The 54,217-nt window shown below is 68.0% G+C and carries 58 protein-coding genes and 1 riboswitch (2 of these 59 running past the window's edge); of the genes, 40 read left to right on the top strand and 18 right to left on the bottom strand.

Annotated elements, in window-relative coordinates; genetic code table 11:
• The 7 genes in view from ACIQTU_RS05135 to ACIQTU_RS05105 are tightly spaced (at most 51 nt apart) and all read left to right on the top strand, a layout consistent with a single transcriptional unit that may run on beyond the window.
• Window positions 1–1,666: the 3' portion of a gamma-glutamyltransferase family protein gene (locus ACIQTU_RS05135; protein WP_400543277.1), read on the top strand. 176 nt of this gene lie to the left of the window's left edge; the window shows 1,666 of its 1,842 coding nt (coding positions 177–1,842); its start codon lies beyond the left edge, outside the window; it ends in the stop codon at window positions 1,664–1,666.
• A gap of 24 nt (window positions 1,667–1,690) precedes the next feature.
• The gene (locus ACIQTU_RS05130) at window positions 1,691–2,488 is read left to right on the top strand and encodes a hypothetical protein (protein WP_400543274.1); all 798 of its coding nucleotides are present in this window, start codon (window positions 1,691–1,693) and stop codon (window positions 2,486–2,488) included.
• Window positions 2,485–2,895, top strand: coding sequence for a hypothetical protein (locus ACIQTU_RS05125; RefSeq protein WP_400543271.1), 411 nt, complete (start codon window positions 2,485–2,487; stop codon window positions 2,893–2,895). Before ACIQTU_RS05130 ends, ACIQTU_RS05125 begins: the two co-directional genes overlap by 4 nt.
• A 51-nt stretch (window positions 2,896–2,946) precedes the next feature.
• Window positions 2,947–3,813 carry an alpha/beta fold hydrolase gene (locus ACIQTU_RS05120; protein ID WP_400543268.1) on the top strand — a complete coding sequence of 289 codons (867 nt, stop codon included), beginning with the start codon at window positions 2,947–2,949 and terminating at the stop codon, window positions 3,811–3,813.
• Between the two features lie 44 nt (window positions 3,814–3,857).
• Complete coding sequence (locus tag ACIQTU_RS05115) at window positions 3,858–4,712, top strand: aldo/keto reductase (protein ID WP_400543265.1); 855 nt, start codon at window positions 3,858–3,860, stop codon at window positions 4,710–4,712.
• A 39-nt stretch (window positions 4,713–4,751) separates the two neighbouring features.
• Complete coding sequence (locus ACIQTU_RS05110; RefSeq protein ID WP_400543262.1) at window positions 4,752–5,000, top strand: helix-turn-helix domain-containing protein; 249 nt, start codon at window positions 4,752–4,754, stop codon at window positions 4,998–5,000.
• Window positions 5,000–5,653 carry a Pr6Pr family membrane protein gene (locus ACIQTU_RS05105; RefSeq protein WP_400543259.1) on the top strand — a complete coding sequence of 218 codons (654 nt, stop codon included), beginning with the start codon at window positions 5,000–5,002 and terminating at the stop codon, window positions 5,651–5,653. Before ACIQTU_RS05110 ends, ACIQTU_RS05105 begins: the two co-directional genes overlap by 1 nt.
• Here ACIQTU_RS05105 and ACIQTU_RS05100 read toward each other — a convergent pair.
• Complete coding sequence (locus ACIQTU_RS05100; RefSeq protein ID WP_400543256.1) at window positions 5,650–6,039, bottom strand: hypothetical protein; 390 nt, start codon at window positions 6,037–6,039, stop codon at window positions 5,650–5,652. The genes ACIQTU_RS05105 and ACIQTU_RS05100 overlap by 4 nt on opposite strands.
• 158 nt (window positions 6,040–6,197) lie before the next feature.
• Between ACIQTU_RS05100 and ACIQTU_RS05095 the strand changes: the two genes are divergently transcribed.
• The 10 genes from ACIQTU_RS05095 (at window position 6,198) to ACIQTU_RS05050 (ending at window position 14,056) form a co-directional block, all read left to right on the top strand.
• A complete protein-coding gene (locus tag ACIQTU_RS05095) occupies window positions 6,198–7,727 on the top strand; it encodes a UbiD family decarboxylase (RefSeq protein WP_400543253.1) in 1,530 nt (509 codons plus the stop codon).
• Window positions 7,728–7,758: 31 nt separating this feature from the next.
• Complete coding sequence (locus ACIQTU_RS05090; protein ID WP_400543251.1) at window positions 7,759–8,388, top strand: hypothetical protein; 630 nt, start codon at window positions 7,759–7,761, stop codon at window positions 8,386–8,388.
• A 111-nt stretch (window positions 8,389–8,499) separates the two neighbouring features.
• Window positions 8,500–8,832: a hypothetical protein gene (locus ACIQTU_RS05085; RefSeq protein WP_400543248.1), complete on the top strand. Its 333-nt coding sequence runs from the start codon at window positions 8,500–8,502 to the stop codon at window positions 8,830–8,832.
• Window positions 8,833–8,872: 40 nt separating this feature from the next.
• Window positions 8,873–10,705, top strand: coding sequence for a M14 family metallopeptidase (locus ACIQTU_RS05080; RefSeq protein WP_400543245.1), 1,833 nt, complete (start codon window positions 8,873–8,875; stop codon window positions 10,703–10,705).
• Window positions 10,702–11,103, top strand: a complete 402-nt coding sequence (locus ACIQTU_RS05075) for an MAPEG family protein (RefSeq protein WP_400543242.1) — start codon at window positions 10,702–10,704, stop codon at window positions 11,101–11,103. Before ACIQTU_RS05080 ends, ACIQTU_RS05075 begins: the two co-directional genes overlap by 4 nt.
• A 49-nt stretch (window positions 11,104–11,152) precedes the next feature.
• Window positions 11,153–12,499, top strand: coding sequence for a TldD/PmbA family protein (locus tag ACIQTU_RS05070; RefSeq protein ID WP_400543239.1), 1,347 nt, complete (start codon window positions 11,153–11,155; stop codon window positions 12,497–12,499).
• Complete coding sequence (locus ACIQTU_RS05065; RefSeq protein ID WP_400543236.1) at window positions 12,496–13,290, top strand: 3'(2'),5'-bisphosphate nucleotidase CysQ; 795 nt, start codon at window positions 12,496–12,498, stop codon at window positions 13,288–13,290. Before ACIQTU_RS05070 ends, ACIQTU_RS05065 begins: the two co-directional genes overlap by 4 nt.
• A gap of 35 nt (window positions 13,291–13,325) precedes the next feature.
• Entirely contained in the window at window positions 13,326–13,562 is a 237-nt protein-coding gene (locus tag ACIQTU_RS05060; RefSeq protein ID WP_400543233.1) for a DUF4170 domain-containing protein, read from the top strand.
• Between the two features lie 111 nt (window positions 13,563–13,673).
• The gene (locus ACIQTU_RS05055) at window positions 13,674–13,859 is read left to right on the top strand and encodes a hypothetical protein (protein ID WP_400543230.1); all 186 of its coding nucleotides are present in this window, start codon (window positions 13,674–13,676) and stop codon (window positions 13,857–13,859) included.
• Entirely contained in the window at window positions 13,856–14,056 is a 201-nt protein-coding gene (locus tag ACIQTU_RS05050) for a hypothetical protein (RefSeq protein ID WP_400543228.1), read from the top strand. The genes ACIQTU_RS05055 and ACIQTU_RS05050 overlap by 4 nt, the downstream gene beginning before the upstream one ends.
• Before the next feature lie 12 nt (window positions 14,057–14,068).
• Here the strand turns inward: ACIQTU_RS05050 and ACIQTU_RS05045 are convergent, their stop codons facing one another.
• A complete protein-coding gene (locus ACIQTU_RS05045; protein WP_400543778.1) occupies window positions 14,069–14,734 on the bottom strand; it encodes a protein tyrosine phosphatase in 666 nt (221 codons plus the stop codon).
• A gap of 90 nt (window positions 14,735–14,824) precedes the next feature.
• Here ACIQTU_RS05045 and ACIQTU_RS05040 point away from each other — a divergent pair, with 90 nt between their 5' ends.
• The 7 genes from ACIQTU_RS05040 to ACIQTU_RS05010 all read left to right on the top strand — a co-directional run bounded on the left by ACIQTU_RS05040 (window position 14,825) and on the right by ACIQTU_RS05010 (window position 24,204).
• Window positions 14,825–16,690: an ABC transporter ATP-binding protein gene (locus ACIQTU_RS05040; RefSeq protein WP_400543225.1), complete on the top strand. Its 1,866-nt coding sequence runs from the start codon at window positions 14,825–14,827 to the stop codon at window positions 16,688–16,690.
• Window positions 16,687–17,373: a lysophospholipid acyltransferase family protein gene (locus ACIQTU_RS05035; RefSeq protein ID WP_400543222.1), complete on the top strand. Its 687-nt coding sequence runs from the start codon at window positions 16,687–16,689 to the stop codon at window positions 17,371–17,373. The genes ACIQTU_RS05040 and ACIQTU_RS05035 overlap by 4 nt, the downstream gene beginning before the upstream one ends.
• Window positions 17,374–17,376: 3 nt before the next feature.
• Window positions 17,377–18,678 (top strand): 3-deoxy-D-manno-octulosonic acid transferase, encoded by a 1,302-nt coding sequence (locus ACIQTU_RS05030; RefSeq protein ID WP_400543219.1) that lies wholly within the window; start codon window positions 17,377–17,379, stop codon window positions 18,676–18,678.
• On the top strand, window positions 18,675–19,700 hold the full coding sequence (gene lpxK, locus ACIQTU_RS05025; RefSeq protein WP_400543216.1) for a tetraacyldisaccharide 4'-kinase: 1,026 nt from the start codon (window positions 18,675–18,677) through the stop codon (window positions 19,698–19,700). The genes ACIQTU_RS05030 and lpxK overlap by 4 nt, the downstream gene beginning before the upstream one ends.
• 118 nt (window positions 19,701–19,818) lie before the next feature.
• The gene (locus ACIQTU_RS05020) at window positions 19,819–20,547 is read left to right on the top strand and encodes a response regulator transcription factor (protein WP_400543213.1); all 729 of its coding nucleotides are present in this window, start codon (window positions 19,819–19,821) and stop codon (window positions 20,545–20,547) included.
• 12 nt (window positions 20,548–20,559) lie between these two features.
• Window positions 20,560–21,909 carry a FecR domain-containing protein gene (locus ACIQTU_RS05015; RefSeq protein ID WP_400543210.1) on the top strand — a complete coding sequence of 450 codons (1,350 nt, stop codon included), beginning with the start codon at window positions 20,560–20,562 and terminating at the stop codon, window positions 21,907–21,909.
• A gap of 3 nt (window positions 21,910–21,912) precedes the next feature.
• Window positions 21,913–24,204 carry a CHASE2 domain-containing protein gene (locus ACIQTU_RS05010; protein WP_400543207.1) on the top strand — a complete coding sequence of 764 codons (2,292 nt, stop codon included), beginning with the start codon at window positions 21,913–21,915 and terminating at the stop codon, window positions 24,202–24,204.
• On the opposite strand, the gene ACIQTU_RS05005 is transcribed toward ACIQTU_RS05010, so the two are convergent.
• Both ACIQTU_RS05005 and ACIQTU_RS05000 read right to left on the bottom strand, forming a co-directional pair.
• The gene (locus tag ACIQTU_RS05005; RefSeq protein WP_400543204.1) at window positions 24,201–24,710 is read right to left on the bottom strand and encodes a hypothetical protein; all 510 of its coding nucleotides are present in this window, start codon (window positions 24,708–24,710) and stop codon (window positions 24,201–24,203) included. The genes ACIQTU_RS05010 and ACIQTU_RS05005 overlap by 4 nt on opposite strands.
• Window positions 24,711–24,764: 54 nt before the next feature.
• A complete protein-coding gene (locus ACIQTU_RS05000; RefSeq protein WP_400543201.1) occupies window positions 24,765–26,081 on the bottom strand; it encodes an amidohydrolase family protein in 1,317 nt (438 codons plus the stop codon).
• Window positions 26,082–26,208: 127 nt separating this feature from the next.
• Here ACIQTU_RS05000 and ACIQTU_RS04995 point away from each other — a divergent pair, with 127 nt between their 5' ends.
• Window positions 26,209–26,913 (top strand): murein L,D-transpeptidase catalytic domain-containing protein, encoded by a 705-nt coding sequence (locus ACIQTU_RS04995; protein WP_400543199.1) that lies wholly within the window; start codon window positions 26,209–26,211, stop codon window positions 26,911–26,913.
• Between the two features lie 48 nt (window positions 26,914–26,961).
• On the opposite strand, the gene purD is transcribed toward ACIQTU_RS04995, so the two are convergent.
• The 3 genes from purD to ACIQTU_RS04980 form a co-directional block, all read right to left on the bottom strand.
• Window positions 26,962–28,239, bottom strand: a complete 1,278-nt coding sequence (gene purD / locus ACIQTU_RS04990; RefSeq protein ID WP_400543196.1) for a phosphoribosylamine--glycine ligase — start codon at window positions 28,237–28,239, stop codon at window positions 26,962–26,964.
• An 88-nt stretch (window positions 28,240–28,327) separates the two neighbouring features.
• Complete coding sequence (locus ACIQTU_RS04985; RefSeq protein ID WP_400543193.1) at window positions 28,328–28,738, bottom strand: PRC-barrel domain-containing protein; 411 nt, start codon at window positions 28,736–28,738, stop codon at window positions 28,328–28,330.
• 11 nt (window positions 28,739–28,749) lie between these two features.
• Complete coding sequence (locus tag ACIQTU_RS04980; RefSeq protein WP_400543190.1) at window positions 28,750–28,914, bottom strand: hypothetical protein; 165 nt, start codon at window positions 28,912–28,914, stop codon at window positions 28,750–28,752.
• 66 nt (window positions 28,915–28,980) lie between these two features.
• Here ACIQTU_RS04980 and xseA point away from each other — a divergent pair, with 66 nt between their 5' ends.
• Window positions 28,981–30,462, top strand: a complete 1,482-nt coding sequence (gene xseA / locus ACIQTU_RS04975) for an exodeoxyribonuclease VII large subunit (RefSeq protein ID WP_400543187.1) — start codon at window positions 28,981–28,983, stop codon at window positions 30,460–30,462.
• 7 nt (window positions 30,463–30,469) lie between these two features.
• On the opposite strand, the gene ACIQTU_RS04970 is transcribed toward xseA, so the two are convergent.
• Window positions 30,470–31,627, bottom strand: coding sequence for a P1 family peptidase (locus ACIQTU_RS04970; RefSeq protein ID WP_400543184.1), 1,158 nt, complete (start codon window positions 31,625–31,627; stop codon window positions 30,470–30,472).
• Window positions 31,628–31,711: 84 nt separating this feature from the next.
• Between ACIQTU_RS04970 and ACIQTU_RS04965 the strand changes: the two genes are divergently transcribed.
• On the top strand, window positions 31,712–31,924 hold the full coding sequence (locus ACIQTU_RS04965; RefSeq protein ID WP_400543181.1) for a DUF2093 domain-containing protein: 213 nt from the start codon (window positions 31,712–31,714) through the stop codon (window positions 31,922–31,924).
• Between the two features lie 59 nt (window positions 31,925–31,983).
• Window positions 31,984–32,481, top strand: coding sequence for a response regulator (locus ACIQTU_RS04960; RefSeq protein WP_400543178.1), 498 nt, complete (start codon window positions 31,984–31,986; stop codon window positions 32,479–32,481).
• Here the strand turns inward: ACIQTU_RS04960 and ACIQTU_RS04955 are convergent.
• Together ACIQTU_RS04955 and ACIQTU_RS04950 are read right to left on the bottom strand one after the other, a co-directional pair.
• The gene (locus ACIQTU_RS04955) at window positions 32,478–33,392 is read right to left on the bottom strand and encodes a lysophospholipid acyltransferase family protein (protein WP_400543175.1); all 915 of its coding nucleotides are present in this window, start codon (window positions 33,390–33,392) and stop codon (window positions 32,478–32,480) included. The genes ACIQTU_RS04960 and ACIQTU_RS04955 overlap by 4 nt on opposite strands.
• Window positions 33,393–33,435: 43 nt before the next feature.
• Window positions 33,436–34,206 (bottom strand): SDR family NAD(P)-dependent oxidoreductase, encoded by a 771-nt coding sequence (locus ACIQTU_RS04950; protein WP_400543172.1) that lies wholly within the window; start codon window positions 34,204–34,206, stop codon window positions 33,436–33,438.
• Between the two features lie 111 nt (window positions 34,207–34,317).
• Between ACIQTU_RS04950 and ACIQTU_RS04945 the strand changes: the two genes are divergently transcribed.
• Window positions 34,318–35,586 (top strand): EAL domain-containing protein, encoded by a 1,269-nt coding sequence (locus tag ACIQTU_RS04945; RefSeq protein ID WP_400543169.1) that lies wholly within the window; start codon window positions 34,318–34,320, stop codon window positions 35,584–35,586.
• A 54-nt stretch (window positions 35,587–35,640) separates the two neighbouring features.
• Window positions 35,641–36,327 (top strand): 2OG-Fe(II) oxygenase, encoded by a 687-nt coding sequence (locus ACIQTU_RS04940; RefSeq protein WP_400543166.1) that lies wholly within the window; start codon window positions 35,641–35,643, stop codon window positions 36,325–36,327.
• A gap of 48 nt (window positions 36,328–36,375) precedes the next feature.
• Here ACIQTU_RS04940 and ileS read toward each other — a convergent pair whose 3' ends face one another.
• Window positions 36,376–39,303 (bottom strand): isoleucine--tRNA ligase, encoded by a 2,928-nt coding sequence (gene ileS / locus ACIQTU_RS04935; RefSeq protein ID WP_400543163.1) that lies wholly within the window; start codon window positions 39,301–39,303, stop codon window positions 36,376–36,378.
• Window positions 39,304–39,544: 241 nt separating this feature from the next.
• Between ileS and ACIQTU_RS04930 the strand changes: the two genes are divergently transcribed.
• Complete coding sequence (locus ACIQTU_RS04930) at window positions 39,545–40,099, top strand: DUF3828 domain-containing protein (protein WP_400543160.1); 555 nt, start codon at window positions 39,545–39,547, stop codon at window positions 40,097–40,099.
• 47 nt (window positions 40,100–40,146) lie between these two features.
• Here the strand turns inward: ACIQTU_RS04930 and ACIQTU_RS04925 are convergent, their stop codons facing one another.
• The 4 genes from ACIQTU_RS04925 to ACIQTU_RS04910 form a co-directional block, all read right to left on the bottom strand.
• Window positions 40,147–40,614: an SMI1/KNR4 family protein gene (locus tag ACIQTU_RS04925; protein ID WP_400543157.1), complete on the bottom strand. Its 468-nt coding sequence runs from the start codon at window positions 40,612–40,614 to the stop codon at window positions 40,147–40,149.
• Window positions 40,615–40,703: 89 nt separating this feature from the next.
• The gene (locus tag ACIQTU_RS04920; protein WP_400543154.1) at window positions 40,704–41,633 is read right to left on the bottom strand and encodes a bifunctional riboflavin kinase/FAD synthetase; all 930 of its coding nucleotides are present in this window, start codon (window positions 41,631–41,633) and stop codon (window positions 40,704–40,706) included.
• 9 nt (window positions 41,634–41,642) lie between these two features.
• Window positions 41,643–42,104 (bottom strand): MaoC family dehydratase, encoded by a 462-nt coding sequence (locus tag ACIQTU_RS04915; RefSeq protein WP_400543151.1) that lies wholly within the window; start codon window positions 42,102–42,104, stop codon window positions 41,643–41,645.
• Between the two features lie 38 nt (window positions 42,105–42,142).
• Complete coding sequence (locus ACIQTU_RS04910) at window positions 42,143–43,012, bottom strand: TIGR01459 family HAD-type hydrolase (RefSeq protein ID WP_400543148.1); 870 nt, start codon at window positions 43,010–43,012, stop codon at window positions 42,143–42,145.
• 122 nt (window positions 43,013–43,134) lie between these two features.
• On the opposite strand from ACIQTU_RS04910, the gene lspA reads away from it, so the two are divergent.
• The 3 genes from lspA to ACIQTU_RS04895 all read left to right on the top strand — a co-directional run bounded on the left by lspA (window position 43,135) and on the right by ACIQTU_RS04895 (window position 44,827).
• Window positions 43,135–43,662 (top strand): signal peptidase II, encoded by a 528-nt coding sequence (lspA, locus tag ACIQTU_RS04905; protein ID WP_400543145.1) that lies wholly within the window; start codon window positions 43,135–43,137, stop codon window positions 43,660–43,662.
• Window positions 43,663–43,730: 68 nt separating this feature from the next.
• Window positions 43,731–44,297, top strand: a complete 567-nt coding sequence (locus tag ACIQTU_RS04900; RefSeq protein WP_400543142.1) for a DUF3035 domain-containing protein — start codon at window positions 43,731–43,733, stop codon at window positions 44,295–44,297.
• 134 nt (window positions 44,298–44,431) lie between these two features.
• Entirely contained in the window at window positions 44,432–44,827 is a 396-nt protein-coding gene (locus tag ACIQTU_RS04895) for a PaaI family thioesterase (protein WP_400543139.1), read from the top strand.
• On the opposite strand, the gene ispH is transcribed toward ACIQTU_RS04895, so the two are convergent.
• The gene (gene ispH / locus ACIQTU_RS04890) at window positions 44,824–45,795 is read right to left on the bottom strand and encodes a 4-hydroxy-3-methylbut-2-enyl diphosphate reductase (protein WP_400543136.1); all 972 of its coding nucleotides are present in this window, start codon (window positions 45,793–45,795) and stop codon (window positions 44,824–44,826) included. The genes ACIQTU_RS04895 and ispH overlap by 4 nt on opposite strands.
• 149 nt (window positions 45,796–45,944) lie before the next feature.
• Here ispH and ACIQTU_RS04885 point away from each other — a divergent pair, with 149 nt between their 5' ends.
• The 4 genes from ACIQTU_RS04885 (at window position 45,945) to ACIQTU_RS04870 (ending at window position 50,874) form a co-directional block, all read left to right on the top strand.
• Entirely contained in the window at window positions 45,945–46,595 is a 651-nt protein-coding gene (locus tag ACIQTU_RS04885; protein WP_400543775.1) for a Tat pathway signal sequence domain protein, read from the top strand.
• Between the two features lie 4 nt (window positions 46,596–46,599).
• Window positions 46,600–48,399, top strand: coding sequence for an arginine--tRNA ligase (gene argS, locus ACIQTU_RS04880; RefSeq protein ID WP_400543133.1), 1,800 nt, complete (start codon window positions 46,600–46,602; stop codon window positions 48,397–48,399).
• Between the two features lie 53 nt (window positions 48,400–48,452).
• Complete coding sequence (locus tag ACIQTU_RS04875; protein ID WP_400543130.1) at window positions 48,453–49,463, top strand: adenosine deaminase; 1,011 nt, start codon at window positions 48,453–48,455, stop codon at window positions 49,461–49,463.
• 109 nt (window positions 49,464–49,572) lie between these two features.
• Complete coding sequence (locus ACIQTU_RS04870) at window positions 49,573–50,874, top strand: type VI secretion protein ImpB (RefSeq protein WP_400543128.1); 1,302 nt, start codon at window positions 49,573–49,575, stop codon at window positions 50,872–50,874.
• On the opposite strand, the gene pncA is transcribed toward ACIQTU_RS04870, so the two are convergent.
• Both pncA and ACIQTU_RS04860 read right to left on the bottom strand, forming a co-directional pair.
• Window positions 50,865–51,503, bottom strand: a complete 639-nt coding sequence (gene pncA / locus ACIQTU_RS04865) for a bifunctional nicotinamidase/pyrazinamidase (RefSeq protein ID WP_400543126.1) — start codon at window positions 51,501–51,503, stop codon at window positions 50,865–50,867. The genes ACIQTU_RS04870 and pncA overlap by 10 nt on opposite strands.
• Before the next feature lie 3 nt (window positions 51,504–51,506).
• Window positions 51,507–52,475 carry a class 1 fructose-bisphosphatase gene (locus tag ACIQTU_RS04860; RefSeq protein ID WP_400543123.1) on the bottom strand — a complete coding sequence of 323 codons (969 nt, stop codon included), beginning with the start codon at window positions 52,473–52,475 and terminating at the stop codon, window positions 51,507–51,509.
• A 112-nt stretch (window positions 52,476–52,587) separates the two neighbouring features.
• Window positions 52,588–52,686, top strand: a riboswitch (glycine riboswitch).
• Window positions 52,687–52,831: 145 nt separating this feature from the next.
• Between ACIQTU_RS04860 and gcvT the strand changes: the two genes are divergently transcribed.
• Window positions 52,832–53,944 carry a glycine cleavage system aminomethyltransferase GcvT gene (gcvT, locus tag ACIQTU_RS04855; protein WP_400543120.1) on the top strand — a complete coding sequence of 371 codons (1,113 nt, stop codon included), beginning with the start codon at window positions 52,832–52,834 and terminating at the stop codon, window positions 53,942–53,944.
• A 12-nt stretch (window positions 53,945–53,956) separates the two neighbouring features.
• Window positions 53,957–54,217 carry the 5' portion of a glycine cleavage system protein GcvH gene (gcvH, locus tag ACIQTU_RS04850; protein ID WP_184271400.1) on the top strand. It continues 105 nt past the right edge of the window, so 261 of the gene's 366 nt are visible here — the first part of the coding sequence; the start codon lies at window positions 53,957–53,959; its stop codon lies beyond the right edge, outside the window.

Here is a 54,217-nt window from a genome sequence, read left to right as displayed (position 1 = left end):
CAAGTTCGTCGGCCGCTCGACGGTCTGGGGCGCCAACGGCGCCGCCGCCACGGCCCATCCCGCCGCCACCCTGATCGGTCTGGACACCCTGAGGCGCGGCGGCTCGGCCATCGACGCGGCTATCGCCATCAACGCCGCCCTGGGCTTCCTGGAGCCGACCGCCAACGGCATCGGCGGGGACGCCTTCTGCCTGATGTGGGACCCGGCCCAGAAAAAGGTCGTCGGCTTCAACGGTTCGGGCAACAGCCCGCGCGGCCTGTCGCTGGCCACCGCCCGGTCCAAGGCCGGTCCCGACGGCTACCTGCCCAAATACGGCGCCGTGACGGTCAACGTGCCCGGCACGGTCGACGCCTGGTGGAGCGCCCACCAGCGCTACGGCAAGCTGCCGTGGAAGGACGTTCTGATCCCCGTCGCCGAACTGTGCGAACAGGGCGTGCCCGTGCCCGAGGTCATCGCCTGGTATCTGGAACGCAACATGGCCGGTTTCGACCGCGCCAACGCCCAGATCGAGGAAAACGACAATCGCAAGAAGGTGTACCGTCCCCACGGCCGCACGCCGAAGACGGGCGAAGTCTTCGCCAATCCCGACCTAGGCCGCACCCTGCGCCTAATCGCCGAGGGCGGCCGCGACGCCTTCTATGACGGCGTCATCGCCGACCATATCGAACGCTATTTCAAGCGCATCGGCGGCTGGATGACCCGCGCCGACCTGGCCGCCCACCGCACCGAATGGGTCGAGCCGCTGATGACCACCTATCGCGGGGTCGAGGTCTATTCCCTGGGGCCGAACACCCAGGGCCTGTCGACCAACCAGATCCTCAACATCTGCGAGCAGTTCGACCTCAAGGCCATGGGCTTCCAGTCCGCCGCCTCGATCCACGTCCAGGCCGAGGCCAAGCGTCTGGCCTTCGAGGACCGGGCCCGCTACTTCGCCGACGAGCGCTTCGCCAAGGCTCCGACGGCGTGGCTGAACTCCAAGGCCTACGCCGCCGAGCGGGCAAGGCTGATCAACCCGAACCGCGTCATGGACCGGGTCTTCCCCGGCGACGCCCCGACCCAGGGCGACACCACCTATTTCAGCGTGGCCGACAAGGACGGCATGATGGTCAGCTGGATCCAGTCCAACTATCGCGGCATGGGTTCGGGCCTGACGCCAGACGGCCCGGACGGCGGCACCCTGGGCTTCATGTTCCAGGACCGGGGCGAGCTGTTCTCGCTCACCGACGGCCACCCCAATGTCTATGCGCCGGGCAAGCGCCCCTTCCACACCATCATCCCCGGTTTCGCCTGCAAGGACGGCGAGCCGTGGATGGCCTATGGCGTCATGGGCGGCGGGATGCAGCCGCAGGGTCAGGCCCAGATCATCATCAACATGGTCGACTACGGCCTGGACCCGCAGGAGGCCGGCGACAGCCCCCGCTGGCAGCACTACGGCTCGTCCGAACCGACCGGCCAGCCCGCCGAGGGTGTCGGCAAGCTGCACCTGGAATCCGGCGTGCCTGAAGCCACCAAGCAGCAGTTGACCGCCATGGGCTGGGACCTCGGCCCGCCCGACGGCGGCTTCGGCGGCTATCAGAACGTCATGAAGCAGATCAACGAACAGGGCCGCTGGACCTACGGCGCGGCGACCGAGATGCGCAAGGACGGCAACGCCCTGGCCTATTGATCTGATCATCTTGAGGAGCCGCTCATGATCGCCGCTCTTGTCGCCGCCGGGCTGCTGTCGGCGCTCGACTGGTCTGACGGGTGCCGTCCTGTCGCAGGGTCCGAGGCCCTTTGGCGCGACGACGTCCGCTATGTCTTCGTCGGCGAGACCCATGGCACGACCGAAGCCCCCGCAGCCTTCGCCGACCTGGTCTGCGCGGCGCTGGAACAGGGGCCGGTGACGGTCTCGGTCGAGTACCCGGTGCAGATGCAGCCGACGCTGGACGCCTTCATGGCCGCCGACAGCGACACTGCCGCGCGGGCCACCCTCGCCGCCTATGAATACGGCCCCTTCGTCCACCATGATGGGCGGGGCAGCGGCGCCATGCTGGACCTGCTGCTGCGTCTGCGGGGCATGGCGAAGGCGGGCAAGGACCTGACCCTGGTCGCCTCCGTGCCGGACAGCCCTCGTATCGAGGGCTTTCGCCAGTCCTATTCGGAAATGGATCGCGCCGTCCTCTGGGGACGTCAGGCCATGGCGCGACCACAGGCTCGCGTTCTCGCGCTGGTTGGACGGGTCCATGCGGAAAAGGTCCGCCGCGTCGGCTCGCCGTTGGGCTTGCCCGCCGCCGCCCATATCCGGCCTGAAGAGACCCTGTCGCTGACCCTCGCCCATCAGGGCGGCGAGGCCTGGATGTGCCTGGATGACTGCGGCCCGGCGCCGGTCCCTGAGACTGATGACCTGGCAACGCGCGGCGTCGCCCTGGCGCCCCAGCAGGACGGAAAGTTCGACGGCCTGCTGGCGCTCGGCCCGGTCACGGCCTCGCCGCCAGTCGCGCCTTGACGCCGGTCGATCTTACCGGCCGCTGGACCGGCGTCTATTTCTATCCGGTGGACGCCGAGTTCAACCCGGACGACGCCCTGCCGCCGACGCCGTTCAAGGCCCAGCTTCATGACGTCGGCGGCGAGGTCACAGGGTCCACGCTGGAGCCGGACAACCTCGGCCCCATTGGTGCTCCACCGATCCCGGCGCAGTTAGAAGGGCATCATTTCGATGGCCGACTGGTTTTCACCAAGTTTCCGAACGGCGGCGGGCAGACCCACACCATAGACTATGTCGGTTCCATATCGGCGGACGGGAACAGCATCACGGGGCGCTGGGTGATCCACGGCGACTGGTCGGGCCCGTTCCAGATGCAGCGCAACCTGGTGCCGGCGGTCACGGCGCTTGATGTCGTCACGACCGCTTGACCTGACGCCACGTCAATCACCTAGAGTTCGTTTCCAAACAGGACGGACCCAATGACCGAGCTCGTGACCCGCGACTTCACCGCCCCGGCCGCCGACGGCTATCCGCTGTCGATGCGCCTGATCTCCGCGGCCGAGCCGCGCATTGCGGTGCTGGTGTCATCGGGGACCGGCTTTCCCAAGGGCTTTTACGAACGGTTTGCCCGGCATCTGGCCGAGCAGGGCGCGGCGGTGCTGACCTATGACTTCCGGGGCATAGCCGGGTCGCGGCCCGATGATCTGAAGGGGATGGCGATGGACTATCCCGACTGGGGTCGGCTGGATATGCCCGCCGCTCTGGACGCCCTGATCGCGGCGGCGCCGGGCCTGCGCGTCGTCCATGTCGGTCACAGCGTCGGCGGGCACTTTCTGGGCTTCATGAACAATCAGGACCGGATCGAGCGCCACGCCTTCGTCTCGGTCGGCACTGGTTGGTGGGGCGGGCACCACCGATCCTACAATCCGATGGAGCTCTTCTTCTGGCTGGGTTTCGGCCCGTTCAGCCTTATGCGGCACGGCTATATCAAGGGCGGCGGTCTGTGGGGCGGGACCGACCTGCCGCGCGGGGTCTTCACCACCTGGCGGCGCTGGTGCCTGAAGCGGGAATACTTCTCGCGCGAGCTGGAAACGACGCTGCGGCCGCACCACTATGAGGCCGTGACCGCCCCGATCCGCTCGTGGATCTTCACCGACGATCCCATCGCCACGCCGAACACGGCGCGCGACCTGCTCACGGTCTACCCCAAAGCCCCATCCGAGATCAGCGTCCACACGCCGGGCGACTTCGGCGCGCGGCGCATTGGCCATGAAGGGGCCTTCCGCAAGGGGATGGAGCCTTTGTGGGCGCGGATTTTCCATTGGCTGGACAATGGCGACGCCTGATCGGGCGCCTATATCGAGCCCTCCTGATCCCGCGGAGCCTCCCCATGCCCTATTCCGACCAGCCCACCGTCACCGCCTCGGGCGTGGAGATTCCGCTTCTGGGCTTCGGTACCTGGCAGCTGGAAGCCGAGGACGCGCGGCGCATGGTCCGTGAGGCCCTGCGCATCGGCTATCGCCACATCGACACGGCCTGGATCTACAAGAACGAGAAGGCCGTGGGCGACGGCATCGCCGACGCCGTGGCTGAAGGGATCGTGGCGCGCGAGGAGATCTTCGTCACCACCAAGATCTGGGTCGAGCACTTCCACCGCGACGCCCTGCTGCGCCAGGCCGAGGAATCGGCCATCAGCCTGGGCCTGACGCCCGACCTGCTGCTGTTGCACTGGCCCAAGCCGACGCCATCGCTCAAGGAGACCATCGACGCCCTGAACGCGGCGCAAGAACAGGGCTTCACCCGCCACATCGGCCTGTCGAACTTCCCCTCGGCCCTGTTCCGCGAGGCGGCGGCCCTGTCCAAGGCCCCGCTGATCACCAATCAGGTCGAATACCATCCCTACCTGTCGCAGAAGACCCTGATCGAGACGGCGCGCGAGCTGGGCTCCTCGATCACCGCCTGGTCGCCGCTGGCACAGGGCAAGATCGCCGACGACGCCGTAATCGGCGACATCGCCAAGGCCCACGGCAAGACCAACGGCCAGGTCACCCTGCGCTGGATCATCCAGCAGGGCGTCGTCGCCATCCCTCGCACCGCCAAGGAAAGCCGCGCGGCCGAGAATTTCGACATCTTCGACTTCGAACTGTCGGCGGACGACATGTCCCGCATTCACGCCCTGGCCCGTCCCGACGGCCGCCTGGGCGACTGGCTGGACGCGGCCTTCCAATGGGATCAGGATGCCTGACCTCACAGCGTCATAGGACGCCAGCGTCGGGAGGACGCCATGGGTTCGGTTCTGGGCTTTCCGGGGATTGATCCGATGGACGTCGTCGTCGGCGCCCGCATCCGGCGCTGGCGCGACCACCGGGGCGTCGCCGCCGATGATCTGGCCGCCGCCCTCGACCTGACGCCCGAGGCCCTGCGCCGGGTCGAGGCGGGGCGAGAGCATCTGGATTCCGCCGGCATCGACGCCGCCACCCGCGCCCTGCACCTGCCGGTATGGGCGCTGGTGTCGGACACGCCGGGGTACTGATGGTCGCCCGTCTCTATCGCGCCGTCTTCGCCTGCGTCGGCTGGTTCGCGCTCGGCCTGCAGTACGGGGTGACGCTCGCGGACAACCCGGACAGGAGCGCGGGCGAGCTGACGCTGAACTTCTTCAGCTACTTCACCATCCTCAGCAATATTCTGGTGGCCCTGGCCCTGACCGCCCCGGTCGTGACGCCGAACAGTCGGATGGGGCGCTGGTTCGCGGGCGAGGCCGTGCGGGCGGCCATGGCCATGTATATCGTGGTGGTCGGGGTGGTGTACCACTTCCTGCTGGCCCCGACCTGGAACCCACAAGGTCTGGCCCTGCTGGGCAACAGCCTGCTGCACTATGTCATGCCCGCCGCCTTTGTTCTGGACTGGCTGCTGTTCGCGCCCAAGGGCCGCCTGAACTGGAAGGATCCGGCCCGGTGGCTGATCTTTCCGCTGGTCTATGGCGGCTGGACCCTGATCCACGGCGCGCTGAGCGGTTGGTGGCCCTATCCCTTCGTCGACGTCGGCGCGCTCGGTTTGGGGCGGGTGCTGCTGAACTTCGTCGGCCTGTTGATCTTCTTCCTGATCGTCGGCCTTGTGATCGTGGCGCTTGATCGCACCTTCGGACGAGGTGACAGAAGCCGCGCGTCCGCTAGCCCCGCCGCCTAACGGGCAGTCGGCCCTACCCATTGAAGCTCCATCTTCCCCGGCTCCTCAGCTTGAGCCGCGAATTCGTACTGGGTGACGCCAAACAGCTTCATATAGTCACGCAGAGCGCTGACCCGCGCGCGGCTCAGCTCATCGCCTGCCCTGTCGGAAAGCCCCACAATTTTGATGACACCCGACGAGCATCTCTGACTGGCCTCAACCACCAGCGACAGAGTGCCCGCCGAGGTCGCCGTAATCACGGCGTTGCCTTCATGAAAGCCAAGGCCCCCATAGGCAAAGTCACAGGACATCTTGCGATAAATGTCGGTGCTCGGCGCGATGGCCGGTTGGGTTGCACACCCAGACAGCCCAAAGACCATGACCAACAGCGCCAATTTCATCTTCATGTGGACGCTTGGAAGCTCGAACGCGCCGCTTAGGCGATTTCGTCGTCGCCTCACCCGATTATTGATACCAATGTAATCAGAAAGATCACATCTCGCGCTTCGGCTCAATCCTTGCGCGCAAGGTGACAGACGGCTCGCGTCCGCCTAAGCCTCACCGCATGGCCTACAAGTCCCTGCGCGATTTCATTGCGACCCTCGAAGCCGACGGCGAACTGGTTCGCGTGTCCGAGCCCGTCTCCACCCATCTGGAGATGACCGAGATCCAGACGCGACTGCTGCGCAACGGCGGCCCGGCGGTCCTGTTCGAGAAGCCGGTCATGCCGGACGGCTCGATCAGCCCCATTCCCTGCCTGGCCAACCTGTTCGGCACGGTGAAGCGGGTGGCCATGGGCGTGACGCTAGAGGGCAAGCAACGCACCACGGCGGGCGAGTTGCGCGAGGTCGGCGAACTGCTGGCCTTCCTGCGCAACCCGACGCCGCCGCGTGGGCTGGGCGACGCCATGGAGATGCTGCCCCTAGCCCAGACCGTCATGTCGATGCGGCCCAAGACGGTGAAGAAGGCCCCGGTGCAGGAGGTGGTGCTGAAGGGCGATCAGATCGACCTGACCGCCCTGCCGATCCAGGGCTGCTGGCCCGGCGAGCCTGCCCCCCTGATCACCTGGGGCCTGGTCGTGACCAAGGGGCCGTCGGACGATCGCGAGGACGACTTCAACCTGGGCATCTACCGGATGCAGGTCCTGGGCAAGGACAAGGCCATCATGCGCTGGCTGGCCCATCGCGGCGGCGCCCAGCACTACGCCCGGCACAAGAAGGCCGGAAAACGCGAGCCCCTGCCCTGCGCCGTGGTTCTGGGCGCCGACCCCGGCACCATCCTGGCCGCCGTGACCCCGGTGCCGGAGACCTTGTCGGAGTATCAGTTCGCCGGCCTGATGCGCGGCTCCAAGGCCGAACTGGTCCCCTGCAAGACCGTGCCGTTGATGGTCCCCGCCAACGCCGAGATCGTGCTGGAAGGCCACGTCCTGCTGGACGAGTTCGAGGACGAAGGCCCCTACGGCGACCACACCGGCTACTACAACTCGGTCGAGAAATTCCCGGTCTTCCAGGTCAGCGCCATCACCATGCGCAAGAACCCCATCTATCTGACCACCTTCACCGGCCGCCCGCCGGATGAACCGTCGGTGCTGGGCGAGGCCCTGAACGAGGTCTTCATCCCGCTGATCCGCCAGCAGTTCCCTGAGATCACCGACTTCTGGCTGCCGCCCGAGGGGTGCAGCTACCGCATCGCCGTGGTGTCGATGAAGAAGGCCTATCCCGGCCACGCCAAGCGCGTGATGATGGGCTGCTGGAGCTATCTGCGGCAGTTCATGTACACCAAGTGGATCATCGTGGTGGACGACGACATCAACGCCCGCGACTGGAAGGACGTCATGTGGGCTGTCTCGACCAAGATGGACCCGGCGCGCGACATCACCGTCATCGAGAACACCCCCATCGACTATCTGGACTTCGCCAGCCCCGAGAGCGGTCTGGGGTCCAAGATCGGCTTGGACGCCACCGACAAGTGGGAGCCCGAGACCAAGCGCGAATGGGGCGAGGAGATCCGCATGGATGCGGCCGTGGTCGAGCGGGTCAACGACATCTGGGACCGCCTGGGATTGCCGGGCGACAAGACGCCGATCTGGAAATAGGCTGAGCCGTTAGCAGCGCCGGGGGGCGATTTTGAGCGCGTACGAGTTCTTCTTCAGCTTCTACGGCCTGCTGCTGGGCCTGTCGGTGGCCGAACTGGTCGGCGGCTTCGCGCGGGTGCTGCATGAGCGCGAACGCATCCGCTTCGGCTGGCTGACGCCCGCGCTCGCCCTGTTCGTGGCCATCGACATCGCCACCTTCTGGAACCAGGCCTGGGTCATCTTTCGCGGGGCGCCGTTCAATACCTTCCTGCTGTTGGTCAGCCTGAGCATCGCCGCGACCTTCTATGTGGCGGCCAGCGTCACCTTCCCCCGCGTTACGGCCGAGGGCGCGCATGAGCGGGTCGATCTGGACGCCCACTTCTGGGCCCATCGCAAGCTGGTGTTCGGCTGCATCCTGGGCGCCAACCTGATCGTGGCGGTCATGGTCGTCATCCTGGCCCAGGCAGACGCGGGGTTCGCCAAGGTCGCCAGTTCCGTCACGCTGTGGACCGGCGTCGCCATCTTTGTGGCGGCAACCGCCACCGCGGCCTTCGCGCCCTGGCGGCGGGTGGCGGTCGGCGCCCTGATCGTCGCGCTGCTCTACATGATGTGGCAGATGGCTCGCTCGGCGGCAGAGCTGGCGTCAACGGGTGGATGGTCGCCGATGACTGGTGCGGGCTGAAGCTGAGGTCGGCAGTAACGACGATTACTCAATTGTGGCTTCAATGCGATTTTTAGATGACGTCTTTGTCATCCCAACGTAGCCTTGGAAAAAATCACATGGAGTTTCCTGATGAAGTCCGCGTTGGTCCTGGGTCTGGCCCTGATGATCGCAGCGCCAGTCGTGCACATTCCCACGCCGGCTGATGCACAAGTACTGGTCGGAGGCGCCCGCCGTTCGGCGCCACGTCCGCGTCCGCGCCTGTCCGAGGCGGAGCAGGATCGCCTGGAATCCGCCGAAGATGAAATGGTCGCCCTCGATGAAAAACTGGCGGATCTGGAAGCCGCCAACGAAGCCTCGGGCGGTCTGACCGAGGCCCAGCGCGCGGAATGGCAGAACCATACGGCGCGCCGCCAGGAGGCCCAGGCCACCGTCGAACGCCTCCGCGCCAAACGGAACGGCTGATCGGGCTTGTCAGAGCGAACGTGACGGCGGAAGACAGGGAATGCGCATCAGCCTGTTCCTCGCCGCCGTCACGGCGTTCGCTTCGAGTCCCGCCATGTCCCACATCTCGCCCACCGTCCCCAACGCCGCCCCCTGGGACCAGGCCTTCCTGCCGCCCGCACCGACGTGGAATGGCGCGTCGAAGGCCCTGCTGCGCGACGCTTCCGATCCCTGGGTCACGGCCTTCGAGGCCGATGCGGCACATGACTTCTCGCCCTCCTACGCCGACACCCGCGCCTGGTTCGACCGGCTGGATGCGGCGTCGGATCTGATCCGCATCGAACAGTTCGGCGTCTCGCCGGAGGGCCGCCCGATCTACGCCGTCATCGCCTCCAAGGACGGCGCGACGCTGGATCCGAACAAGCCTGTGCTGCTGGCTCAGGCCGGCATCCACCCGGGCGAGATCGACGGCAAGGACGCGGGCATGATGCTGCTGCGCGACATGGCCTTCTACGGCAAGGACGGCCTGCTGGACCGCGCCAACCTGATCCTGATTCCGATCCTGAGCGTAGACGGACACGAGCGGACCAGCCCCTATTCCCGCCCCAACCAGCGCGGACCGCGCAATCAGGGCTGGCGTCACACGGCGACCAACCAGAACCTGAACCGCGACTTCATGAAACTGGATCAGGCCGAGATGCAGGCCGTCATGGGCCTGATCCACAAGTATCAGCCCGACCTCTACGTCGACATCCACGTCACCGACGGCATCGATTATCAGTACGACGTCACCTACGGCTACAACGGCGAGAACGGCGTCTGGAGCCGCAGCCCGGCCATCGCCAAGTGGCTGGACGACGCCTTCAAACCCGACATGAACTCGGCGCTGGAAGCCCAGGGCCACATCCCCGGCGAACTGGTCTTCGCCATCGACGACCGCGACCCCAAGAAGGGCATGAACGACGGCGGTCTGGGCGAACGCTACTCCAACGGCTGGGGCTCGGCGGCCCACGTCCCGACCATCCTGATCGAGAATCACAGCCTGAAGCCGCACGAGCAGCGGGTGCTGGGCACCTATGTCTTCCTGGAAGAAGCGCTGAGGCTGCTGGCCGACAAGTCGCAGACCCTGCGCGCCGCCATCAGGGCCGACCGCGCCCTGCGTCCCGCCGAACTGCCCGCCAACTTCGTCGGCGACGAGCAGCCGATCCGCACCCGTCCGTTCAAGGGCATCCTCTACGACACCTATCAAAGCGCCGCCTCGGGCCGTCCCGAACTGCGCTGGCTGGGCCAGCCGGACCCGGAGCTGTGGCAGGTGCCCTACTTCGGTTCGCACCCGACCCTGACGCTGAAGCGCCCGAGCGCCTACTGGGTGCCGTCCTATCGCGCTGACATCATCGAGCGGCTGAAGACCCACGGCGTGCAGATGGAGACCCTGACAGCGCCGCGCACGGTCACCGTCGACATGCTGCGCCTGGTCGATCCCAAGGTCTCGGCCCGCACCAACGAAGGCCATGTGCCGATCACGGTCGGCGAGGTCCGCCCGGAAGCGAAGGACTGGACCTTCCCCGTCGGTTCGGTGCGGGTGCCGACCGATCAGCCGATGGGCGACGTCGCCATCCTGCTGCTGGAGCCGCAGTCGTCCGAGAGCTTCTTCGCCTGGGGCATGTTCCCCGAGGTGCTGAACCGGGTCGAATACATCGAGGCCTACGCCATCGCGCCCCTGGCCGAGAAGATGCTGGCCGCTGATCCGGCGCTGAAGACCGAGTTCGAGGCCAAGCTAGCCGCCGAGCCCGCCTTCGCCGCCGATGGCGACGCCCGTCTGGCCTGGTTCTACGAGCGCACGCCCTTCTATGATCAGCGCTTCCGCCTCTATCCGGTGGGGCGCGAACATTGAGCCTGATCCCGACCATTCAGGCGGCGGCCCTGTGGGGCGGGCTGCTGATCCTGCTGATGTTCGGCCTGTCGGGCGTGGTGGTGAACCGGCGCCGCAAGCACATGGTCGAGTTCGGCGACGGCGGCGAGCGTGAACTGGTCTGCGCCACCCGCGCCTTCGCCAACGCGGCCGAGTACATCCCCGCGGGGATGTGCGGCCTGATCCTGCTGGCCTTCCTGGGCGCGCCGGCCCTGCTGATCCATGCGGTCGGCGGGACGTTGTTCGCGGGCCGGGTGATCCACGCCCTGGGCCTGCTGTTCCAGCAAGGCCCGTCGCTGGGCCGATCGGTCGGCATGATCCTGACCTGGCTGGCCCTGCTGGTGGCGGCGGTCAGCCTGATCGGCTGGTCGATCCTCTGAAGCGCGGCGGGCCGGTTGCGATACAGCGGCGGGTCCGCCATATCGGGGCATGTCCGCACAGACGCCCTCCCCCGACATCCTGCATGATCTGGTCGCCGCCGCGCTGAAGGCCGGCGCCGACGCCGCCGAGGCGGTATCCGCCCACCGCGCCTCCCTGTCCGTCGGCGTGCGCAACGCCGAACTGGAAGAGGTCGAGCGCGAAGAAGCCCGCGATCTGGGCCTGCGCGTCTTCGTCGGTCGCCGGCAGGCGACGGTGTCCGCCTCCGACCTGTCCGACGCCACCCGCGCCCGTCTGGTCGAGCGGGCCGTGGCCATGGCCAAACTGGCGCCCGAAGACCCCTATGCCTCCCTGGCCCCGCAGGACCGGCTGGCCCAGGGCCCGCACGCTGACCTCGACCTGTTCGACCCGTCCGAGCGCACGGCCGAGGCGCTGGAAGCCGCCGCCGCCGAGGCCGAGGCCGCTGCACTCGCCGTCGAGGGCGTTTCCAAGTCCGAGGGCGGGCACGCCTCCTGGTCGGCCAGCGAATGGCGCCTGGTCACCTCGCACGGCTTTGACGGCCGCCACCGGGGCAGCGCCTTCTCGCTGGGCGTCGGCGTCATCGCCGAGAAGGACGGAGCCATGGAGCGCGGCGGTGAAAGCCGGGCGACGCGCCACCTGTCCGACCTGCCGGGCGCCGCCGAGATCGGCCTGAAGGCGGGCGAGCGCGCCGTCGCCCGCGTCGGCCCGCGCAAAATCGCCTCGACCACCGCCCCGGTCATCTTCGAGAACCGCATCGCCACCCAGGTCCTGTCGCCCCTGCTGGGCGCCATTTCCGGCCCGGCCATCGCGCGCGGCAGCTCCTTCCTGAAAGACAAGCTCGGTCAACAGGTCCTGCCGGCGGGCGTGGACATGGTCGACGATCCCTTCCGCCTGCGCGGCCTCGGCTCGACCCCCTTTGACGACGAGGGCGTGGCGGTCGAACGGCGCAACATCGTCGAGGACGGCGTCATCACCACCTGGCTGCTGAACACCGCCTCAGCCGCCCAGCTGGGTCTGGCCTCGACCGGCCACGCCTCGCGCGGGCTGGCCGGCCCCTCCGGCGTCTCGACCCACAACCTGCACCTGGCGCCGGGCGAAGACGACAAGGGCGGCCTGATGGCCAAGGCCGGATCGGGCCTGCTGATCACCTCCATGTTCGGCCCGTCGCTGAACGCCAATACCGGCGACTGGTCGGCGGGGGTGTCCGGCTTCTGGTTCGAGGACGGCCAACTGGCCTATCCGGTCAGCGAAGTGACCGTGGCGGGCAATCTGATCGACCTCTACGCCCGTCTGCTGCGGGGATCGGATCTGGAGTTCCGGGGTTCCTTCAACAGCCCCTCCCTGATGTTCGACGCGGTGGCCATCGCCGGAAAATGACCGACCTTCTGTCCGACCTCGAACTGATCCGCGACGCGGCCCTGGCCGCCGGCCGGCTGGCGCTTGAGCATCGCGAGGCGGGACTGAAGGTCTGGTCCAAGGAAGGCGGTTCGCCCGTCACCAGCGCCGATCTGGCGGTGGACCAACTGCTGCGCGACACGCTGCTGAACGCCCGACCCGACTATGGCTGGCTGTCCGAAGAGACAGCGGACAGCCCCGAGCGCCTGACCAAGAAGCGCATCTTCGTCGTCGATCCCATCGACGGCACCGTCGCCTATATGAAGAACAAGCCGTGGTGGTGCGTGCCGATCGCCGTGGTCGAGGAGGGCCGCCCCGTCGCCGCCGTCATCCACGCCCCCATGCTGGGCGAGATGTTCGAGGCCACGCTCGGCGGCGGCGCCCGGCTGCAGGGCCGCCCCATCAGCGCCTCGGACACCGACACCCTGGAGGACGCCGAGCTTCTGGCCGACGCCCGGTTGATGGAGGCGCGCGAATGGGCCGAGCCCTGGCCGGAAATGCGCTTCACCAAGCGCAACGCCCTGGCCTATCGCATGGCCCTGGTCGCCGCCGGGGCCTTTGATGCGGCCATCGCGATCAGCCCCAAATGGGACTGGGATGTCTGCGCCGGCGCCCTGATCGCCGAGGAGGCGGGAGCGAAAGTCAGCGACCATATGGGCCGTGACTGGTGCTTTAATCGCCCAGATCCGCGTCAAACCAGCCTGATCTGCGCCGCGCCGGCCCTTCACCCGTTGATCGTGAGGCGCACAGCGCCTATCCCGCTGGCGATCTGATCTCCCCTTTTTTCTCGCAATGGAACCCCCTCTCCATGGCTGACGCCCACGATCCCCAACTGCTTCACCTCGTCATCGGCGGCGAGATGCGCCATCCGGCCGAGCCGATCTTCCGCGACCTGGCCAAAGTCGAGTTCGTCGGCGCCTATGGCAGCTATGACGAAGCCAAGCAGGCCTGGAAGGCCCGCGCCCAGGCTACCGTCGACAACGCCCACATGCGCTACTTCATCCTGCACGCGCACAAGCTGATCGACCCGCGCTCGGACGCCTAAGTCGCAGGCCCTAGGGCTCGGGCGCGCTTCACCGCGACGTTTCGGAACCGCACAGGCGGCTGACGCGCTTTCTCGTCAGCCGCCTTTGGCGTTTCTGGAGAGGCCACTGCCATGATGCCCACCCTGATCGTCCTTCTGCTGGTGATCCTGGCCGTCGTCGCTATCGTCTGGGTCGTGCGCAAAGGCCCGGCGCACACGCCGCGTCCGGGCGAGGATCAGGACACCGCCTGGAACGATCCCATCACCCCGGCCGAAACCCATCACCACCGCCCCCACGAACCGGAGCCCCGATCTTGACCCTGTTCGGCTACACTATCGACGGACAGCAGTTGCTCGGCGTCATCTCTCTGGTCGGCGTTCTGGCCCTGTGGCTGGTCGTTCTAGGCCGCGAGCGCGGTTATGCGCGCTGGTTCCGCCAGTGGGAAGCCGACCGCAAGGCCCGCCGCGACGCCGAGACGGCGCATCATGGTCCCAAGCGCGGGCCCTGGGGCTGACGGCCGGGCTGACTACTCGCGCTTCAGCAGGCGGTCGACGATCAGCCTGCCCCACCAGCCGGCCTTGAACTCGGCGCGGATGGCCTTGGGATCATAGGCGTCGCTGTCGATCCAGTCCTCGAAACTGACGCCGGTCGGTTCAACCTCGCGGACGTACTTCTCCAGGACATAGTCGAGCACGCCGGTCATGCCCTCGCGGCTGTGCAGGGTGCGCTTGCCCAGCTCCGACATGGCCGCCGAGATCGGCTCGCCCAGGTGAAAGTGGCGATAAAGCACCGCCATCATCCCCGCCCGATCCGCGCCCGACTTGCAGTGGATCAGGGCCGGGTATTCAATCGTTCGGAACAGCTCACGCGCCCGGTGGATGCGGTCGCGGCCCGGCGCGTCGCGCGAGTCCAGCGGGGCGTCGATCAGGGTCAGGCCCAGACTCGCGCAGGCGTCCTTCTCCAGCCAGTAATAGGACTCGTCGCGCTGACCGCGCAGATTGATGACGGTCTTGATCCCGCGCCTCTGCCAATAGGCCAGTTGCCCCGGAGACGGCTGATTGGTCCGCACCAGATCCGGTCCCAGCCAGTGGGCGTTGGTGAAGGCCGTGCGCAGGAAGGCGTGGTCGGCCCAGAAATAGGACCAATACGCCTTGAATCGGCCCATCGCCGTGGTCAGATCATAGCGCTGCATATGCCGCAGATAGCGACGAAACCGCACCGCGTCACCTGCAGGCTTCGCCGTGCGGCTTGACTTGACGCCCAACCCGTTCGACCGAGAGCCATGACCACCCCCGCGCCCGCATCCGACACCCGCGAACCTCTGCGGCCGCTTCTGAGCCGGATCTGGCGCGACTACCTATCCCGGCACAAGCCGGCCTTCTTCGCCTCCATGTTCTGCGCCGCGATTTCAGGCGGGCTGACCGCCCTGTTGCTGAAGTTCCTGGAACCGGCGATCGACCTGCTGTTCACCAAGCACGAAGGGCCGGTTCAGGTCTGGGGCCTGGTCAGCATTCCAGCGGACAAGGTGCTGATCCTCATTCCGCTGTTCATTATCGTGGTAGCCGTGATCCGGTCGCTGGCCATGGCGGCGCAGTCGGCCTTGGTGAACCGGCTGGGTCACGGCATCGTCGGCGACATCCAGAAGCAGCTCTTCTCGGGCATGATCCGGGCTGACCTGTCGCGCCTGCGTGGCCAGCACTCCGGCAGCTTCGTCTCGTCCGTTCTGTTCGACGCCAACCTGGTGCGCGAAGCCTTCACCTCGGGCGTGGTCAACTACACCCAGAACGCCCTGATGCTGCTGGGCGTCATCATCGCCATGGGCTTCATCGACCTGCCACTGACGCTGATCGTCCTTCTGGGCGTGCCGGTCGTCAGCTGGATCATCCGCCGCTTCGGTCAGAAGTCGCGCAAGGCCGCCCGCGGCGCCATGGTCGAGACCGAGGCCCTGTCCAGCGCCCTGATGGAGAACCTGGACGGCGTCCGCGTCATCAAGATCGAGAACCGCGAAGCCGCCGAGGAAGCCCGTGTCGGAGAGGTCATCGCCCGTCGCCAGCGCCATATCATCAAGGGCGCCGACAGCCGCGCCTTCGCCGGACCGGCCAGCGATATCGTCGCCTACGGCATTGTCGCCGCCGTCATGGCCTATGCCGGGTGGAGCGCCAGCCAGGGCCAGATGACGGTTGGCGCCTTCGCCTCCTTTATCGGCATGCTGCTGCTGGCGGGACAGGCACTGCGTCAGGTGACCAACCTGACCACCGTCCTAAGCGAAGGCATGACCGCCGCGCGTCGCCTGTTCACCGCCCTGGATATCGAGCCTGAGATCCGCGAGGCGACCGACGCCGTCGAGCTGGAAACCGGGCCGGTCACGGTCGCCTTCGACCATGTTTCCTTCACCTATGCCGCCAATCAAGAAGGCGGCGCGCCGACCCTGTCGGACGTCAGCCTGAAGGTCGCGCCGGGCGAGACCATCGCCCTGGTCGGCCCGTCGGGCGGCGGCAAGTCGACCATCCTGTCCCTGCTGCCGCGCTTCTACGACGTCACCGCCGGGGCCGTGACAATCAACAACCGCGACATCCGCGAACTGAAGCTGAAGTCCCTGCGCGATCACATCGCCCTGGTGACGCAGGAACCCTTCCTGTTCGACGACACCATCGCCGCCAACATCGCCTATGGGCGTCAGGGCGCCACCGCCGAACAGATCGTCGAGGCCGCCCGTTCCGCCGCCGCGCACGACTTCATCGCCGCCCTGCCAGAGGGCTACGCCACCCGCGTCGGCGAGGCCGGGATGCGGCTGTCTGGTGGTCAGCGCCAGCGCATCGCCATCGCCCGCGCCTTCCTGAAGGACGCCCCCATCCTGCTGCTGGACGAGGCGACCAGCGCACTGGACACCGAGAGCGAGGCCTTGGTCCAGGCGGCGCTGGAGCGGCTGATGCACGGCCGCGCCACCCTGATGATCGCCCACCGCCTGTCGACGGTGCAGAACGCCGACCGCATCTATGTCATCGAGGCTGGTCGCGTGGTCGAGCAGGGCACGCATAGCGCCCTGGTCAAGAAGGGCGGGCTCTACGCCCGTCTGGCCAGGCAGCAGTCGCTGGACGGGCCCGCGCCCGTGGTGGCCTCGCCCCTGCCCGACGAGACCGGCGCATGAGGCCCCTGCGTAATCCGCTCATCCAGACCTCCCTGGCCTGGCTGCTCTCGGAATGGATGCGGTTCTGCTATGCCACCATCCGCTGGGAATATGAAAACGAAGCGGTGGCCGAGGAGGTGTGGGCCGAGGGCGGCGGCGTCCTGTGCGCCTTCTGGCACTCGCGGCTGGCCCTGGCCCCGGCCAGTTGGCCGATGAAGCGGGCCCAGCCGGTCAAGGGGCTGGTGTCGTTGAGCGCCGACGGCGAGTTCTTCGCGCGCGCTGTGGGGCGGCTCGGTATCCCCGCCGTGCGCGGCTCATCCAGCAACAAGGACAAGGCCAAGCAGTCCAAGGGCGGCACCCAGGCCCTGCGCGACGGTCTGAAACAGCTGAAGGTCGGCGGCCTGGCCCTGACCCCCGACGGCCCGCGCGGGCCGGCGCGGCAGATGGCCGAGGGCCTGCCGCTGATGGCCAAACTGTCGGGCGCGCCCGTCCTCTTCATCGGCATTTCCTGCAAACCGGCGATGCGGCTGAACAGCTGGGACAAGGCCGTCCTGCCCCTGCCCTTCGGCAAGGGCGCCGTGGTCTGGGACAAGGTCTGGTATCCTGAAGGCGCCGAGATGTCCGAGGTGGTCGCCGAGTGGACCGAACGGCTGACGGCGGTTGAAGCCCGCGCTGACGCCCTCGTCGGTCTGGAGCGGGTCTAGGCCGTGATCTTCAGCCCCGCCCTGATCGCCTATCGCCTGCTGACCCGTCTGATCGAGCCTTTGGCCCCTCGCCTGCTCGACGGCCGGGTCAAGCAGGGCAAGGAAGACCCGCAGCGCGTCGACGAACGGTTGGGGTTGGCCGGTGTCGCCCGCCCCGCCGGGCCGCTAATCTGGATTCATGGCGTCAGCGTCGGCGAGGCCCTGTCCATCCTGCCCCTGGCCGAGCGCATTCGAAAGGACCGGCCCGACGTGGCGGTTCTGGTCACCACCGGGACGCTGACCTCGGCGCAGATCCTGGCCCAACGTCTGCCTGCCGGCGTCATCCATCAGTTCGCCCCTGTTGACAGCCCCGGCGCCGTCGCCGCCTTTCTCGACCACTGGCGGCCCACCATCGGCGTCTTCGTCGAAAGCGAGCTGTGGCCCAACCTGCTGACGGCAGCGAAGAAGAAGGGCGTGGCCCTGGCCCTGGTCAGCGCCCGCATCACCGACAAGACCGCCGAGGGCTGGAAAAAAGCCCCCGGCATGGCGCGCGCCCTGATGGCCTGCTTCACCCATGTCTGGCCGCAGGATCAGGCCAGCGCCGACCGACTGACGGCGCTCGGCGCCCGCGTCGACGGTCAGGTGAACCTGAAGCTGTCGGGCGAGCCCCTGCCCTATGACAAGGGCGAGTTCGGCCGCCTGTCGGCCCTGATCGACGACCGTCCCGTCGTCGTCGCCGCCAGCACCCACGAACACGAGGAAATGGCCATCGTCGGGGCGCTGGACCATCTGGCCGAGCGCCTCTTCCTGATCGTCGTGCCGCGCCACCCCGAGCGCGCCGACGAAATCGCGCGGGCGCTGGCTCAGGATGGCTACAGCTTCGCCCGGCGCAGCCTGCGCCAGCCGATCACCGACGACACCGACATCTACCTGGCCGACACGCTGGGCGAACTGGGCCTGTTCATGCGTCTGGCCGACGTGGTGGTGATGGGCGGCTCGTTCGCGCCCGCTCTGGGCGGCGGCGCCGTCGGCGGCCACAATCCTCTGGAACCCGCACGTCTGGCCAAGCCCGTCGTCACCGGCCCCGACGCCAGCAACTGGGCCGCCGTGACACGGATGCTCAAGCAATCCGGCGGACTGGTCTCGGTGCTGTCGCCCGCTGAGTTGCCGGGCATCGTCGGCCCGCTGCTGGCTGATCCCGACGCGGCGCGTGACATGGGCGAGCGCGGCCGCCGCGCCGCTGCCGAGGCTGCCGCCGGTCTGGACCGTCTGTGGCTGGCCTTGCAGGCGCATTTGCCCGCCGCCCCGTCGCGAGGCCGTCGATGAAGCTGAACACGCCCCGCTGGTGGTACAGCCGCGACCGCCGTCACGCCCCGGTCGCGCGGATGCTGCTCAAGCCCGCCTCCTGGATCTGGGCCGGCGTCACCGCCCGTCGCATCGCCCGCGCAGAACCCGTTGATCCCGGCGCGCCCGTCATCTCCATCGGCAATCTGACCGTGGGCGGTTCCGGCAAGACGCCGATCGCGCGCGAGGTGCTGCGCCTGCTGCACGCCCAAGGCGTCGAGGCCGCCGCCCTGTCGCGCGGCTATGGCGGGACGCTGGAAGGTCCGATTCAGGTCGATCTGGCCGTCCATACCGCCGCCGAGGTAGGCGACGAACCGCTGATGCTGGCCAGCGACGCCCCCGCCTGGATCGCGCGTGACCGCGTGGCCGGGGCCAAGGCCGCCGTGGCCGCCGGCGCCGAGGCCCTGGTGCTGGACGACGCCCATCAGAACCCGACGTTGAAAAAGACCCTCAGCCTGATCGTCGTCGACGGCGAGACGCGCGGCGACGAATGGCCCTTTGGCGACGGCTCGGTGTTTCCGTCCGGCCCCATGCGCGAGCCATTAGCGGCGGGTCTGGCGCGGACGGACGCGGTCATCATCCTGCTGCCCGCCGACCTGGCCGAGGTCGACCCCGAACTGGTCGAAACCTTTGGCGACCTGCCCGTCTTCATCGCCCGGCTGGAGCCCGCCGCCGCCCCGCCGTCGGGGCCCCAGGTCGGTTTCGCCGGCATCGCCAAGCCGTGGAAGGTCGAGCGCTCGCTGATCGCCGCCGGCTGCGACCTTAAGGACTTCGTCCCCTTCCCCGATCACGCCGAGCTGTCGGAGCGCGACTTCGCCCTGCTGACCGATCGGGCGGCCCTGTTCGAGGCCGGTCTGGTGACGACGGAAAAGGACTGGGTGCGCCTGCCGCCCGCCTGGCGCGACCGCATCGTCGCCTGGCCGGTCGTAGCGCGATTGACGGACGAAGCGGCTTTTCAAACCTTCCTTCATGGGAAGGTTAAGTCGTTCCTGCCTCTCAGATAGCGCCCAGTGGGCAAACCCTTCCTGAAGTGACGAGATTTTACAATCCTGACCTTGGTCTTCGGCCCCAAGCCTGACCTTAAGCGTTATGGATGGGTGATCTCTCGGAGCACTCAGTAGCATGAAGATCGCAGTTCTCGACGACGACCCGGTCCAGCTGGAAACCATTTCCAGCGTGACGGAGACGGCTGGCTACCGCCCCGTCCTGTTCTCTCGAGCTCAAGCCCTGATCTCGGCCCTGCGCAAGGATACATTCGACCTTCTGATCGTGGACTGGAATCTGCCTGACCGTTCCGGTCTGGAAGTGCTGGCCTGGGCCCGCACCAACCTGAAGCCGCCGCCGCCCATGCTTCTGGTCACCAGCCGCGCCGAGGACGAGGACATCGTCGCCGGCCTGAACGCGGGCGCTGACGACTACCTGCCCAAACCCCTGTCTCCGGCTGTTCTGGAAGCGCGCATCAACGCCCTGATGCGCCGCGTCTATGCCCAACATTCGACCCCTGGCGCCGAAGTTCACGGCGACACCCTTTTCGACGACTCGGCCAGCACCGTCAGCCGCGATGGCAAGAGCGTGGTCCTCACAGCCAAGGAATATGCGCTGGCGCAGTTGCTGTTCCGTAACCTGCACCGCGCCCTGTCGCGGACCTATATTCTCGAGACGGTCTGGGGCAACGAACCCAACCTGAACAGCCGCTCGCTGGACATGCACATCTCGCGCATCCGCACCAAGCTTGAACTGCGCCCCGAACAGGGCTTCCGCCTGACGCCCATTTACAGCTACGGATACCGTCTGGAACGCGTCGGCGCCGTTGAGCCCCTCATGGACGACGTCGAGTCCGAGGACGCGTAAAGGGGCGACGACATGAACAGAAACCGGATGATCATCGTCGGCCTGACGGCGGCGCTGCTCACGGCTTCTCCCAGCTTCGCCCAGACCGGATCCGCGCCCGCCGCCGTCGAAACGCTCGACTATGTGGTGCGGCCCGGCGACACCCTGATCGATCTGGCCACCGCCTATCTGAACCGTCCCTCAGACTATCGCCGGGTGCAGCGCGACAATCGTGTGGCCAATCCGCGCCGCCTGCCCATCGGGCGCACCCTGACCATTCCGGTTTCGCTGCTGCGCGCCGACCCCGATTATGCGCGGATCGCCGGCTTCCGGGGCGCCGTCACCCTGAGCGAGGGCGGTCGCGCCGCCCCGCCGGTTCAGGGTCAGACCCTGGCCGAGAACGCCATCCTGACCACCGGCGCCAACGCCTTCGTCCGCCTGGCCCTGTCGGACGGCAGTCATGTCGTCGTGCCGTCCAACAGCCGGGTCCGCCTGTCCCGCCTGCGGCGCTACGCCCTGAACGGCGCCGTCGACCATGCCCTGACCGTGGAAGCCGGCCGCGCTGAATCCCGCGTGACGCCGCGTCGTCGCCCCGGCGGCTTCGTGGTCCGCACCCCCGTCTCGGTCTCCGCCGTGCGCGGCACCGACTTCCGCGTCGCCTACAACGACGACGCCGATCGCTCGGCGACCGAGGTCATCGAGGGCGTGGTCGAGGTCGATTCGGGCGACGGCCTGAGCGAAGCCGTCGCCGTCGCCGATCAAGGGGTGTCGACCAGCCTGACCGACACGCGGCTGCTGCCGCTTCTGCCTGCGCCTGCCCTGACCCAACCCGACGAGGTTCAATCCGGCCCGGTCGTGGACTTCGCCCTGGCGCCCCTGAGCGGCGCCGCCGGCTATCGCGGTCGTCTGGCGACGGACGCGGGCATGATCGACGCCTTCGCCGAGGCCGACAGCGCCCCGAACCAGCCCCGCCTGCCTTTCGGTCCGCTGACGGACGGGGCCTACTTCCTGCGCCTCAGCGCCCTGTCGCCTGAAGGCCTGGAAGGCCGCGCCACCACCTACAGCTTCATCCGCGCCCGCAACGGCGTCGGCGGCCTGACGTCCGGCAGCGAGAGCCGCGACAACCGGCGCTTCTATCGCTTCCGCTGGGAGGCCGAGGGCGAGGGCGAGGCCCGTTTCCGCTTCCAGCTGTCGCGCGAGGACGCCGAGGGCCGCGCCGAAGGCCCGCCCCTGGTTGATCAGCCTGGCGTAGTCGAACAGGCCTTCACCCTCAGCGACCTGCCGCCGGGCGTCTACACCTGGCGGGTGCAGGGCACGCGCCACCGCTTCGGCCGCCTGCTTCAGGTCTGGTCCGAGCCGCAGCAACTGCGCATCGGGCGCTGACGGGTGCCGGCACGGGGCTGGCTGGGCGCACGCCTTACAGGCCGACGCGCCCTGATCGAATGGGGGCTGGTGGCGGCGGTCACGGCCCTGCTGGTCGGCTGGCTGGCGCTCACCCCCGTCGCCGACCGCGCCGACAACCTGGTCTACGACGGCCTGATCCGGCTTCAGGACGGCCCCGCCGATCCTGCCATCGTCATCATCGCCATCGACGACCGAAGCCTGAGCGAGCTGGGCCGCTGGCCCTGGCCGCGCACCATCCACGCCGCCCTGATTGACCGCCTGAGCCAGGTCCAGCCCCGCGCCGTGGCCTATGACGTCCTGTTTACCGAGCCCGAGGCCGGCGACGGCGAACTGGCCGCCGCCCTGGCGCGCGCCCGCGATGTTCATCTGCCGCTGCTGGTCGACGCCCCCGGTCTGAACGGCGCCGCCTGGCAGGTCAGCGCGCCCTCGCCCGACCTGGTCCGCGCGGCGGCCAGCCTGGGTCACGTCAACATGATCGTCGACGGAGACGGGGTGATCCGCCGCGTCCCGCTCTACATGCAGGCGGGCGCTCACACCTGGCAGCAGTTGATCCTGCCGCTAGCCGCGACGGCGGGGGTGGTTCCGCCCGCCCCCCATCCTGACGCGGCAAGCGACGAGCCCCTGATCGCCGCCGCGCCGGAAGCCATCGCCTATCGCGGGCCACCCGGCCGCTATCGGACCCTGTCCTTCGTCGACGTGTTGAACGGCGAGGTTCCGGCCGATTTCCTGAAGGACAAGCTGGTTCTGGTCGGCGCCACCGCGCCCGGCATGGGCGACCGCTACGCCACCCCCGCCTCGCCTCACGGCGAACTGAGCCCGGGCGTCGAGATCCAGGCGGCCCTGCTGCAGACCCTGCTGGAAGGCGGCGGCCCGCGCACCGTCGGCCCCCCCTGGGTGTTGGCCCTGTCGCTGCTGCCTCTGGCGCTGCTGATCGGGGGCTTCCTGATCCTGCGCCCCTTGGCCAATATGGTTCTGGGCGTGGCGCTGATCGTGCTGACGCTGGCCCTCAGCGCCGCCGCCTTCGTCACGGCGGGTCTGTGGTTCCCGCCCGCCGCCGCCGTTGCCGGACTGGCGGTGGCCTATCCCTTCTGGAGCTGGCGCCGGCTGGCCGCCGCCTCGGCCTATATGCAGAGCGAGGTCGAAACCTTCGAGCGCGAGGCCGCGCCCATTCCCATCGCCGGGCTGACGTCCGCCATGATCGCCCCGCGTCACGGCGACATCGTCGCCAAGCAGGTCGACACCCTGCGCGCCGCCCTGAAGCAACTTCGCGACCTCGACCGCTTCATCGCCGACGCCCTGCGCAGCTTGCCCGACGCCACGGTGGTGGCCGCTCCTGACGGTCGCGTGCTGGTGGCCAATGATCGGGCACAGGCCCTGTTCGGCGCGGCCCTCGGCGCGAACGCCGGCCTGGCCGACCTGTTCCTGACCCTGGGCGAACCCTCGTGGCGACGTTTCATCACCGACGAGGCCAATGACCTGGGCGATATTCTGGCCCCCGAAGGTCAAGTCCTCAAGGTTGCGGCGGCCGCCTTGACCGACGCCGACGGCCGCCCGCTGGGTCACATCGTACGCTTCGCCGACATGACCGGCTTCCGCGTCGCCGAGCGCCAACGCGAACAGGCCCTGCAACTGCTCAGCCACGACATGCGCGCGCCGCAGGTGTCGATCCTGACCCTGCTGGAGGGCCGGCAGGACCGCGCCGATCCGACCTTCGAACGGCGCATCGGCGCCTACGCCCAGCAGACGCTGGATCTGGCCGAGGGCTATGTCCAGTTGGCCCGCGCCGAGTCCCAGCCCTATCGCAGCCTTGTCCTCGACCTGGGTCAGGTGCTGATGGACGCCGCCGACACCCTGTGGCCCCAGGTCTCAGCCAAGGGCGTGACCATCCAGACGCCCGACGGCGAGGAGGAGTACCTGGTTCAGGGCGATCCGGCCCTGCTGCGGCGACTGCTGACCAACCTGCTCGACAATGCCCTGAAGTACGGCCCGGAGGGCGGGGTCATCGCCTGCACGCTCGAGGCCGCCGAAGAGGAAGCGCGGCCCACTCTGACCCTGCGCATCCGCGATCAGGGACCCGGCCTGTCGGAAGAAGCCCAGCGTCGTCTCTTCCAGCCCTTCGGCCACGGCGACGCCGATGCGCGCGGTTCGGGTCTGGGGCTGGCCTTCGTGCGTACCGTGGCCCGGCGTCACGGCGGGCGGATCGGCTATGAAGGCGGCGCGGACGGGGCTGTCTTCGTTCTCACCCTGCCCCGCGTGATAGAAGCCGACGCCTAGTCGGCGGCGGGCAGTTCCGCGACCACGGCCTCGGCCAGGGCGTCGAGCGCCGCATCCTTCTTGCGATCCCCGACCACGGTCGCAGCCCGGGCCTCATAGACGGTCGGCGCAGCGCCCGGCCCGTTCAGGGTCAGGCTGAGGACATGGGTCTTGCGGCCCGTGCTCCACCACTGCGGCAGAACCGGCGATGCCGTCCACTCGCCCTTGCGCGCAGCGTCATCGGTGAAGGTTCCGGTCCGCTGAGGGCGAACGGCATAGGCGACCTCGATCAGCCAGTCGGAAGTCTTGTCGCCTTCTCGCCAGCCTCTTGCCTGCAACTGGCGGCGCACGGCGGCGGTCGCCGGGCCGACATCCGCGGCTCCGGCGTCGGCGACGGCCAAGCGATAGGTGGCCGCTCCGGGCTGGAACGCCGCCGGAGCGGTGACCTCAATGCGCGGTCCCGTGGCGCATCCCGACAGGACGACGGCGGAAACCAAAGCGATCAAGATGGGGGAACGACAAGCCATGGCTCACTCTAGCCCGCCGAGTACGGTCGAGCCATGGCCGTCATCATCGACGGATCAGTCCTGACGGAAGACCTGACCGTTCTTCATCACGAAGCGGACGCGCTGCAGTTCGGTGACGTCGCTCAGCGGGTCGCCCGAGACAGCGATCAGGTCGGCGGGCATGCCCGGCGCCAGCCGCCCGGCCTCGTTCGAAATCTTCAGATGCTCGGCGGCGCCGACAGTGGCGGACTGAATGGCCTCCAGCGGGGTCAGGCCGGCGCGAACGAGAAGGGCGAACTCCTGGGCGTTGTCGCCGTGGGCCGAGACGCCAGAGTCGGTGCCGAAGGCGATGCGGACGCCGCCGGCATGGGCGCGACGGGCCATGTCCAGCATCTTGGGTCCGGCCTCCAGCGCCTTGGCGGTCTGGGCCGGGGTGAAGAAGTTGTCAGGGCCGGAGGCCATGCGCGCCACATAGTCCCCGGCCATCAGGGTCGGCACCAGCCAGGCGTTGTGCGACTTGAACAGGCGCATGGACTCGTCGTCCAGGTAGGTGCCGTGCTCGATCGAGTCGCCGCCCGCCTTGAGGAAGGCGTTGATGCCGTCGACGCCGTGGGCGTGGGCCGTGACCTGACGCCCCATGCGGTGAGCCGAGGCGACGATGGCGGCCAGTTCGTCCTCGCTGAACTGCTGGGCCAGACCCGCCGCCGTGTTGGACAGGACGCCGCCCGTCGCGGTGATCTTGATGATGTCGGCGCCGCTGCGGACCTGGAGGCGCACGGCCCGCATGCAGTCCTCGACGCCCGAACAGACGCTTTCCGGCGACAGGACGTGCATGACGTCCTCGCGATAGCCGTTGATGTCGCCGTGACCGCCGTGGACCGAGACGGCCGAGCCCGCCGCGATGATGCGCGGTCCCGGCACGTCGCCGCGCCGCACGGCGTCGCGCAGGGCGAAGATGGATTCATTGCTGGCGCCCAGGTCGGCGACCGTGGTGAAGCCGGCGTTCAGGGTGCGTCGGGCGTAACGGGCGCCGATCATGGCCTGGGTCGCGTTCGACTCGGTGACGTTGTCCAGACGCCCGCTGGGGCTTTGCTGGCTGGTCAGGTGGACGTGGCTGTCGATAAGGCCGGGCAGGACAAAGGCGCTGCGCAGATCGACCACTTTTCCATCGCCGACGAAGCCGTCGCGGATTTCGACGATCTGGTTCCCTCTGATCACGAGAGTTTTATCTCGCAGCACGCGGCCGCTGGCCGGATCGGCCAGAAGTCGCCCCACTTGAACGAACGTGGTCGGCTGTTCCGCGGAAACCGCCGCGACCGCAGGGGCTTGCTGCGCCTGCGCCGAGGTCGCGGCCAGAACGGCAGCGGTCACAATCAGAGCCAGTTTCTTCATCGGTCCCTCCCAGAACTCCATATTTCACCTTAGCCCTTTGACGGCTTTCGCCAAGGCTCAGGTTGCGTCGTTACGGGGCTTTGTGAAACAAGCCGTCACAGTTGTTTAATCGTGCGAGGGGCGTCGCATGCGGCTTTCCAGACGTGGCTTGATCCTGGGCGGTTCGGCCCTGTTGGCGGGATGTTCTTCCGCCGCTTCGACCTCCAACCTCCAGCTCGCCGGCGCCGCGCCTGCCAGCCTCCCTGTCGTTCCGGGCCCGACCGTGACGCCGCAGCCCGCTTCCGTGGCCAAGGCGAGCGGCCCCGTCATCGATCCGCATGGGATCGTGCGTAAGGACCTGATGGAGCGCGCCCACGCCGCGTTGGACGCCCACGGTCACAAGATCAGCAAGCGCGACCGGATGTACCTGGTCGATTTCCAGAAGTTCTCGGGCGAGGACCGCCTGTATGAAGTCGATCTGGAAGGCGGATGGGTCACGGCCTATCGCACCAGCCACGGGCGCGGCTCGGACCCGGCGCACTCGGGCTTCGCCCAGCGCTTCTCGAACGAGATGAACAGCCACATGTCGTCGATCGGCGCCTTCGCCACGGCCGGCGCCAGCTGGGGCTCGCAACAGGGACCGAACGTCCTGCTGGACGGGCTGGAGTATTCCAACAACCGCGCCCGCGAACGCGCCATCATCATCCACGGCGCCGACTACGCCGACCCGGCCTTCCTGGCCCGCGAAGGCAAGCTGGGCCGGTCCTACGGCTGCTTCTCGGTGTCGCACGCCGACCTGGCGCCCCTGCGCGAACGCATGGGTGACGGCCGGCTGCTGTTCGCCATGGCCTAAAGGTTCGACCATCACCCTCGGGTTAGTCCCGAGGGGCTATCGTTCCACTTAGCGCGGCTCCAGCGCCCGCCAGCCGATGTCGCTGCGGTGGAAGCCGCCGGGCCAGTCGATCTTGGCGATCGCCGCATAGGCGCGTTCGCGGGCCTCGGCGATGTCCGCGCCATGGGCGCAGACGTTCAGCACACGACCGCCCGCCGCGACCAGAACCCCGTCGTCGCGCTTCTTCGTTCCTGCGTGGAAGACCTGGACATAGGGGCCGAAGTCCTGATCGGCGCCGCGGATGACCGAGCCCTCCAGCGGGCTGTCGGGATAGCCCTTGGCCGCCAGAACCACGGTGATGACCACCCCGTCCTTGAACCGGGGCGCCGGGGCCTTGGTCAAGTCGCCGCGCGCGCAGGCCAGCAGCAGAGGCACGATGTCGCCGTCGAAGCGCATCATCAGCACCTGGCATTCCGGGTCGCCGAAGCGGGCGTTGAACTCGACCACCTTGGGGCCTTCGTTCGTCGCCATCAGGCCGGCGTAGAGGACGCCGCGATAGGGCGCGCCCTCGGCGGCCATCATGCGGATAGTCGGCTGCACCACGCGCTCGTCGGCCTGCTGCACCAGTTCCGGGGTGAAGACCGGGGCCGGCGAATAGGCGCCCATGCCGCCCGTGTTCGGACCCATGTCGCCGTCGAAGGCGCGCTTGTGGTCCTGGGCCCCGCCGAACAGGACGGCGCGCTGGCCGTCGCAAAGGGCGAACAGCGAGCCTTCCTCGCCGTCCATGAATTCCTCGATGACCACGCGCGATCCGGCCGAGCCGAAACGCCCACCCAGCATCCGCTCGATCTCGGCCTCGGCGTCCTGCTTGTCGGGGCTGATGGCCACGCCCTTGCCCGCCGCCAGACCATCGGCCTTGATGACATAGGGGGCGGAATAGTTGTTCAGCGCCGCCTTGGCCTCGGCCACGGTCTCATAGACGCCGTAGCCGGCCGTCGGGATGCCATGACGTTGCAGGAAGGCTTTCGAGAAGGCTTTCGAGGTCTCCAGCTGGGCCGCCTTGGCGGTGGGACCGAAGCAGGGGATGCCCACGGTGTTGAGCCGGTCGGCCAGGCCCTCGGCCAAGGCCGACTCCGGACCGACCACGACGAGGTCCGCCTTCATCTCGCGCGCCAGGGCGGTCAGGCCCTCGGCGTCGGTGGCCTTCAGCTCGGGCCGCAGCTCGGCGTGCCGGGCCATGCCCGGATTGCCCGGCGCGGCGACGAGCCGCGTGACCAGCAGCGACTGGGCGATTTTCCAGGCCAGGGCGTGCTCACGCCCTCCCGATCCGACGAGCAGAATGTTCATGTCTGCGCAATGACCGCCCCGGCGGCGCGGGTCAAGCCGGGGAAAGGGTTAGCGGCGTTTCTGGGGTCCCAGACTCGGGGGCCGGGGTTCAGGGCGCCCAGGCGGGCAGAGCCTTGACCTCTTCCCAGGTCATGCTTGTGACCACGTCGTGGTCGTCGCCGTCCGCCTTGATGGTCAGGCCGGTAAGCGGCAGCCGCACCCAGCGCTCGCCCGGTCCGGTCGGGGCGACGATCAGACCGGTGACCTTGCCCGCGCTGTCCACGTCGACCCGCTCGACGTCGCCCAGATCAGAACCGTTCGCCGACAGCAGATCCGCGTCTTCCAACTGGGCGACGGTCAGGCCCAGCGCCATGGGCTCATCCCGGGTCAGGCCGGCGGTGGCGGCGGCGGGTGTCGGCGCGGCGGCGGGCTCGGCGACAGGCGCCGGCTCCTTCTTCTGCTCGGAACAGGCCGCCAGCAGGGCGGCGAGGGCGGCAGCTAGGATCAGGCTGCGGGTCATGGAGGGCTCTCCTATCTCGAGGGCAGCAAGGCCGACGCCGCATAGACCACGACGCCCAGCAGGATGACGCCCATCAGCCACAGCCAGGGATGGACCGACGGATTGCCTGCACGGCGCGACAGGTCGCGTTCAGCCGGGTCCTCTTCGGAAGGTTCTGGCGGGGAATAGTCGGACATCACCGACGGCAACGCCTGTCGATCCCCCCCGTTCCCGCCGCGCGCGGGACGGGCTAAGGTCGCGCCATGATCTCCGACGACGACTATGCTTTCGAAGGCCCCGCCGAGGCGCCGGCCGCCGCGCGCGACAACAACCCGCCCCTGTCGATCTCGGAACTCAGCTTCGCCCTGAAGCGCACGCTTGAAGACCGCTTCGGCCATGTGAGGCTGCGCGGCGAAATCTCCAAGGTGAACCGTCACGCCTCGGGCCACGTCTATCTGACGCTGAAGGACGACAAGGCCGCCATCGACGGCGTCATCTGGAAGGGCGTGGTCAAGGGCCTGGGCGCCCAGCCGGAAAGCGGACTGGAAGTCATCGTCACCGGCAAGATCACCTCCTACCCGGCCCGATCCTCCTATCAGATCGTCATCGAGAGCATGGAGCCGGCGGGCGCCGGCGCCCTGCTGGCCCAGTTGGAGCGGCTGAAGGCGCGTCTGCGCGACGAGGGCCTGTTCGAGCCATCGCGCAAGAAGCCCCTGCCGACCTTCCCGGCGACCATCGGCGTCATCACCAGCCCGACCGGGGCCGTGATCCGCGACATCCTGCACCGCATCGCCGAACGCTGGCCCTGCCGCGTCATCGTCTGGCCTGTGGTGGTTCAGGGGGACGCCGCCAGTGGACAGGTGGCCAACGCCATTCGCGGCTTTGACGCCATGCGGTCCGACAGCCCGATCCCCCGCCCCGACCTGCTGATCGTCGCGCGCGGCGGCGGCTCGGTCGAGGACCTGTGGTGCTTCAACGACGAGGCCCTGGCCCGGACCGTGGCCGAGGCCCGCATCCCCATCATCTCGGCCGTGGGGCACGAGACTGACACCACCCTGATCGACTTCGTCTCCGACCGTCGCGCGCCGACGCCGACCGGCGCCGCCGAGATCGCCACCCCGGTCCTGGCCGACCTGCGCTGGGCCCTGACCGATCTGGAGGGCCGCCTGGCCCGCGCAGGATCGCGCCTGCTGGAAGACCGTCGCACTCGGCTGCGGGCCGCCGCGCGCGGCCTGCCCGCCCGGCCCGAGGACCTGCTGGCCCTGCCACAGCAAAGGCTCGACCACGCCGCCAGCCGTCTGGGTTCTGGGCTGCACCGCAATGTCGCCGTGCATGAGCGTCAGCTGGCCGTGGTCGGCGGGCGTCTGTCCAAGGGCCTGCTGGACCGCGCCATCGAACGGCGCGGCGACCGGCTGGCCGCCTACGCCGACCGTTTCGGCCCGGCGATGAAACGCCGTCTGGACCGCGACGAGACCCGGCTGGCGGCCCTGTCGCGGGCCCTGGCGACCCTGGACCCCAAACGACCCAAGCCCGGCTTCGCCCGCATCGAGGACGAGGCCGGCGCCATGATCGCCTCGGCCGCGGCCCTGTCGCCGGGTCAGGCGGTGCGGATCGTCTTCGGCGACGGCGCGCGGAGCGCTGTCGTCGACGGCGAAGGCGCAGCGCCGCGTCCGGCAACGGCGCCCGGTCCCAAGCCCGCGCCGCGACCGAAGCCGCCGGCCGCGGGACAGGGCGACCTGTTCTGACGCCGCTCTAGCGGACCGCCAGCAGCCCCTTCACCGCCTCGACGTCCAGCGCCTCGACCGTCACCGTCTGGCCGTCAATCACCGAGGTCGTGGTCTCGGCCTTGAGCAGGGAGTTGAGGATGGCCTCCTCGGTCGCTTCGGCCACGGCGACGAAAAGGGGCGACATGCGATCATTGGGCCAGTCGGCCACCGTCATCGCGCCGCCGCGCCGCGCCGGCGTCCGCCGCACGTCATCGGCGGTGGAGAAGGCGATGGCGTAGTCGCCGGACCCGTTGGAGAAGACCGCGCCCGTCCGCGCCAGCCCGGCGAAGGCGCGGTCTGCCAACCGCTCCAGATTGCGGTCCGACAGGGGCGCATCGGTCGCCACCACGATCATGATGGAGCCGTCGGCGCGCTCGGCCTCCACCTCCTGACGCAGAAAGTAGCGCCCCAGCGGAACGCCGACGGGTGTGCCGTCCATGCTCAGCACGCCGCCGAAGTTGGACTGCACCAAGACCCCCACGGTGAAGCCGCCGAGGCTGGCGGGCAGCTTGCGCGAACTGGTGCCGATGCCGCCCTTGAAGCCAAACGCAATGGTGCCGGTCCCGGCCCCCACGGCGCCCTGCTCGACCGGGCCCGGCGTCGCCGTCTCGATAGCCCGCACCACGTCGGCGGCGGTGACCACCCGCGCGCGAATGTCGTTCAGCCCGCCGTCGTTAGTCTCGCCCACCACGGCGTTGACCGAGCGGATGTCCTCGTGCCCCGGCTGTTTCAGCGTCCAGTCCAGCACGCCGTCGATGCCGCGCGCCACCGACAGGGTGTTGGTCAGGACGATAGGCGTCTCGATCTCGCCCAGCTCGCGGATCTGGGTCGCGCCCGCCAGCTTGCCGAAGCCATTGGCCACCGACAGCCCGGCCGGGACCTTGTCGCGAAACAGGTCTCCGCCATGCGGCAGGATGGCGGTGACGCCGGTGCGGATGCTGTCGCCCGCACGCAGCGAGACCTGTCCTACCCGCACGCCCGCCACGTCGGTGATGGCGTTCAGCGGCCCCGGCGACAGGACGCCGGGCGTCCGCCCCAGATCGCGAATCGTCGGTCGGGCCTCGCCCGATTGCGCGGCGACCGACGAGACCGCCAGCGTCGTCGCCAGCACCACGGCGGACAGCATGAGGGTTCGGCGGATCATAGGCGGCTCCTGTCATCGACTTGTTTTCAAACAACAGCGATTCGCCCCTCGTCTCTTGCGGCAAGCCATGCCAATCATCGCTACATGACGACGCCTGCTTCCCCGCCTGTTTCGCCTTCGCCCGCCACGCTGCATTACGGCGACGGCGAGTTCGCCGTGCTGCGCCCGGGCGCCTATGTGACCTGCGCCGTCAGCGGCGTGGCCATTCCGCTGGCCGCCCTGCGCTATTGGTCCGCCGAGCGGCAGGAAGCCTACGCCAGCCCGCTGGAATTCATGGCCGCCGCCCGCGAGGCCTGAACGTCGCTGTCCCCATGACGCCGCTCGACCCAGCCGCCTGCCAGATCAGGTCGTAACCCATGTCCGCCCTGCAATCGCTCGACGTCCTGCTCGCCGACGACAACCCCAATATGCGGTCCATCGTCTTCGCCATGCTGAAGTCCATCGGCGTGACCAAGTTGCGTGAAGTGTCCGACGGCTCGGCGGCGCTGGAAGCGCTGAACGCGCGTCCCGCCGATCTGGTCATCGTCGACTTCAAGATGCTGCCGGTGGACGGGGTAACCTTCACGCAGTTGGTTCGGACCGCTCCGGACAGCCCCAACCCCTATCTGCCGATCATCATGATGACCGGCCATTCGGAAAGGCGCCGCGTGGCCCAGGCGCGCGACGCCGGGGTGACCGAGTTCCTGGTCAAGCCCGTTACGCCCCTGGCCCTGCTGACCCGGATCCAGTCCGTCATCCTGCATCCACGCGAGTTCATCAGGAGCGACGGCTATTTCGGTCCCGACCGCCGCCGCACCCAGACCGACAACTTCGTCGGCCCCTTCCGGCGCGCGACCGACGCCCTGATCGACTAGGCCTCGGAAGCCTTCAGCGCCGCATAGACCTTGGCCGGCCAGCGCTTGTGGACCCAGAACCAGTCCACCGGATGCTCGCGCACCCGATCCTCGACGAAGCGGTTGACCGCCTGAATGCCGGCCAGAACATCAGCGGCCTTGTCGCCCGTATCGGGCACGGTGATCGGTTCATGCGCGGTCACGCGGAAACGCACGCCAGGCAGGCGCACCACCGAAAGCGGCTGGATCACCGTGCCGAACTTCAGCGCCAGTCTGGCCGCGCCGGGAGAAGCATTGACCGGCTGGCCGAAGAACTCGACCTCAGGCCCCTGATCGTATTTCTGATCGACCAGCAGGGCGATGGAGTCGCCGCGCTTCATCCCTGCCATCAGTTCACGCGTGCCGTCGCCCTTGGGCGCGAACAGCTTGATGCCGTAGCGCTCGCGGCTCTGGCGGATCAGGGCGTCGACATAGGGGTTGTTGGCCGCGCGATACGTGACCTGGCAGGGCACGCCCGCCGACATGATGACCGCCGCCATGACCTCGAAATTGGCCAGATGGCCCGAGATCAGGACCACCGGCTTGCCGCTGTCGCGGACGGCGTGCAGGCGCTCCAGCCCGACGATGTCGATGCGGCCGCTTTCCGGCGTCAGGCGGTCCATCACCGCCAGCTCGGCGAAGGTGCGGCCCGTCTGCTCCCACTGGTCAATCGCCAACCGGGCCCGTTCACCTGCGTCCATGTCGGGGAAGGCGATGCGCAGGTTGCGCGTCACTGTCTTGTGCGTGCCCGTCAGCGGGCCGAGCGTCCGCAGCAGCTTGCCGCCGAAGCCCGAAGCCCGCTCGACGCCGAGCGCCCGCAGGAAGCCGAACAGCGCCGAGAAGGCGACCGCCTCCAGGCGCCAGTTGAGGTCCTGGAAAAACGGAACCTTCATTTGAGCGCTATCGCCCTTCGGGCTGCTTGAGCGCGCGTCGCTATCACCAGGCAATCGTCAGTCCGCCGTCCACTACTAGGGTCTGACCGGTCACATAGGCCGAGGCAGGGCTGCACAGATAGACCGCCGTGCCCGCGATTTCATCAGGCTGGCCGATCCTTTTCAGCGGAGCCGGTTCTGTAACCGTCTTCAGCAGTTCGGGGTTCTCCCACAGGTATTTGGCGAAGTCGGTCTGGACCAGGCCGGGCGCGATGCAGTTGACCCGCACGTTCGACGGGCCGAACTCGACCGCCAGGTTGCGCACCAACTGCATGTCGGCGGCCTTGGAGATGTTGTAGGCGCCGATCAGGGCGTTGCCGCGAAGACCGCCGATGGACGAGATGACCAGAATGGCCCCGTCCTTGCGCTCCAGCATCTGCGGCGCGACCATCTGGATCAGCCAGTGGTTGGAGATGACGTTATTCTGAAGGATCTTCTCGAACTGGTCGTCGGCGATGCCCGCCATCGGGCCGGCGTAGGGGTTGGTCGCGGCGTTGCAGACCAGGATGTCGATCTGGCCGAAGGCGCTGTTGGTTTCATCGACCAGTCGTTGCAGGTCTTCCTTGGAAGCGATGTTGGCGGGGATGGCGATGGCGCGGCCCGCGCCGTGCTTTTCATTGATGGCGGCGGCGACCTCTTCGCACGGCCCGGCCTTGCGCGAGGAGATGACGACGCGGGCGCCGTGCTCGGCCAGACGCTCGGCGATGGCCTTGCCGATGCCCTTGGAGGAGCCGGTGATGATGGCGACCTTGCCGCTCAGATCGAACAATTCCATGCGTTAACCTCCCTGGGGACCGGTTTTCTTCGTCCCAACCCTAGCCGTTACCTCTAGTTAGACCGATACTTGGCCGATTCCATAAGGGAAAGGCGGCTCGACACCGGCCCCATGCGCAAGATCACCGGCGGTTTTCTGTTCTTCGGCTACCTGTTCCTGTCCCTGACCATCGGGGCGGCGATCTGGCGCGCCGGTATGGGCGCCGGCGCAGGCGCGGCCGGGGTGCTGGGCGCTCTGGGGGTTCTGGTCGGATCGCACGCCGTGGTCGCCGGGGTTCTGGACCGTCGCGCCCTGCGCAAGGAAGTCGCCAAGGTCCGCGAGGCGCACCGGCTGCTGGCCGACGCGATGGAGTCGACGCAAGGCGCGCTCACCGAACTGGCCGAGGCCATCGAGAGCGGCGCCCTGTCCAAGACCGAGGCCCTGACCGGCGAAGTGCGGATGCTGGAGGGTCTGGTCCAGCAGATGAGCGAGTCGATCGACGAGCGACTGGCGACCTCGCCGATCACCGCCGACACCTATGAAGGTCGTCGTCAGGTCCAGTCGAACACCCTGCTCAAGACCGTCCACGACGCCCTGACGGAAAACCGCATCGACCTCTATCTGCAGCCGGTCGTCACCCTGCCGCAGCGCCGGACCGTCTTCTACGAGAGCTTCACCCGCCTGCGCGATCCGTCGAACCGGGTCATGATGCCGGCCGAGTATCTTTCGGTGGCCGAGGGCGAGGGCCTGCTGCCCGCCATCGACAACCTGCTGCTGTTCCGCTGCGCCCAGATCGTGCGTCGTCTGGCGCGTCAGGACCGCAAGGTCGGGGTCTTCTGCAACGTCTCGCTGGCCTCGCTGGGCGACGAGACCTTCTTCCCCCAGTTCCTCGACTTCCTCAGCCAGAACCGCGACCTGAAGGACGCCCTGATCTTCGAGCTGGGTCAGGCCACCTTCGATGCGCGCGGCGCCGCAGAAGCTCGCAACATGGCCAAGCTGGCCGACCTGGGCTTCCGCTTCTCCATCGACAAGGTGCAGACCCTCGATCTGGACTTCGCCGACCTGCAACGCTCGGACGTACGCTTCATCAAGGTGGCCGCCGATTTGCTGATCGAACAGCTGCTGGATCTGGACGGCGCCACTCCCCTCCCGACCCAGCCGGACATCCAGGCCGCCGACTTCGCCCCCCTGACCCGCCGCTACGGCCTCGAACTGATCGCCGAGAAGGTCGAGAGCGAAAAGCAGGTCGTGGACATCCTCGAACTGGACGTCGGCATGGGCCAGGGCCACCTGTTCGGCGAGCCGCGCGCCATCAAGGAAGCCGTCCTGGCCGAAACCGATCCGCCCGCCGAGTTCGTCCGCTCTACGCTGAAATCGGCCGAGCAACGCCGCCGGTTCTGATCCCGCAGCCGAAAGCCGCCAGACAGGTCGTCTCGGCCGGCGTCTATGGCGCTCATGACCGACGCTCTCAACTGGCCCCGCATCGCCGATGACCTGAACGCCCGGGGATGGGCCATCGTCGGCCCGCTGCTGACGCCCGCGACCTGCGACGCCCTGCAGGCCCTCTACGACCAGCCCGAGCGGTTCCGCAGCCGGATCGTCATGCAGCGCCACGGCTTTGGGCAGGGCGAGTATCAGTATTTCGCCAATCCCCTGCCCGATCCCCTGCCCCGGCTGCGAGCGCGGCTCTATGAAGGTCTGGCGCCCATCGCCAACGGCTGGGCGGCGCGGCTGAATCAGCCCCGCTTTCCCGAGCGTCTCGAAGACCTGACCGCCCAATGCCGGGCGGCAGGCCAGACGCGACCGACCTCGCTGATGCTGCGTTATGGCCCCGGCGACTACAACCGGCTGCATCAGGACCTCTACGGCGATCTGGTCTTTCCGCTGCAGGCGGCCATCCTGCTCAGCGATCCGGCGGCGTTCGAGGGCGGCGAGTTCGTTCTGGTCGAGCAGAAGCCTCGCTCCCAGTCACAGGCCCATGTCGCGCCGCTGATACAGGGCGAGGCCGTGATCTTCGCCGTGCGCGAACGGCCGGTCACGGGCACGCGCGGCGACTATCGCGTGCAGATGCGCCACGGGGTCAGCGCGGTGCGGTCAGGCAAGCGGATGACGCTGGGGCTGATCTTCCACGACGCGGCCTGAACCCGCTCAAGAGAAAGGCCCCTCCGCCGCAGCGAAGGGGCCTGATTCTTAGGCCTTCTGCGCGTCCAGCCAGCGGACGGCGTCGGCGTCGCGGGCCGACAGGTCGGGGAAGTCGGCGTCGGAGCCGACGTCCGGCACCCGGCGCCAGGAACGGGCGCACTTGGGATGGTCGGCCAGCTTGACCTCGACGGTGACGGCGTCGCCGCCAAACACAAGCTCAGCGCCCGAGGTGCGGAAGACCTCGGCGGCGTCCAGACCCTCGAACGGGACCAGCAACTCAGCGGGGGCCGTGACCACCGGCCAGGAGTCCAAGGCGCCGCCGATCAGCTTGTCGCGGCGCGCCGCTTCAAGCGCCTCGTTGACCACTTCCAGCACCGTGTTGACCCCGGCCCAGCGCTCGGCCTCGGCCAGGTTGCGCCACTGGCCGGGCGTTTCCGGGATGACGCGGGCGCAGTTGGTGCCGGCTTCCGGGAAGCGGGTGGTCCAGGCCTCGTCCATGGTAAAGGGCGTCAGCGGGGCCAGCCAGGCGGTCAGGCGGCTGAAGACCTCGTCCATCACCGTGCGCACGGCGCGGCGGCGGACGCTGTCGGGGCGGTCGCAATAGAGGCTGTCCTTGCGCACGTCGAAATACAGCGCCGACAGATCGCCCGAGCAGAACTCCAGCACCGGACGGATCACGTCCTGGAAGCGGTATTCCTCATAGGCCTGACGCACCTGACCATCCAGTTCCCACAGGCGATGCAGGATGAACTGCTCCAGCGGCGGCATCTGGTCATAGGGCAGGCGTTCGGCCTCGTCGAAGCCGTTCAGCGCGCCCAGCAGGTAGCGGACGGTGTTGCGCAGCTTGCGATAGGCGTCGACCGTGGTCTGCAGGATCTGCTTGCCGATGCGCTGGTCGTCCGAATAGTCGACCAGGGCGACCCAGAGGCGCAGGATGTCGGCGCCGGACTCCTTAATGATGGTCAGGGGGTCGGTCGTATTGCCCCGCGACTTCGACATCTTCTCCCCGTTTTCGTCCAGGGTGAAGCCGTGGGTCAGGACGGCCTTGAAGGGCGCGCGACCACGCGTGCCGCAGCCTTCCAGCAGCGACGACTGGAACCAGCCGCGGTGCTGGTCCGAGCCTTCCAGATAGAGGTCGGCGGGCCAATGCGACGGGCGGTCGCCCGTATAGCCGCTTTCGGCCGTGCGCGGGTCGATGGTGAAGGCGTGGGTCGAGCCGCTGTCGAACCAGACGTCGAGGATATCCGTCACCTTCTCGAAGCGTTCCGGGTCGTGCGCGCCCAGGAAGTCGGCGTCGGGGGCCGAGAACCAGACGTCGGCGCCGCCCTCGGCCACGGCCTTGACGATGCGGGCGTCGACCTCGGGGTCGTGCAGGGGCTGACCGGTCTGCTTGTCCACGAACATGGCCAGGGGCGTGCCCCAGGCGCGCTGGCGGCTGATCAGCCAGTCGGGGCGGCCCTCGACCATCGACCGGATGCGGTTCTTGCCCGCCGCCGGGTAGAAGGCGGTGGCGTCGATGGCGTTCAGGGCGCGGTCGCGCAGGGTGTTGTCGTCCTCCAGGGTCTCATCCATGCGGATGAACCACTGCGGCGTGTTGCGGAAGATGATCGGGGCCTTGGAGCGCCACGAGTGCGGATAGGAGTGCTCCATCCGGCCGCGCGCCAGCAGGTTGCCGGCCTCGATCAGCTTTTCCATCACCGCGCCGTTGGCGGGACCGAACTTGCCGGTCTTCTTGCCCTCGGTCTCCAGCACCTTGAGGCCGGCGAACAGGGGGACGTGCTCATAATAGGCGCCGTCGGGATCGACCGTTTCCGGCACCTCACGGTGGCCGTGGGCCAGCCAGACATTGTAGTCGTCCGCGCCGTGGCCCGGCGCAGTGTGGACGAAGCCGGTGCCTGCGTCGTCGGTGACGTGATCGCCGGCCAGCAGGGGCACGGAGAAGCCATAGCCGCTGTCCAGCGCCGCCAGCGGGTGGGCGCATTCCAGACCCGAGGGGTTGATGGCGTCGATGCGGGTGAAGCCGCTGATCTTGGCCGCCTTGAACACGTCCTCGGCCAGCTTGTCGGCGATGATGAAGCGGTCGCCCGGCTTGGCCCAGGGCTCATAGTCCAGCCCCTCTTCCAGGGCCGTGACCTCATACAGGCCATAGGCGATTTCGGGGCCGTAGCTGATGGCGCGGTTGGCCGGGATGGTCCAGGGCGTGGTCGTCCAGATGACGATCGAGGGCGTGGCCGCGCGGAAGGAAAGCAGGTCGTCCGGATGACTGTCGGTCGCGCCGACCACCGGGAACTTGACCCAGATCGTGGGCGAGACGTGGTCGTGATACTCGACCTCTGCATCGGCCAGCGCCGTGCGCTCGACCGGCGACCACATCACCGGCTTGGAGCCGCGATACAGCTGGCCCGAGTTCTTGAACTTGTGGAATTCGGCGACGATGGCCGCCTCGGACGTGAAGTCCATGGTGGCGTAGCGGTTGGCGAAGTCGCCGGTGATGCCCAGACGCAGGAACTGGTCGCGCTGCAGGTCGATGTACTTGCCGGCGTATTCGCGGCAGGCGGTGCGGAACTCTTCCTTGGACACCTCGTCCTTACGGCGGCCCTTGGCGCGGAACTGCTCCTCGATCTTCCACTCGATCGGCAGGCCGTGGCAGTCCCAGCCGGGGACATAGTCGACATCGTAACCCAGCAGGAAGCGCGAGCGGACCACAAAGTCCTTCAGCGTCTTGTTCAGGGCGTGGCCGATGTGGATGTCGCCGTTGGCGTAGGGCGGGCCATCATGCAGGACGTAGAGCGGCGCCTTCTGGGCCTGACGCGTCGCGCGCAGGTGACCATAGAGGTCGCCCCACTGGGCCAGGATTTCCGGCTCCTTCTTCGGCAGCCCGCCCCGCATGGGGAAGGGCGTCTCGGGCAGGAAGACGGTGTCGCGATAGTCGCGGCCCGATGCGTCAGGAGCGGTGTCGTTGGTGGCGTCGGCCATGGGGTAATCTTTGTCTTTTGCGCGGGCGCCGAGGAGGCGGCGCGGACGCAGTCTAGCGTGAAGGCCGTTAAACGGCATCGGCGATATTCGATCCCGACGTGCGCGGGGCTCTGCGGCCCTGGCGCTACGCCGGGCGGCTAATCGAAATCGGACGGATCACGCGAACGGTCATGGTTGAAACGGTCTAGCAGACCGGGCGGCGCCTGCGCCATAGTCGATACGAACAGAGGGAGGCGATCAGATGCGCGTTCAGGCGATGACAGCGGCGGTGGTGCTGGCTTTGACGGCGGCGGCCTGTTCACCTGCCGAGGACAAGGCGCCCGCCCCAGCCGAGGCCCCGCTGACCGGGCGCGCGGCCATATACGCCGCCGGTGAACAGAGCGCCGAGGCCTTCGCCCGCGCCCTCTACGCCGCCCCGCCCACCGCCTCGCCGGACCCGGCGGCGGCGGCCGTCAGCCCCGGTCGCGATCCCCTCTATTCGCGCACCCTCAACGCCCTGATCGGCGTGGACTTCCGCGACGCCCAGTCCCGCAACGAGGTCCCCTATCTGAACTACGACCCGGTCTGCGCCTGTCAGGACGCCGACGGCTTCGCCCTGAATGGGCTGAAGATGACGCCCGACGGCGACAAGGCGGCCACCGCCGAGGTGACCTTCACCAACCACGGCCAGACCCATCAACAGACGCTGAAGCTGGTCAGGGAAGGCCCCATGTGGCGCATCGCCGACATCATCGACGCCAAGGGCAAGTCCCTGCACGACACCATGATGGCCATCGCCGAGAAGGCCGAGGGCTAGGCGCAGCGGTAGCGAGAACATCGCCAAATACGGATTGGTGGCGGACGTCAGTCGTCGAGAGGCACAAACTTCAGGTCTAGAAATTGCTGAACCCAGATCGCGAACGACGGGGCGGCTAGTGCAGTCTCACCCGTGTCATGATTGAAGAACCACACTTTGGAGGTCTGACTGGGCGCGTTGCCATCAAAAGCGAACAAGTTGCCCATGCAATCCGAAGCAAAGGCGATTTTGTCGTTCGGCAGGCCCATTTCTCGCCAAGCCTGGGTCGATGCGATCATCTCATCTGCCGCAAGAAATTCGGACACGTCAGCGAAATCGACCTCCTCCTCGCAAATGCTATGCAGAAGCGCGCCTGTAGGCCTTGGGAGACCAATGTTGAGTAGGGCGTCACGATATTCACCCGGCAATCGACCGCCGAGCTGGGCCTCCGCACGCTCTAGGTCAGCGAGTAGGATTGGCTCCGGTGCGTCTTCGGGATGCGACCATTTGGATGCGAAGTCAGCGAGTGCGCGCATAAAACACCAGAATTGGCGGCATGACGGCCATAGCGTGACCTTACGCTAGCCGACGTGGCGAGTGCCGCCTATGGGACGAAACTAAACCATCAGCCCAGCACGGCTCGCGCCGCCGCCGCATCGGCCTCGATCTGCACCTTCAGCGCGTCCAGCCCGTCGAACTTCATCTCGCCGCGCAGGAAGGCGACCAGTTCGGTTTCCAGGGTCTGGCCGTAGAGGCTCTCGTCGAAGTCCAGCAGCCAGACTTCCAGCAGCGGCTGTTCGATCTCGAACATGGGGCGGACGCCCAGGTTGGCGACGCCCTTGATGACCCGGCCGTCCGGCAGGCGGGTGCGGGTGGCGTAAACCCCATAGGCCGGGCGCATATAGTCGCCCATGGCCACGTTGGCGGTCGGCACGCCGATGGTGCGGCCGCGCTTGTCGCCGTGGATCACCTCGCCCTGGATGGCGAAGGGACGGCCCAGGATGGCGGCGGCGCGGTCCATGTCGCCGGCCTTCAGCGCCTCGCGCACGGCGGACGACGACAGCTTCAGGCCCGAGACGTCGTCGATGCGGTCGGTGACAGAGACGGTGAAGCCCAGATCCTGCCCATAGGCCCGCAGCGCCTCGGGCGAGCCGGAGCGGCCCTTGCCGAAGGTGAAGTCGAAGCCGACGGCGGCGTGGACGATGCCCAGACCTTCCGAAAGGACGCGACGGGCGAACGCCTCGTCGCTCATCCCCGCCATCTCTGCGTCAAAGGGGATCAGATACAGACGGTCGACGCCCAGCGGCGCAAGCGCCCGCGCCATCTGGTCCGCCGTCATCAGGCGGAAAGGCGCGGCGTCCGGTTGAAACAGGCGGCGCGGGTGCGGGTCGAAGCTGACCACGGCCAGAGGCACGCCCAGACGCTGGGCGGCCTCGCGGGCCGAGGCGATCACCGCTTGATGGCCCCGATGCACCCCGTCGAAGGCGCCGACGGCCACCGCCGCCCCGCGCTGCGAGGCAGGCAGGTCGCGCCAGCCGCGGATAACTTCGACCACCTCGGAGACTCAGCGCGCCGAGGGCTTGCGGCGACGCGGCACGCGCACGACGGCCACCCCGTCCATGATCAGCTTGTCGCCGACGAAGCCTTCGCACTTCAGCTCGACCCGGGCGCTGTCGGTTTCCATCTCGATCACCGTGATGACGATGCGAACCGAATCGCCGATGCGGACCGGGAAGTGGAAGGCCAGGGTCTGCGAAATATAGATGGAGCCCGCGCCCGGCAGGATGGTGCCGACCACCGCAGAACCAAAAGCAGCGCTCAGCAGGCCATGGGCGATGCGGCCGCGATAGGCGGTCTTGGACGCGAACTCTTCGTCCAAGTGCACCGGATTGAAGTCGTCCGAGGCCTCGGCGAACAGACGGATCCGCTCCTCGGTGACGTGGACGGTCTTCTCGGCGGCCATGCCGACGTGGAGTTCGTCGAGGATGTAACCGCCCGACGGATGCTGTGTGACGTATTCGACCATGTGCGGGCTTTACGGCAGGTGCGACGAAATGGCGAGCCTCACCATGCCAGTTCGAGCGCGGCGTAGCGGGCGAAGGTCGTCTCGGCCCGGAGCAAATCGGCCGCGCGAGCGGGGTCCAGCGTCCCGTCCGGCCCCTTGGCGGCGTCACCGTGGATGCCCTGGGCGATGAACAGACAGTCCAGCGCCTGCTCGGCGGCGCCCAGAACGTCGGTGATGACACCGTCGCCGATGCACAGGACGCGCGAGCGGTCGACGGGGCGGCCCGTCAGGGCCTGGGCTTCGCGCAGGGCCAGTTCGTAGATGGGGCCGAAGGGCTTGCCGGCCATGACCACGCGCCCGCCCATGGATTCGTACAGGTCGGCGATGGCGCCGCCGCAGTAGATGATGCTGTCGCCCTTCTGCACGACGCGGTCGGGGTTGGCGCAGATCAGCTCCAGATCACGCTCGACGGCGGGGATCAGGCGCTCGCGATAGTCCTCGGGCGTCTCGGTCGCGTCGTTGTAGGGGCCGGTGACCGAGATGAAGGCGGCGTCCGACGCGTCGTGGGCGCTGTCGAGGTTCAGGCCTTCGTAGAGGACGAAGTCGCGGTCGGGGCCGATGATCCAGGCCGGCCCCGGAGCGCGGCGCGCCAGTTCCGCGCGGGTGGCGTCGCCCGAGGTGACGAAAGCCTTCCAGGCGCTGCGCGGCACGCCCAGGGCGTCCAACTGCGCCACCACGTCCGACGAGGGGCGCGGCGAGTTGGAGATCAGGACGACATGACCGCCCTTTTCATTGAACTTCGTCAGGGCCTCGCAGGCGGTCGGCCAGCTTTCGCGGCCGTTGTGGATCACCCCCCAGACGTCGCACAGCAGGATGTCGTAATCGTCGGCGACGGCGGACAGGCGGGGCAAGGCGTGAGGCAGGGTCATGGGCCGGTTATAGCCTTCGGGGCGCGGGGGGAAAGGCCGCAACCACCCCTCCCCGTCATTGGGCGGCGCTCTACGCTTTCCCTCTTCGCCCCCGCCTCTCTTCCTGCTAACCGGCTTGGGACATGAAAATCTCTCGCCTCGCCTTCTCCGCCTACGGCATCGCCCTGATCGTCATCGTGCTGGACCAGCTGACCAAGGCCATGGTCCTGGGCGCCATCGACGCGGCGCACATCTCGCAGATCCCCGACGGCTATCGCATCGCCGAGGTCGCCCCGCCCCTGTTCAACCTGACCTATGTGCTGAACACCGGCGTCAGCTTCGGCCTGTTCGGCGGCGGTTCGGGTCGCTGGATCCTGAGCGGCTTCTCCATTCTGGTGGCGGGCGCCCTGGCCTGGTGGGCGACGCGCTCGGACCGTAAGCTGATGATCGCGGCCATCGGCCTGGTCATGGGCGGCGCGCTCGGCAACGTCTTCGACCGCATCCGTTTCGGCGGCGTCGTGGACTTCCTCGACTTCTCGGGCTCGGGCCTGTTTCCGTGGATTTTCAACATCGCCGACGCCGGCATCACCGTCGGCGTCGCCCTGTTGATCCTGGACAGCTTCCTCTCCGAACGTCGTCCAACGGTTGGCGCGGCCAACGAAAAGTCGTAATCACCCCCTCTTCACTGTCGTCCCGAGCCAGCGCCGTAGGGCGCGCCTCCCGGAGCCGAGCTGACCATATGCGTATCCGTAGCGCCCTCACCGTGGCCCTTCTCGCCACCACCGCCCTCAGCCTGACCGCCTGCGCGAGCATGAAGCAGAGCATCGGCCTGTCGAAGGTCGTGCCGGACGAGTTCGTCACCGTCGCCAGCGCGCCCCTGTCGGTGCCGCCGGAATACGGCCTGACCCCGCCATCGCCGGGCCAGCCGCGCCCGCAGGAACTGGCCCCCGAAAGCGCCGCCCGTCAGATTCTTCTGGGTCAACGCCAGGCCGTGACCCGCACCGGCGGTGAACAGGCCCTGGTGACCCAGGCCGGCGCCGACCGCGCCGACCCCCTGGCCCGCTATGTCGTCGACGATGAATTCGGCGACCTGGCCCACAAGGAAGAAAGCTGGGCCAACCGCATCATGTTCTGGCGCAAGAACGACGCGGCGAGCCAGGCTCCGACGGTCAGCCAAACCGCCGAAGGCGCGCGCACCATCGACGCCAGCACCGAACACGCCCGTCTGCAGGCCCTGACCGGCGGTCGGGAAGGCATCGCCATCACGACGCGTCGCGACAGCCGTTTCAAGCTGCCGGGCCTCTAAACCCCCGCTTCAGCGACAACACCTGATTCTGGACGCGTCTGGCCCCTGGCCGGCGCGTCCTTTTCATTTGGAGCCTTCCCCTGTCAGACACGCTTGATCTCGCCGCCCTGTCGGGGCTGGACCAACTTCAACTGATGCTGGACGGCCGCCTGCCCGCCGCTCCCATCGCCGAGACCGTGGGGTTCCGCCTGACCGATCTGGCGGAGGGCCGGGTGGCCTTCGAGGGCGAACCCACACTAGCGGTCTACAATCCCATCGGGTCGGTGCACGGCGGATGGATGGCGACCCTGCTCGATTCGGCCTGCGGCTGCGCCGTCCATTCCGCCCTGAAGCCCGGACAGGCCTATACGACGCTGGAGCTGAAGACCGTCTTCCACAAGGCATTGAAGGCGGGAATCCCGGTGCGGGCCGAGGGCCGCGTCATCCAGGCCGGTCGCCGCGCCGCCTTCTCCGAGGCTGACCTGCGCGGTCTGGACGGCACGCTCTACGCCACCGCCACCTCGACCTGCCTGGTGATGGAGCGGTCCTAGGCCGTCAGGACGCGGGGCAGCTTGAACGAGACGGTTTCGCGCGCCCCGTCATCCTCGGTCACGATTGCGTCGAATCGGGCGCGGATGGCGTCGATCAGGGCCTCGATCAAGGGTTCGGGGGCCGAGGCCCCGGCGGTGACGCCGACCGTGGTCACGCCGTCGAACCAGGCCCAGTCCACGTCGCCGGCGTCATCAACCAGGCGGGCGTCGCCCACCCCGGCTTTCAAGGCCACATCGACCAGACGGGCCGAGTTGGACGAATTCCTGGACCCGACCACCAGCACCAGCTGACAGCCCTCGCCCAGACGCTTGACCGCCTCTTGCCGGTTGGTCGTGGCGTAGCAGATGTCTTCCTTGTGCGGGTCCGGCAGTTCCGGAAAGCGCCGCTTGAGCGCCGCCAGGATGTCGGCGGTGTCGTCCACCGACAGGGTCGTCTGGGTGGCGTAGGCCAGAGGTTGATCGCCGGGCCGTTGGAAGGCCTCGGCGTCCGCCACTGTCTCGACCAGACTGATGGCGCCGGACGGCAGTTGGCCCATGGTGCCGACGACCTCCGGGTGTCCGGCGTGGCCGATCAGGACAATATGCCGGCCCGCTGCATGATGACGCTCGGCCTCGACATGGACCTTGGACACCAGCGGGCAGGTGGCGTCGAGGAACAGCAGTTCGCGCGAGCGCGCCGTCGCCGGCACCGACTTGGGCACGCCGTGGGCCGAGAAGACCACCGGCCGGTCGTCGGGGCATTCGTCCAGCTCCTTGACGAAGACCGCGCCCATGCCCTTCAGCCGCTCGACCACGTGACGATTGTGGACGATTTCGTGGCGCACATAGACGGGGGCGCCGAATTTCTCGATGGCGCGCTCGACGATCTGGATGGCCCGATCCACCCCGGCGCAGAAGCCGCGCGGCGTAGCCAGGCGCACATTCAATGGACGACGATCAAGGGCGGAGGGCGTGACGGGCGCGTTCATGGGCCGGAACCTAGTCGTTCAAGGCCCTTCCCGCCACCGGCTGCATGGTCGCGTTTGCCGCGCCTCGCTTTAGCCGCTATCAGCATCAAGCGTGCACCGGTCGGCGCCGACTGTCGCGCGCTCCCTTTCGCTTGCCGGAAATGAAATTGATGCGTCGCGTCTTCACTGCCCTGGCCGCCCTGTCCGTGACAGCCGCGCTCGTTCCTACCGCCGCCGACGCCCAGTCGGGACGCCAGCGAGGACAGGGCCAACAACAGCAGTCGCAACAGCCAGCACCGCGTCCGATGCGCATCGCCCCGTTGAGCCGCCGCGCCAACGCCGGTCCCTGCCCCTATGTGAAGGTGCTGTACGACGCCGCCCGCTTTGTCGAACTGGCTGACTATGAGCGCCCCTCGGTCGCCGGTGTCGGCTTCACCGGCGAGATCGAAGGCGTGACCGCCGACTGCGTCTATCGCGAAGCTGACCCCATCCGACTGGACGTCAACGTCCTGTTCAACCTCGGCAAGGGCCCGCAGGCCAGCGGCGACGCCCGCACCTACCGCTACTGGGTGGCGGTGACCGAGCGTAACAGCGCTGTCCTGGCCAAGGAATATTTCGACCTGCCGGTCAATTTCGAGGGCCAGACCACGGCCTCGGTCCAGCAGGAACAGTCCATCGTCATCCCGCGCGCCGACGCCACCACCAGCGGCAACAATTTCGAGGTCCTGATCGGCTTCGACGTCACGCCGGAAATGGCCGAGTTCAACCGCTCGGGCAGCCGCTTCCGCGTCACCGCCGGCCAGACCCAACCGAACCCCTAAGAACATGACTGATCTCAAGACCTCTCTCAGCGAAGCGGTCGGGGCCGCCTTCGCCGCCGAAGGCGTGGACAAGGCCCTGGCCCGCGTCACCGCTTCCGACCGTCCCGACCTGGCCGACTTCCAGTCGAACGGCGCCCTGGCCGCCGCCAAGGCGCTGAAGGCCAATCCACGCGAGCTGGCCGCCAAGGTGGCCGAGCGTCTGGCCGCCGATCCGCGCCTGGCCTCGGTCGAGGTCGCCGGCCCCGGCTTCATCAATCTGAAGCTCTCCGACGCCGCCCTCGCCCAGCGCGCGGCCGAGGTCGCATCGGACGAGGAACTGGCCGGCGCCTCGCGCGTCGAGCCACGCAAGGTCGTCATCGACTACGCCGGTCCCAACGTGGCCAAGCCGATGCACGTCGGCCACCTGCGCTCGTCCATCATCGGCGAGAGCCTGAAGCGCCTGTTCCGCTTCCGCGGCGACACCGTCTGGGGCGACGCCCACTTCGGCGACTGGGGCTTCCAGATGGGCCTCCTCATCACCGCCTGCGGCGACGAACACCTGGCCGACGCCTTCATGGCCGACGGCGACGGTCCCTTCCCCGCCGACAGCCCGGTCACGCTGGAAGATCTGGAGCGCCTCTATCCGCAGGCCGCCGCCAAGGCCAAAGAAGACCCCGCCTTCCGCGACCGCGCCCGCAAGGCCACCGCTGAACTGCAGAACGGCCGTCCCGGCTACCGCGCCCTGTGGGCCCACTTCGTCGCCGTCAGCCGCACGGCGCTGAAGCGCGAATTCGGCGCTCTGGACGTCACCTTCGACCTGTGGAACGGCGAATCGGACGCCGATCCCCTGATGCCCGAAATGCTGGCGCACCTGAAGGAGACCGGCCTGCTGGTCGAGGACGACGGCGCCCAGGTGGTCCACGTCGCCAAACCCGGCGAGACCCGCAAGAAGAAGCTGGCCGACGGCTCGGTGATCGAAGCCCCGTCCCCGCCGCCCCTGCTGGTGGTGTCGTCGGAAGGCTCGGCCATGTACGGCACGACCGACCTGGCCACCATTCTGGACCGCAAGAAGTCGATCGGCCCCGACCTGATCCTCTACGTCGTCGATGAGCGTCAGGCCGAGCATTTCGAACAGGTCTTCCGCGCCGCCTATCTGGCCGGCTACGCCCCCGAGAAGTCGCTGGAGCACCTCGGCTTCGGCACCATGAACGGCGCCGACGGCAAGCCCTTCAAGACCCGCGCGGGCGGCGTGCTGAAGCTGCACGACCTGATCACCATGGTCACCGACAAGGCGCGCGAGCGCCTGAAGGAAGCCAAGCTGGGCGACGACCTGCCAGAAGCCGAGTTCGAGGACATCGCCCGCAAGGTGGCGGTGGCGGCGCTGAAGTTCGCCGACCTGTCGAACAACCGCACCACCAGCTACGTCTTCGACCTCGATCGCTTCATGAGCTTCGAGGGCAAGACCGGCCCCTATCTGCTGTATCAGGCCGTGCGGGTGAAATCCCTGCTGCGCAAGGCGGCCGATCAGGGCGTCGAGATCGCCCCCATCGTCGTCGCCGAGCCGGCCGAGCGCGACCTGGCCCTGACGCTGGACGCCTTCGACGCGGCCACGGCCGACGCCTATGACAAGCGCTCGCCCAACCTGATCGCGGAGCATGCCTATCGGCTGGCGCAGAGCTTCTCGAAATTCTACGCCGCCTGCCCGATCCTGGTCGCGCCGGACGCCGCGACCAAGGGCTCGCGCCTGGCCCTGGCCGCCGCCAGCCTGCACCAGCTGGAAACGGCGCTGGACCTGCTGGGCATCGAGACGCCCGAGCGCATGTAATCGACGCCGTTCTCGGCTATAGGGGGAGGCTTCGACAAGGAGCCTCCCCTTTCATGTCCCTCGACGCCTTCATCGCCGGCCTGCCCAAGGCCGAACTGCACCTGCACATCGAGGGCTCGCTGGAGCCCGAACTGATGTTCGAACTGGCGCAGCGCAACGGCGTCGCCATCCCCTACGACAGCGTCGAGGCCGTGCGCGCGGCCTATGACTTCTCGAACCTGCAGGACTTCCTCGACATCTATTACGCGGGCGCCGCCGTCCTGCTGACGCGCAAGGACTTCGAGGATCTGGCCTTCGCCTATTTCCAGCGCGCCGCCGCCGACAACGTCCGCCACGCCGAGATCTTCTTCGACCCCCAGACCCACACCGACCGGGGCGTGCCCTTCGGCGTGGTGGTCGAGGGCCTGATCGCGGGCATGGACCGCGCCAAGACCGAGCTGGGCGTCACCAGCGGCCTGATCCTCAGCTTCCTGCGCCACCTGTCGGAAGACGAAGCCTTCGCCACGCTGGAGGCCGCCAAGCCCTATCTGCACCACTTCATCGGTGTCGGGCTGGATTCGTCCGAGGTCGGCCATCCGCCGGCCAAGTTCCAGCGCGTCTTCGCCGCCGCCCGCGAGCTGGGTCTGAAACTGTGCGCCCACGCCGGCGAGGAAGGTCCCCCCGCCTATGTGCACGAGGCCCTGGACCTGCTGCACATCGACCGCATGGACCACGGCAACCGCTCGATGGAGGACGAAGGCCTGATCGCCCGTCTGGCCGCCGAGCAGATGACCCTGACGGTCTGCCCCCTGTCGAACCTGAAGCTGTGCGTGGTCAAGGACCTGAAGGACCACCCGGTCCCCGAGATGCTGCGCCGCGGCCTGCACGTCACCCTGAACTCGGACGACCCCTCCTATTTCGGCGGCTATGTGAACGCCAACTACATCCAGTTGGCGAACGCGGTCGGCCTGACCCGCGAGCAGGTGACGCAACTGGCCAAGAACAGCTTCGAAGGCAGCTTCCTGAGCGACTCCGACAAGGCCGAACGGATCGCCGAAGTGGACGCCTACGCAGTGACCAACTGATCCCTCCCTTCGTCATCCTCCGGTCGCCGCTGCAAGCGGCTTGCCGGAGGAGACGGAAGACAGGGCTGCACCGCTTTCAGGTCAAGCACGTTCCTGATATGTTCCATTCATGGAGCACCCCGGCCCACAGCCCGACGACGCCGCCGCCGGCCTGCGCTGGCTGTTCATCGACCTGAACGCCTTCTTCGCCAGCGTCGAGCAGCAGAGGAACCCCGACTGGCGGGGCCGTCCGGTCATCGTCCGCCCGGCGATCAGTGAATATTCCGGCGCCATCGCCGCCAGCTATGAGAGCAAGGCCTTCGGCGTCCGCACGGGGATGCAGGTGGCCGAGGCCCGCAGGCTGTGCCCCGGCCTGATCGTCGCCGAGGCGCGGCCGGACCTCTATGTCGAAGTCCACAAGCAGATCATGGCCGAGATCGACCGCCATGTGCCGGTGTGGAAGGTCGGCTCCATCGACGAATGTTCGTGCGAACTGATCGGGCCGGAGCGACAGGAGGCGAACGCCGTCGCCCTGGCCCGACGCATCCAGGCCGGGATCCTGAAGAACGTCGGGGACTGCCTGCGCTCGTCCGTCGGCCTGGCGCCGTCGCGCTTTCTGGCCAAGACCGCCTGCGGCATGAAGAAGCCCTCCGGGCTGACCATCCTTCGCGCGAATGAACTGCCCGGCGCCATCCTGCACCTGCCACTGTCGCAATACCCCGGTGTCGGGTCGCGGATGCGCGAGCGGCTGGCGGCGGCGGGCGTCACGGACACGGCGGGCCTGTGGGCCATGAGCGCCAAAGAGGCGCGCGCCGTCTGGAACAGTATCGAGGGCGAGCGCATCTGGCGCGGCCTGCACGGCCTGGACAGCGAGCCGACGCCGGAAAAGCCGCCCGCCTCCATCAGCCACAGTCATGTCCTGGCCCAGGACATGCGCACCCCGGAAAAGGCGCGGGCCGTCGCCCGACGCCTGATGGTCAAGTGCGGGGCGCGGCTGCGGCGGATGGGGCTGACCGGCGCGGGGATCAGTCTTCACCTGGACATGGGTCTGAAGGGGGCGCCGCGAAGCTGGGACACGACGGGTCTGAACCGCGCCGTCGCCCCGACTCAGGACACCTTCGCCCTGCTGGCCGCGCTCGATCATTTGTGGCGCCGGGTGGAGCCCGGGCTTGCAGCGGGGCGGCTGAGCTATGTCGGGGTCGGGGTTCACGGGCTGAAATCGGTCGCCGCCTTCGAAGCTGACCTGTTCGACATCGGCCCGGATCAGGGCGGTCAGGCCCGATCCCTGCGCCTGTCCCAAACGCTGGACGCCCTGAACCAGCGCTACGGCAAGGACACGGTCAGCATCGGTCCCAAGGCGGGCCTGCCCGACTATATCGGCGCCAAGATCGCCTTCACCCGCATCCCGGACGAAGCGGACTTCTATGAGTGAGGGGTCAGGTCGGCGGCCGCGATCTCCACAACGCCCAGCGCCGTGAAACCGGCTTTGGCCGCCGCCGCCGTCTCTTCGGCGATAGCCCGACAGGCGTCCTCGATCACCACGGCCTCGAAGCCTTCGTGCACGGCGTCTTCGGCGGTGAAGCGGACGCAGTAGTCATAGGCCAGGCCGCACAGAAAGAGGCGCTGCACGCCCCGCTCGCGCAGAAGCCCGGCCAGCCCCGTCGCGGTGCGACGGTCGTTCTCGTAGAAGGCGGAATAGCTGTCGACCGCCGGATTATGCCCCTTGCGGACCACGGCCAGAGCCTTGGTCGCCGCAGACACAACATCCGAATGGAAATCCGCCCCGACCGTCCCCTGCACGCAGTGATCCGGCCACAGCATCTGGCGGCCGTAGGCCACCTCGATCTCGGTGAAGGCGGCCGCGCCGTCGTGGTTGGAGGCGAAGCTGATCTGGTCCGGCGTGTGCCAGTCCTGGGTGGCGATCACCGTGTCGAAGCGCTCAGCCAGCCGGGCGATCAGGGGCATGATCCCCGCCCCGCCCTGAACCGCCAGAGCCCCGCCCTCGCAGAAGTCGTTCTGGGCGTCGATGACCAGAAGGGCGTCTGAAGCGGTGATCCTCATGGCTCAGGCCGCCGCGATCTGATCGACCTCGTTGGCCGAGCCCAGGGCCACAGGAATGCGCTGGTGCAGCTCCGTCGGGGTCACGTCCAGAATGGCCTGCACGCCGTCCGTCGTCGCCTTGCCGCCCGCCTGTTCGATCAGGAAGGCCATGGGGTTGCCCTCGTACATCAAACGCAGCTTGCCTGGCTTGTTCGGTTCGCGTTTGTCCCACGGATAGAGGAAGACGCCGCCGCGCATCAGGATGCGGTGCACGTCGGCCACCATGGCGGCGACCCAGCGCATGTTGAAATTCTTGCCGCGCGGGCCGTCCGCGCCCTGCAGGCAGCCGTCGACGTAGCGCTGCACGCTCTCGGCCCAGTGGCGCTGGTTCGACATGTTGATGGCGAACTCCTTGGTGTCCGCCGGGACGGTGATCTTCTCGTGCGTCATCAGCCACTGGCCGTCGTGAGACAGGGTGAAGCCGGCCACGCCCTGACCCGTCGTCAGCACCAGCATGGTCTGACCGCCATAGAGGCAATAGAGGGCCGCGACCTGCTGGCGGCCCGACTGCAGGAAGTCAGCCTCGCTCAGCGTCGCCGTCGGCGACTTCAGCACCGAGACGATGGTGCCGACGGGGGCGTTGATGTCGATGTTGGACGAACCGTCCAGCGGATCGAACAGGACCAGGTATTGGCCCGCCGGATTGGCCGCCGGCTGAACCGTGTCCATTTCCTCGGATGCGACGCCCGCCACGGCCGGGCAGGCCAGCAGCATGTCGGTCAGGACGTCGTTGGAGATGACGTCGAGTTTCTTCTGCTCCTCGTCCTGCACGTTGACGACGCCCGATGCGCCGAGCGCGCCGACCAGGGCCCCGCCCGAGACGATCTTGCGAATTTCTACACAGGCGGCGGCGGCGACCGTCAGGGTCTGGGTCAGGCCCTGCGGCAGATCGAGGGAGGCCAGGTGGGCGGCGAGGTCGGTGCGGGCGGTCATGGCGGCCTTCAATCCTGTCACGAGAGCAGTTCGCGCCCCTCATGGCCCTTCGGATCGTTCGCGGCAAGCCCGGCGCCGCTTGACTTCGGCTCGGAGTCGGGGCCTTAGGTCGCACGCTCTCGCGGGAGAGATCGACGGTCGTGTAACGGCTGTCGGGGCCGAAGGCGCAACCGCCCCGGAAACGCTCAGGCAAAAGGACCGCGAAGGCGCACGGACGCTGGAAAGTCGCCGTATGGCGCGCCGACGGAGCAAGGCCGACCTCGATCCGGGGACGGTCGGAATCTCTCAGGCTTCAGGACAGCGGGGGCGCGACGACGGCGAAGCTATCGCCGCAACCCGCGACCGGAGGATGCTCGATGAGCGACCAGGCCTTGAAGACCACCCCCCTCAACGCGGCGCATCGCGCCCTGGGCGCCCGCATGGTCGGGTTCGGGGGCTATGACATGCCGGTCCAGTACGAAGGCGTGCTGGCCGAGCACCGCTGGACCCGCGAACACGCCGGCCTGTTCGACGTCTCCCACATGGGTCAGGCCCGCCTCACCGGCGCCGACGCGATCACCCAGTTCCAGCGCTTCGTCCCCGGCGACTACGAGATCCTGAAGGCCGGCAAGCAGAAGTATTCCCTGCTGCTGAACGCTGAAGGCGGCATCATGGACGACCTGATGGCGGGCAAGCCGTTCGAGGACGGCCTCTATGTCGTGGTCAACGCCGGCAACAAGGACGCCGACTTCGCCTTCCTGAACGCCAACCTGGCGGGCGACGCCAAGATGGAGGTGCTGGACCGCGCCCTGCTGGCCATTCAGGGTCCCGAAGCCGCCGAGGTCATGGCCAAGCATGAGCCGGCGCTGGGCGACATGGGCTTCATGGACTGCAAGACCATGACCCTGTTCGGCGAGGAATGCATCGTCTCGCGCTCGGGCTACACCGGCGAGGACGGCTACGAGATCTCGGTTCCGGCCGCCGCCGCCGAGCGGGTCTGGAACCTGCTGCTGACGGACGCCCGCGTGAAGCCGATCGGCCTTGGCGCCCGCGACAGCCTTCGTCTGGAAGCCGGTCTGCCGCTGCACGGCCACGACATCGACGCCGGGACCACGCCGGTCGAAGCCGGCCTGACCTTCGCCCTGTCCAAGTCGCGCAAGGAAGCCGCCGACTTCGTCGGCGCAAAGACCATCCTGAAGCAGTTGGCCGACGGCCCTGCCCGCGTCCGCATCGGCCTGCACGTCAAGGAAGGCGCCCCGGCCCGCGAAGGCGCCGAGATCGCCGACATGGACGGAAACCTGATCGGCAAGATCACCTCGGGCGGCCCCTCGCCGACCCTCGGGCACAACATCGCCATGGGCTACGTCCCGCCAGCCTTCGCCGACCTGGGAACGGACCTGAAAGTCATCGTCCGCGGCAAACCCGCCGCCGCCGAAGTCGTCGCCACCCCCTTCGTGGCCACCCGCTACTATCGCAAACCTAAAGCCTGAGAGATCAGACACATGCGCTTCACCAAAGATCACGAGTGGGTTCGCCTCGAGGGCGACGTCGCCACGGTCGGCATTTCCAAGCACGCCGCTGACGCCCTGGGCGACGTGGTGTTCGTCGAGACGCCGGAAGCCGGCAAGACCGTCTCGGTCGGCGACAGCTTCGCCGTCGTGGAATCGGTCAAGGCCGCTTCGGACGTCTACGCCCCGGTCGCCGGCGAAGTGGTCGAGGGCAACGCCGCCCTGGCCTCGGCCCCGGAAACCGTCAACGCCGAC

This window comes from Brevundimonas sp. NPDC090276 (genome assembly GCF_044772165.1).
GTDB lineage: Bacteria > Pseudomonadota > Alphaproteobacteria > Caulobacterales > Caulobacteraceae > Brevundimonas.
This window is presented reverse-complemented; position numbering and strand designations above follow the sequence as displayed.

Excerpts from the sequence above, each read along its gene's own strand:
- ACIQTU_RS05130 (WP_400543274.1), top strand. The coding sequence starts at position 1,691 with ATGATCGCCGCTCTTGTCGCCGCCGGGCTGCTGTCGGCGCTCGACTGG.
- ACIQTU_RS05120 (WP_400543268.1), top strand. The coding sequence starts at position 2,947 with ATGACCGAGCTCGTGACCCGCGACTTCACCGCCCCGGCCGCCGACGGC.
- ACIQTU_RS05115 (WP_400543265.1), top strand. The coding sequence starts at position 3,858 with ATGCCCTATTCCGACCAGCCCACCGTCACCGCCTCGGGCGTGGAGATT.
- ACIQTU_RS05110 (WP_400543262.1), top strand. The coding sequence starts at position 4,752 with ATGGGTTCGGTTCTGGGCTTTCCGGGGATTGATCCGATGGACGTCGTC.
- ACIQTU_RS05105 (WP_400543259.1), top strand. The coding sequence starts at position 5,000 with ATGGTCGCCCGTCTCTATCGCGCCGTCTTCGCCTGCGTCGGCTGGTTC.
- ACIQTU_RS05100 (WP_400543256.1), bottom strand. The coding sequence starts at position 6,039 with ATGAAGATGAAATTGGCGCTGTTGGTCATGGTCTTTGGGCTGTCTGGG.
- ACIQTU_RS05095 (WP_400543253.1), top strand. The coding sequence starts at position 6,198 with ATGGCCTACAAGTCCCTGCGCGATTTCATTGCGACCCTCGAAGCCGAC.
- ACIQTU_RS05085 (WP_400543248.1), top strand. The coding sequence starts at position 8,500 with ATGAAGTCCGCGTTGGTCCTGGGTCTGGCCCTGATGATCGCAGCGCCA.
- ACIQTU_RS05080 (WP_400543245.1), top strand. The coding sequence starts at position 8,873 with ATGCGCATCAGCCTGTTCCTCGCCGCCGTCACGGCGTTCGCTTCGAGT.
- ACIQTU_RS05070 (WP_400543239.1), top strand. The coding sequence starts at position 11,153 with ATGTCCGCACAGACGCCCTCCCCCGACATCCTGCATGATCTGGTCGCC.
- ACIQTU_RS05065 (WP_400543236.1), top strand. The coding sequence starts at position 12,496 with ATGACCGACCTTCTGTCCGACCTCGAACTGATCCGCGACGCGGCCCTG.
- ACIQTU_RS05060 (WP_400543233.1), top strand. The coding sequence starts at position 13,326 with ATGGCTGACGCCCACGATCCCCAACTGCTTCACCTCGTCATCGGCGGC.
- ACIQTU_RS05055 (WP_400543230.1), top strand. The coding sequence starts at position 13,674 with ATGATGCCCACCCTGATCGTCCTTCTGCTGGTGATCCTGGCCGTCGTC.
- ACIQTU_RS05045 (WP_400543778.1), bottom strand. The coding sequence starts at position 14,734 with ATGCAGCGCTATGATCTGACCACGGCGATGGGCCGATTCAAGGCGTAT.
- ACIQTU_RS05040 (WP_400543225.1), top strand. The coding sequence starts at position 14,825 with ATGACCACCCCCGCGCCCGCATCCGACACCCGCGAACCTCTGCGGCCG.
- ACIQTU_RS05035 (WP_400543222.1), top strand. The coding sequence starts at position 16,687 with ATGAGGCCCCTGCGTAATCCGCTCATCCAGACCTCCCTGGCCTGGCTG.
- lpxK (WP_400543216.1), top strand. The coding sequence starts at position 18,675 with ATGAAGCTGAACACGCCCCGCTGGTGGTACAGCCGCGACCGCCGTCAC.
- ACIQTU_RS05020 (WP_400543213.1), top strand. The coding sequence starts at position 19,819 with ATGAAGATCGCAGTTCTCGACGACGACCCGGTCCAGCTGGAAACCATT.
- ACIQTU_RS05015 (WP_400543210.1), top strand. The coding sequence starts at position 20,560 with ATGAACAGAAACCGGATGATCATCGTCGGCCTGACGGCGGCGCTGCTC.
- ACIQTU_RS05005 (WP_400543204.1), bottom strand. The coding sequence starts at position 24,710 with ATGGCTTGTCGTTCCCCCATCTTGATCGCTTTGGTTTCCGCCGTCGTC.
- ACIQTU_RS05000 (WP_400543201.1), bottom strand. The coding sequence starts at position 26,081 with ATGAAGAAACTGGCTCTGATTGTGACCGCTGCCGTTCTGGCCGCGACC.
- ACIQTU_RS04995 (WP_400543199.1), top strand. The coding sequence starts at position 26,209 with ATGCGGCTTTCCAGACGTGGCTTGATCCTGGGCGGTTCGGCCCTGTTG.
- purD (WP_400543196.1), bottom strand. The coding sequence starts at position 28,239 with ATGAACATTCTGCTCGTCGGATCGGGAGGGCGTGAGCACGCCCTGGCC.
- ACIQTU_RS04985 (WP_400543193.1), bottom strand. The coding sequence starts at position 28,738 with ATGACCCGCAGCCTGATCCTAGCTGCCGCCCTCGCCGCCCTGCTGGCG.
- ACIQTU_RS04980 (WP_400543190.1), bottom strand. The coding sequence starts at position 28,914 with ATGTCCGACTATTCCCCGCCAGAACCTTCCGAAGAGGACCCGGCTGAA.
- xseA (WP_400543187.1), top strand. The coding sequence starts at position 28,981 with ATGATCTCCGACGACGACTATGCTTTCGAAGGCCCCGCCGAGGCGCCG.
- ACIQTU_RS04970 (WP_400543184.1), bottom strand. The coding sequence starts at position 31,627 with ATGATCCGCCGAACCCTCATGCTGTCCGCCGTGGTGCTGGCGACGACG.
- ACIQTU_RS04965 (WP_400543181.1), top strand. The coding sequence starts at position 31,712 with ATGACGACGCCTGCTTCCCCGCCTGTTTCGCCTTCGCCCGCCACGCTG.
- ACIQTU_RS04960 (WP_400543178.1), top strand. The coding sequence starts at position 31,984 with ATGTCCGCCCTGCAATCGCTCGACGTCCTGCTCGCCGACGACAACCCC.
- ACIQTU_RS04955 (WP_400543175.1), bottom strand. The coding sequence starts at position 33,392 with ATGAAGGTTCCGTTTTTCCAGGACCTCAACTGGCGCCTGGAGGCGGTC.
- ACIQTU_RS04950 (WP_400543172.1), bottom strand. The coding sequence starts at position 34,206 with ATGGAATTGTTCGATCTGAGCGGCAAGGTCGCCATCATCACCGGCTCC.
- ACIQTU_RS04945 (WP_400543169.1), top strand. The coding sequence starts at position 34,318 with ATGCGCAAGATCACCGGCGGTTTTCTGTTCTTCGGCTACCTGTTCCTG.
- ACIQTU_RS04940 (WP_400543166.1), top strand. The coding sequence starts at position 35,641 with ATGACCGACGCTCTCAACTGGCCCCGCATCGCCGATGACCTGAACGCC.
- ileS (WP_400543163.1), bottom strand. The coding sequence starts at position 39,303 with ATGGCCGACGCCACCAACGACACCGCTCCTGACGCATCGGGCCGCGAC.
- ACIQTU_RS04930 (WP_400543160.1), top strand. The coding sequence starts at position 39,545 with ATGCGCGTTCAGGCGATGACAGCGGCGGTGGTGCTGGCTTTGACGGCG.
- ACIQTU_RS04925 (WP_400543157.1), bottom strand. The coding sequence starts at position 40,614 with ATGCGCGCACTCGCTGACTTCGCATCCAAATGGTCGCATCCCGAAGAC.
- ACIQTU_RS04915 (WP_400543151.1), bottom strand. The coding sequence starts at position 42,104 with ATGGTCGAATACGTCACACAGCATCCGTCGGGCGGTTACATCCTCGAC.
- ACIQTU_RS04910 (WP_400543148.1), bottom strand. The coding sequence starts at position 43,012 with ATGACCCTGCCTCACGCCTTGCCCCGCCTGTCCGCCGTCGCCGACGAT.
- lspA (WP_400543145.1), top strand. The coding sequence starts at position 43,135 with ATGAAAATCTCTCGCCTCGCCTTCTCCGCCTACGGCATCGCCCTGATC.
- ACIQTU_RS04900 (WP_400543142.1), top strand. The coding sequence starts at position 43,731 with ATGCGTATCCGTAGCGCCCTCACCGTGGCCCTTCTCGCCACCACCGCC.
- ACIQTU_RS04895 (WP_400543139.1), top strand. The coding sequence starts at position 44,432 with ATGCTGGACGGCCGCCTGCCCGCCGCTCCCATCGCCGAGACCGTGGGG.
- ispH (WP_400543136.1), bottom strand. The coding sequence starts at position 45,795 with ATGAACGCGCCCGTCACGCCCTCCGCCCTTGATCGTCGTCCATTGAAT.
- ACIQTU_RS04885 (WP_400543775.1), top strand. The coding sequence starts at position 45,945 with ATGCGTCGCGTCTTCACTGCCCTGGCCGCCCTGTCCGTGACAGCCGCG.
- argS (WP_400543133.1), top strand. The coding sequence starts at position 46,600 with ATGACTGATCTCAAGACCTCTCTCAGCGAAGCGGTCGGGGCCGCCTTC.
- ACIQTU_RS04875 (WP_400543130.1), top strand. The coding sequence starts at position 48,453 with ATGTCCCTCGACGCCTTCATCGCCGGCCTGCCCAAGGCCGAACTGCAC.
- ACIQTU_RS04870 (WP_400543128.1), top strand. The coding sequence starts at position 49,573 with ATGGAGCACCCCGGCCCACAGCCCGACGACGCCGCCGCCGGCCTGCGC.
- pncA (WP_400543126.1), bottom strand. The coding sequence starts at position 51,503 with ATGAGGATCACCGCTTCAGACGCCCTTCTGGTCATCGACGCCCAGAAC.
- ACIQTU_RS04860 (WP_400543123.1), bottom strand. The coding sequence starts at position 52,475 with ATGACCGCCCGCACCGACCTCGCCGCCCACCTGGCCTCCCTCGATCTG.
- gcvT (WP_400543120.1), top strand. The coding sequence starts at position 52,832 with ATGAGCGACCAGGCCTTGAAGACCACCCCCCTCAACGCGGCGCATCGC.